The organism is Sphingomonas sp., from assembly GCF_035910975.1.
Classification (GTDB): Bacteria; Pseudomonadota; Alphaproteobacteria; order Sphingomonadales; family Sphingomonadaceae; genus Sphingomonas.
Window position 1 is genome coordinate 335695 of the sequence record NZ_JAMHWM010000039.1, and the last position, 56798, is coordinate 392492.

A 56798-nucleotide genomic window follows, 5' to 3' on the forward strand; every position below is an offset into this window, starting at 1 on the left:
GCGCGCCGTCGCCGCGTCGTCGAGGTGCGGTCCGAAGCCGGGCAGGCCGTCGAGGACCGGGAGGTCGGCGAAGATGTCGAAGCGCACGGTCACGCCCATCTTCGACAGCGCCAGCCGGACGTTGTGCTGGTTGGCGTAGGGCCTGCCGTCCTTGTCGGTCTGGAAGGCCCCGCCCTCCGCCTCCACCATCTCAATCGCGCGCTCGACCTGCCGCCAAGCGTAGCCGATGGTGTCGCGTCCGCCCTTGTCGATGACGTGCTCGGATATGGTCCAAGTGTCGTCGCTGATGATGCCGACGATCAGCCCGGCGGGCACGCCGCGCCGGTGCAGGTTGCAGCAAAGATCGCAGACGACCTTCGAGCGGTCGCCGTCGAACTTGTCCGGGTCGCACCCCTGCACGATGAGCATACGCAGGCGGTCCGCATCGTCGATGCCCCACTCGTCGAGCTCGGCGATGTCAGTCAGGCGGCAAACCTCACCGCGCTCGGCGGCTCGCTTCTCGACGCGACCCGCCGTCGCGGGAGCGTCGGCGTCGACCGCGCCGAACTCGGCGAGTGAGTAGGCTAGGTCGGTCATATCTATTACGCGGGTGTCGCGATCGACGCGCCCCGCCTCGCGCTTCTTGTTGTCCGGCAGGTTGATCGTTCCGTAGACGCGGAGCAGTCTGTCGGCATTCCAAGTTCCGGGGTCCGCGCCTAATTCGCGCATGATCCACCGGTTGTGCGCCTCGATGTCCGCGGCCCGGTTTTCGTCGCCGCCGAGGAAGAACGCCGCATCCAGCTTCCAGAGGAGATGCAGCCCGTTACCGGAGCGAGCAATCAAGCTTGGCGGCGGCACGGTCGATTGCGACCGGACCCGGGCGAGCGCCGTCTCTATCCAACCGTCAATCTCGACCGGCGCCAGCGTCTTCGGAGGGTCGAGGTCCGCGTGGAGGTGGACGGTCTCCGTGAGCTGCTTCTTGCTGGGCTTCTTTGCGACGCCGTCTTCGACCTCGCCCACGGTGTAGAACAGATTGACCCGACCCGACCTCCCGCGAATGAAATCGCGAACCTCGTCCGCGCTCCGCAGCCAAGTTGTCGGCGTCCCGTTTCCGTCCGGCGCGATGGCAGTTATCGGCCAAGGGCCGCCCGGGCGCTTCCATTCGAGGAAGCTGACCGCGTCCTCCGCATTCGTCCTCGGCTCTTCGGCCATCATCTCGCACTCGCTCTTCGGCCGGGGCCGGAGCGGGTCGGTTCACGGTAGCGTCCAAGCGTTCAATGGAGAGGCCTCCGCCCCGCCGTCCGGGGGCGCTATACCCGTCCCCGGTGCATTGGTCTGCGCCAACTCGTGAACTCGGTCCCGCCCCGCTCTAAGGCATGGTGGGGTGGGACCTTCTTCAGGCGGCCTCGGCCATCTTCTGTTCGAGCCACGCGACGACCTCGGCCCGGCGCCACACGACGCGGTTCGGCCCAATCCTTACCTGCTTGGGAAACTCGCCGCGCTTCGCCAGCGCGTAGATCGTCGACTGCGAAAGCGTCGTCATCTGGACCACGCCGCCGATGTCGAGCACGACCTTGTCCTCGGTACTCATCTTCCGTCCTCCTCGCTTCGCTTCCGAGCGAAACCGAGGGACCTAATAGGTACACGGACAGGCGAGCTCATAGCGGTATTCGTGGAACTATCCCCGCTCCGGGCGCTGCGTAGGCTGTGCACGCGGCCTACTCCCCCGCTCTACTTGCGGGCGGCCCAAGAGCGGCCCCACAGCTCAAGCGCGGCCCGCTTCTCGTCGAGGTAGCTGTAGCGGTTGTACGTCCCCGCGACGCCCTGCACGACGTGGCCGAGGACGCGCTCGATGTGCTCCTGCGGGATGCCGAGGCGCGCCATGTGCGTCGCGACGGAGCGCCGGACGTCGTGGACGGTCCAAGCGGGGAGCCGTCCCAGCCCGGCCTTCGCCCCGCGCTTAGTGACGAGCTCGTCCAGGCGGACCTTCGCCTTCGAGAAGCCGCTGACCGGGCGGGCACCGCTGGTCGTCGTGAAGACGCAGTCGCCGCCGTTCCATTTGGGCAGGGCCTGCACCATCGCCCACGCGGGCGCCGACAGCGGGAAGACGTGCGGCCGCTTCGTCTTGTACCGCGACGCCGGTATCTCGACCGCGCGGTGCTCGTCGTCGACCCAGCCCCGCTCAAGCTCCGCCACCTCCGAGCGGCGCTGACCGGTCAGGATGAGCAATCGGACCATGTCGCCGAACGGGTACGCCGCCTCGCCCGCGGCGTCCCAGACGCGCCCCAGCTCCTCCATCGAGAGCACGCGCTCGCGGGCGACGTAGCCGAGCTCCGGTCGCCGCATCCCGGCGAGCGGGCTGGCGGCGATGTGGCCGCGGTCCGCCGCCCAGTTGAACATCTTCGTGAGGTGCTTGCGGAGCTCACGAGCGCGCGCCTCCCCCTTCGCTGAGACAATGTCGTCGAGCAGGTCGTGGACCTCGGCGCGGGTGATCGTCTCGATCAGCCGCTCACGCCAGACGGGCAGGGCGCTGTCGGCAATGATGCGCTCGGCGGCGACGCGCCCGAGTTTGCTCGTCGGCCCCTTGGGCTTGGCGGCGGCCCCGCCGACGGCGACAGCCTCAATCGCCGCCGCGCGGTCCTTCGCGAAGCGGCCCTCCTTGGTGTTCTGTTTGACGTGGAGGTCGACGAACCGCTCGAACACCGCGGCGAAGGTGCGGACCTTCCGCTGGGCGAGCTCCTCGCCCCGCTGCGCGGCGGGGTCGATGCCCCGGTCCGCGGCGTCGAGTGCCTCCCGGGCCTTGTCCCGCGCTCGCTCAAGGCTGACCAGCGGGTAGGCGCCGAGGGTCATCCGCTTCATCGTCCCGCGCGTCTCGCCGTCCCCGGCCCCGGCGACGCGATAGAGCAGCGACCAGCTCTTCGCGCCCTTGTCGCTGACGCGCATGCGGAGCTCGCGGACGATGGTGTCGGCTATCTCGACCCGCCGCCCGGCTGGGGCGGCGAGCTTCTCGACGCGCTTGTCCGTGAGCCGCTCCCGGGCGGACTGGTGCCCCACCTTGACCATCTCTGCCGACGTCACCATTCCGCGTCTCCTCGCTCCCGGGGTAGCTCCGGGGTAGCGGAGCGGGCCGGTTTGGGTGAGAACAAATCGTGCTCTCTCGGAACCGGATTTAGCTGGAGCCCGCGGAAAAGCTAGGGTTTTCGGGAGCGCTCGGATTGTATGGAAGAGGTTCGCTGGTTCTTGGTAAGGCTGAGGTCGTGAGTTCAATCCTCACCGGCAGCACCATTTTCTCCGAGCAGAACCAGAGTACCTACCCCATTTGGGGATCACCCTTCGCAGATGTTTTAGGTCTAAGAGGATACTAGGCGTCGACGCCCAAGTCCGCTCGCATCGCCGATTTCATGTCGCGGTCAGCTTTCTCTCGGCCCGCTCGATCATCGTTCGTTTCAACGATCCGCCGCACTGCGTCACGCACGACGGCCGAGCCGACCAACTCGCACCGCATCTGCCAATATGCGAAAAGCTTCGACGCTTCGTCAGTCCCTTCTACGGCGGCTCGATGATATGCTTCCAGCAACCCAACGAAGGCTGCCTGCTTTTCCCGGAAGCTACGCTCGTCTTTCATGGCCCTTCGGGCTAACCACGATTGGACAAGTGTTGTGACTATCGATCCGAGACCGAACGCTGTCAGTAGCGAGATGATCTGCGTCATGGCGTAGAATGCCTCGTCGTGGTTCTGCCGAGCGTACCGCCGAAAATCGTTGGCAAAGCAGCGATCATTCCTCCCACGGGTGAAATGATCCGCCCTTCAGGTACATGACCGTGACCGGCACCGTGGTGACGCCCTGGCCGACCCACACCCGCACCTTTTCCGCCGCCGGCTTGTTGCCCAGCATGACGTTGAGCAGCGAGATCTTCGGGTTGCCCGATGCGCCGCCGCCGTCGGCCCGGTCGGTCTTGCCGTTGCCGTTGGTGTCGTGCCGCACGTCGATGGCATACCATCCCGACGCGGTCACCGGCATGCACACGCGTACCGTGCCGCCCTGCGGCGTCGGGATCTCGGTGCGGCGCAGGTAGCGTTTCTTGTCGAAATAGGTCGACGGGCTGCCGCCGAAGCTGCGCACGCGGATCGTTCCGCTGCGGTCCTTCAGTCCGGTGATCGTCACCAGCATCGCGGGGCCGCTGCAGGCGTCGGCAGCCTGGGCGGGGGCGGCGGCGAGCAAAAGGGCGGGCAGTGCGGCAATCATCGATTCGGCAACTCCTCTGGCCGCATTTTCATAGCGGTTCGCCATGAATTGCAGCTGACGGATGCCGTCATGGCCGGGGTTTGTGCCGATGATGTGGCGCCAATCGGGCGTCGCCCACTCGAGTCGTTCCCTAAAGGCGGCGCGCCTCGCTTACAGCTTCGGCGGCGTTGAGCGCGGCGAGCAGCCGCGTCAGGTGCGCGGCATTGCGCACTTCCAGATCGATCGTGTTGGTGTGGAAAGTGGTGTCGCGGTTGTCGAGGCGCAGGCCCAGGATGTTCGCCTTCTGCGCGCCGATCAGCGTCGCCACCGCGCCCAGCGCGCCGGGCTCGTTCTTCAGCGTCACCGCGATCCGCGCGATGCCGCCTTCGGCTCGCTCGCCCCAAGACAGATCGACCCAGTCCCCCTCATCGCCGATCTGGGGGCAGGCGATGTCGTGGACGGCGATGCCCTCGCCCTCGCGGCGGATGCCGACGATGCGGTCACCGGGCACCGGCCGGCAGCATTCGGCGAGATCGAAGGCGACGCCGGGGGTCAGGCCGGTGATGGTGATCGCGTGGCGTTGCGGCGGGGCATGATGCGCGTCGTCGCCGCCACCCGATCCCGGCATCAGCGCCTCCAGCACCTGCGCGTCTGACAGTTTGCGCAGCGCGATCGCTTCGAGCAGTGCGTCGAGATCGGCAAGGTTGAGCCGCTTGAGCGCTTCCGCCACGCCTTCCGCGCCGACCGGCACCGGCAGGCGTGCGACGATGTCGTCGTACAGCTTGCGGCCGAGTTCCAGCCGCTCGTCGCGCGCCTTCAGCCGCTGGTGCCGGCGGATCGCGGCGCGCGCCTTGCCGGTGATCGCGAAGTTGAGCCAGTTGGGCTGCGGAATCTGCCCTTTGGACCGCAGGATCTGGACGCTGTCGCCGTTCTGGATCGCGGTGCGCAGCGGCACGACGCGCCCGTTGATCTTGGCACCGACCGCCTGGTCGCCCAGATCGGTGTGAACGGCGTAGGCGAAGTCGATCGGCGTCGCGCCCTTGGGCAACTGGATCAACTCGCCCTTGGGGCTGAAGGCGAAGATGCGATCGGCATACATCGCCATCCGCGTGTGTTCGAGCAGTTCCTCCGGGCTTTCCGCCGCTTCGAGGATTTCGACCAGATCGCTGATCCACGGCACCTGCGTGTCGGGGCGCACCGCCCCCTGCTTGTACGCCCAGTGCGCCGCGATGCCGAATTCGGCCTGGGCGTGCATGTCGCGGGTGCGAATCTGAACCTCGACCCGCGTATCCTCGCCAAAGAACACCGAGGTGTGCAGCGAGCGATAGCCGTTGCGCTTGGGCGTCGAGATATAGTCCTTGAACCGTCCCGGCACCATCGGCCATTTGCGGTGGATGAGGCCCAGCGCCCGGTAGCACTCCTCCTCGGTATCGACGATCGCGCGAAACGCCATGATGTCGCTGAGCTGTTCGAGGCTGACGTGGCGCTCGGACATCTTCTTCCAGATCGAATAGGGGTGCTTCTGGCGCCCGCTCACATCGGAGTGGATGCCGCCGCGATCGAGCAGCGCGCCCAGGCCCTTGGCGATCTTCTCGATCCGGTGGCCGTCGCTCTCCAGCGCCTCGAGCCGGCGGGTGATCGATTCATAGGCCTCCGGCTCGAGTTCGCGGAAGGCGAGCGTCTGCATCTCCTTCATGAACTCGTACATGCCGATCCGCTCCGCGAGCGGGGCGTAGATGTCCATCGTCTCGCGCGCGATGCGACGGCGCTTGTCCTCCGACTTGATGAAGTGGAGCGTGCGCATGTTGTGCAGACGGTCGGCCAGCTTGACCAGCAGCACGCGGATGTCGTCGGACATCGCCAGCAGGAACTTGCGCAGGTTTTCCGCGGCGCGTTCACTCTCGGTCTGCGCCTCGATGCGCGACAGCTTGGTGACGCCGTCGACCAGCCGCGCGACGTTGCCGCCGAACAGGCGCTCGATCTCCTGCGGCGTCGCGACGGTGTCCTCGACGGTATCGTGCAGGATCGCGGTCGCGATCGTCTCGTCGTCGAGCCGAAGCTCGGTCAGGATGCCGGCTACCTCGATCGGGTGGCTGAAATAGGGATCGCCGCTCGCGCGCTTCTGCGTGCCATGCGCGTTGACCGAGAACACATAGGCACGGTTGAGCATGGCCTCGTCGGCCTCCGGATCGTAGCTCAGGACCCGATCGACGAGTTCATATTGGCGCAGCACGGCACCCTCTAGATGGAGTGCCGTGCTGCTGCATTGCAACGCTTTTGTTGTTTACTTGACCCGCGCGTTGCACTTTGCGAGCGCGTCGTCGCCATAGGCCGTGCCGCCGACGGTGAAGGCCGACAGGCCGCCGACGCGCTGGGCGACCAGTTCGCACAGCACCGCATCGCGCTCCGAAACCTTCGGGGCGGTGCACAGGCCGTCGGCACATTTCCACAGCGCGGTCCGGGTGACGACGCTCGACTTGGTCACCGCGCTCTTGGGCGTCGCAGTGTAATAGGCGCCACCCTGCGCCAGGGCCGGAGCCGCGCCGAGCAGCGCGAGCGACGCGGCCGCGATCGAAGCCAGAACCTTCATCTTGTCCTCCTGGGGTTGCAATCAAGTTGCAATCCGCTACCTATGCCGGTGCGTAGCAAGTTGCAACTAGAAACTAGTGCTGCGCTGCAACGGGATAAAGCGCTTCGCGGCCAAGGCGTTTTGCGATAGGTTTGTGGGATGGGCGAGAAGCTGCGCGAACAATTGCGGGATATGGCGACCACGTGCAGCCTGCCCGCCGCGCTGGAGGCGATGGGTGAGCGCTGGGCGTTCCTGATCCTGCGCGCTGCCTTCAACGGCCTGTATCACTTCGAGGAGTTTCAGTCGGAACTCGGCATCGCGCGCAATATCCTGGCGAACCGCCTGGCCCGCTTCGTCGAACACGGCATCCTCGAGCGGACCACCTGTGCCGACGATCGCCGGAAGGTCGAATATCGCCTGACCGAGAAGGGTTATGCGCTGCTGCCGACGATGGTGGCGCTGCGCCAGTGGGGCGAACGCTGGGAAACCGGCGTTCCGGCGAGTCCGGTGCTGGTCGATGCTCGCGACGGCCGGGCGATCCGCGCGGTCAAGGTGACCAGCCACGACGGCCGCGTCCTGGAAAAGGGCGACCTGAAATGGGTGTTGGCCGAGGATGTCTTCGATGAGGTGGCGGCCGAGTAGCGGACCCGCCGCATCAGGCCTGCTGCTGCTCCACCAGCGTGGCAAGGAAAGCCCGTACTGCGTCGGCCAGCGGCATCGGCCGACCCGTCGGCAGGTGGACGTTGACCACCACCATGTCGATCGTCGCGCACAGATCGCCCGCGCCGTTGGCGAGCTCGAACCGCTGGATCAGACTCGAATTGCCGATCCGGTCGATCCGCACCGACACATCGACGGTGTCGCCCCAGACGAACGGTTTCAGATAGTCGATCTCGCTGCGGCGGACGTGGAACTCGGTTTCGGTCCACGCCGTGCCGAGCGTCGCCTCCGCCCCGGTCCACTCCCAATAATCCGTCGCCGCGACATCGGCATATTCGAGGTAGCGGGAGTTGAAGACGACCTTCTGGCCGTCGATCTCGGCGTAACGCACGCGAAATGCCGTCGAGAAGGCGAAACCGGGGCGGGGCATGGATTTCAGCCCGCCGCCTTGGTGCCGGTATTGACCCCCATCGATTGCAGATACTTCTTCACGTTGCGGGCGGCCTGGCGCAGGCGCTGTTCATTCTCGACCATCGCGATGCGGACATAGCCTTCGCCATCCTCGCCGTAACCGACGCCGGGCGCCACCGCGACCTTGGCATGGGTCAGCAACTGTTTGGAAAATTCCAGGCTGCCCATCTCGCGCAGCGCCGGCGGCAGCGGCGCCCAGGCGAACATCGACGCCTTGGGGCTCGGGATGTCCCACCCGGCGCGGCCGAAGCTCTCCACCAGAACGTCGCGGCGCTTGTGATAAAGCTCGCGGTTGCGCTCGACGATATCCTGCGGGCCGTTGAGCGCCGCGCACGCCGCCGCCTGGATCGGGGTGAAGGCGCCGTAATCGAGGTATGACTTCACCCGCGTCATCGCAGCGATCAGCTTGCGGTTGCCCACCGCGAAGCCCATCCGCCAGCCGGCCATCGAATAGGTCTTGGACAGCGAGGTGAATTCGATCGCGACGTCCATGGCGCCGGGCACCTGGAGGATCGACGGCGTCGGATTGCCGTCGAAATAGAGTTCGGAATAGGCCAGGTCGGACAGCACCCAGACCTTGTTCTCCTTCGCCCAGGCGACGAGCCGTTCGTAGAAGGCGAGATCGACCGTCTCGGCGGTGGGATTCGACGGATAGTTGACCACCAGGATCGACGGGCGCGGCACGGTGAAGGCCATCGCCCGGTCGAGGGCGCGGAAATAGCCCTCGTCCGGCGTCGTCGGAACGCTGCGGATCGTGGCCCCGGCGATGATGAAGCCGAAGGTGTGGATCGGATAGCTGGGATTCGGCGCCAGCACGACGTCGCCCGGCTCGGTGATCGCGGTCGCCAGGCTGGCAAGCCCTTCCTTAGACCCCATCGTCACGACGACTTCGGTCTCGGGATCGACATCGACGTTGAAGCGGCGGCCGTAGTAATTGGCCTGGGCACGCCTGAGCCCCGGAATGCCGCGCGACTGCGAGTAGCCGTGGGCGCCCGGCTTCTGCACCACTTCGACCAGCTTCTCGATCACGTGCGGCGGCGGCGGCAGATCGGGATTGCCCATGCCCAGGTCGATGATGTCCTCGCCCGCCGCACGCGCCGCTGCCCGCATCGCGTTCACTTCGGCGATGACATAGGGGGGCAGGCGCTTCATGCGGTAGAATTCTTCGGACATCACACTCCCTTTCGGTTGCGGGGGCACCCTTACGCCATAAGCGCGGTCGCGGGAATGACGTGCGCGCACGACTGCGCTAGAAAGTGTGGGCCCCAAGAGAGGAAGGTCATGACCGACACGCCGAAGACCCCCAGCCTGGAGGACATGCAGCACTGGACCTGGGTCCTGGGGCGCGCGCAGCAGATGATGCTTGAGGCCGGGCTCGACGCCGCGCAAGCGATGCCGAAGGTGCAGACCCCCGCCATCCCCGCGATGACGCTCGACCCCGCGCAGGTGATGCAGGCATCGGCCGATTTCTGGTCCGACACGATGAAGCTGTGGCAGCGGTTCCTGGACCCCGCCCATGCGGAGCCGTTCGCCGAGACGGCCGAGCAGGCGCGCGACCGCCGCTTCAAGGCGCCCGAATGGCGCGAGCAGCCGGTTTTCGATTTCCTGCGCCAGAGCTATCTGACAATTGCGGACCATCTGCTGAAGGGCGTGGATCAGGTCGACGGGCTTGAGCCGAAGCAGAAGGAGCAGATGCGCTTCGCCACGCGAGGCTTCGTCGATGCGATGAGCCCGTCCAACTTCGCCGCGACCAACCCGGAGGTTATCAGCAAGGCGATCGAGACGGGCGGCGAAAGCCTGCTCAAGGGCCTGCAGAACATGCTCGCCGACCTGCAGCGCGGGCAGCTGACGCACACCGATCGCGAGGCGTTCGAGGTCGGGCGCAACATCGCGACGACGCCCGGCAAGGTCGTCCATCGCACGCGCCTGTACGAACTGATCCATTACGCGCCGACGACCGAACGGGTACTGGAGACGCCGCTCGTCATCTTCCCCCCGTGGATCAACCGTTTCTACATCCTGGATCTGACGCCGGAGAAGAGCTTTATCGGCTGGGCGGTGGCACAGGGCCTGAGCGTGTTCGTCGTGTCGTGGAAATCGGCCGACGCATCCCTCGCCGACGTACTGTGGGACGATTATGTCGCGGCTCAGATCGACGCGATCGACACGATCCGCGATCTGCTCGATGTGCCGGCCGTGCACACGATCGGCTATTGCGTCGCGGGCACCACGCTCGCCGCGACGCTGGCGGTGCTTACCGCGCGTGAACAGGCGGACAAGGTCGCCAGCGCGACCTTCTTCACCGCGCAGGTCGATTTCTCGGGCGCGGGCGAACTCCAGCATTTCGTCGACGACGATCAACTCACGGCGATCATGAGCCTGGCGACCGACGGCTTTCTCGACGGGCGCTACATGGCGGCGACGTTCAACCTGTTGCGCGGGCGCGACCTGATCTGGAACTATGTCAGCAACAATTACCTGATGGGGGCCGATTACACGCCGTTCGACCTGCTGCATTGGAACGGCGACGTCACCAACCTGCCGGCCGCATGGCACCAGAGCTATCTGGCCGATCTCTATCGCGACAACCGGCTGGTGGTGCCGGGATCATTGAGCGTGCTGGGCGTGCCGCTCGACCTGACGACCGTGAACACCCCGGCCTATATCCAGGCGGGCCGCGAGGATCATATCGCCCCGGCCGAAAGCGTGTGGAAGGTGACGCATCATTTCGCCGGGCCCCTGAAATTCGTCCTGGCGGGATCGGGTCATATCGCCGGCGTCGTCAACCCGCCGGCAGCGGGCAAATACCAATATTGGACCAATGACGCCGCGGCCGAAACTCTGGCGGATTTCGTGGCGGGGGCGACCGAAACCAGGGGTAGCTGGTGGCCCGACTGGATCGGCTGGCTGCGTGATCGGGGAGCCGATACGGTCAAGGCGAAGGGCGCGCGCGTACCCGGCAGCGGCAAGCTGGCAGCGATCGCCGACGCGCCAGGTGAGTATGTGAAGACGCGCTGACGACGCCTTCCATTACGGTTATGTTGCATCGCACAAAATTCCGCTTGCAATCCGCAAGCGGGGCCATTAATTGTGCACTGCAACAAAAACCGATGGTGCAGCAATGGCGAGCAAGACCCCGAACGAAACGACCGTCATCGATGCGGTGAAGCCGATCGTCGAAGCGCAGGCCGAGGCGGTCCAGAAGACCGTTCAGGCCGTGGCCGAGAAGGTCGTGCCTGCGGCCAAGGCCAGTGTCGCCGAAGCAGTCGAGGCACCGGCGAAGGTCGTGCGCAATGTCGGCCGTCCGGCGAAGGCCAAGATCGCCACCGTCGGCAAGACCGTCTCCAAGGCGGTGAAGGCCGCGGCGCCGGTCCCGAGGATCAAGAAGGCGGCGAAGTCCGTCGTTACCGCGGCCCGCAAGGTCGCCACCCCCGTAAAGAAGGAAGTGACTTTCATGGCTACCAATTTTGAGACCCCGAAGTTCCTCACCGACATGAACGACCGCGCCAAGGCGTCGTTCGAGAAGTCGCAGAAGTTCGCCGCGGAATTCGGCGACTTCAACAAGGGCAACGTCGAGGCGATGGTCGAATCGGGCAAGATCGCGGCCAAGGGCTTCGAGACGCTCGGCCAGGACAATGCCGACTACACCCGCAAGTCGTTCGAGGGCCTGACCGCCACCGTGAAGAGCCTGGGTTCGGTGAAGTCGCCGACCGACTTCTTCAAGCTGCAGGGCGATTACATGCGCTCGGCGTTCGACGCCGCGGTCGCCCAGACCTCGAAGAACACCGAAGCCTTCATCAAGCTGGCGAGCGATGCGGCCCAGCCGATCTCGAACCGCTTTGCGGTCGCCGTCGAGAAGGTGAAGACCGCCGCGTAATGCGCGGGCGCCCTGCGATTGCGCGAGCAATCGCAGGAGACGCCACGGCGGGCGGCGGTGCGAGCGACGCTCGCTCCGTCCGACGGCGTGGCGCAAGAGTCCAGTACAAGCGTACCAGGGCGGTCACCGGAAACGGTGGCCGCCCTTTTTGCTTGCAGCCGTTCGCCCTGAGCTTGCCGAAGGGCCGTTCTCCGATACCCGCGCGATCATTCGGGGCACGAAGGTCGGTGCTTCGACAAGCTCGGCACGAACGGAGGCGGAGTGAAAGGCACCCATCTTCCCTTGCCCCCCACCGCCCGCCGACATATTTTGCTCCGCGTGACATACCCGCTTCCCCCATTCGCTACCGACAACGACCGGCCTGGCGACACCGATGACGACGCCCGCATCGGCGTCGCGACCAAGACCCGCGCCAGGACGAAACAACCGACGCCGTACCGCGTGCTGATGCTCAACGACGATTACACGCCGATGGAATTCGTCGTGCTGGTGCTCCAGCGCTTCTTCCGCATGGACATGGACCAGGCGACGCAGGTGATGCTTCACGTCCACCAGAAGGGCGTCGGCGTGTGCGGCACCTTCAGCTATGAAGTGGCGGAGACGAAGGTTGGCCAGGTGATGGACTTCGCCCGCCAGAACCAGCACCCGCTGCAATGCACGCTGGAGAAGGCGTGACGCGGGCGGCGAGCGATTTGCGCAAGCAAATCGCCGACTCGCCACGTCGGGCAGCGGTGCGGCGCAGACGCTCCGTCTGACGGCGTGGCGTTGATCAGCGATTAGCTACCTTTGCCAATGATCTCCGGCGCCCTACACGTCGGCTATGCTTTGGAACATCATAGACAACCGCACGCGACCGTATCGATGGCGCGAGGTGAACGCTATCGTCGAGGCGGTCGAATATGACAACAGTTGTGCGGATGCCGACCAAGCTCCTGCAAGTGACCCAGCGATTACCGTAGATTACGATGCTCTGGAGGCTGTCTCGGTTCAAAAGGCTATAGCATGGGCAAACGGGCAGCTATGTCCCGTCACGTTGTATCTATATGATCTTGGCGGCGGTTTCGCTAGCGAAGAGCACTTCAACGAGATGGGAAAGCGCTTTACCGAAGACGGCGACAATAGCGGAAGGAAGTAACCGCACCGGGTCGAAGCCCCCTCGCATCCGCCTCACGCTTCCCCACTTGCCGCCATCCCTCCACCCGCTAAACCTTCCTCCGACAACCGGGGGGATGTGCATGGCGAGCGTAGGGGAAACCGACACCACAGACGCGCCTGAGCCTGCGCCCAAGGACGTCAAACTCGTCATCTCCGCCTCGTCGCTGGGCACGGTGTTCGAGTGGTATGATTTCTTCATCTACGGAACCCTCGCAGCATCCGGCATCATCGGGCGGACCTTCTTTCCGGCCGGGTCCGAACTCATGCAGACCCTGCTCGCGTGGGCGGGGTTCGCGGTCGGCTTCGGCTTCCGGCCGCTGGGCGCGGTGCTGTTCGGCTATCTCGGCGACAGGCTGGGGCGGAAATACACCTTCCTCGTCACGATCACGCTGATGGGCATCGCGACGGCCGGCGTCGGCCTGGTGCCCAGCTATGCCGCGATCGGCATGGCGGCGCCGGCGCTCATCATATTCCTGCGCATCCTCCAGGGACTGGCGTTAGGCGGCGAATATGGCGGGGCTGCGATCTATGTCGCGGAGCATGCGACCGCCGGCAAGCGCGGCTTCTACACCAGCTTCATCCAGGCGAGCGTCGCGGGCGGCTTCATCCTCAGCCTCGTCGTCGTCCTCGTCGCCAAACTGTCGATGCCCGACGCGGTGTGGAACGACTGGGGATGGCGCCTGCCGTTCCTGTTCTCGATCCTGCTGCTCGCGATCTCGCTATGGATGCGCTTCAAGCTCAACGAAAGCCCGGTGTTCCAGGCGATGAAGGCGTCGGGCAAGATGGCGAAGAACCCCTTCGTCGAAAGCTTCACCTATCCCGGCAACGGCAAGCGGCTGACGCTGGCGCTGTTCGGCATCGCCGCGGGCCTGACCGTCATCTGGTACACCGCGATGTTCAGCGTGCTGTCGTTCCTGCAGGGGCCGATGCGCGTCGCGGAGACGCCGGCCCAGATCATCGTCGGCGCGGGCGCGGCGATGGGCATGGGCTTCTTCATCCTGTTCGGCTGGCTGTCCGACAAGGTCGGTCGCAAGGCGCCGATCGTGATCGGCTATGGCGTCACGCTGATCCTGCTGTTCCCGTTGTTCTGGCTGATCGGCCATGCCGCCAACCCCGATCTTGCCCGCGCCGCCCAGCGCGCACCGGTGATCGTCGCCGGCCCGACCTGCGCCTATGATCCGTTCGCGGTGAAACAGGCCGATCAGTGCGGGCAGTTGCTCGACTATCTGTCGAAGAAGGGCGTGCAATATACCAAGGCGCATGCGCCCGCCGTCGCGGTGACGATCGGCGGCGTGCCGCAGGCCGATACCGCGCCCGCGGCGCTCGACGCGGCGCTGGCGGAAGCCGGCTATTCGCTCGACAAGGTGACGCCCAAGGGAGCGGACATCGCCTTGATCCTGATCGGCATCCTGGGCCTGTCGCTGTTGTCGGGCATGACCTATGGCCCCGTCGCGGCGGTGCTTTCCGAGATGTTCCCGCCGCAGATCCGCTACAGTTCGATGTCGATCCCCTATCATGTCGGGACGGGGTATTTCGGCGGATTCCTGCCGTTCATCAGCCAGTATATCGTCGCGCGCACCGGCGACCCCTATGCCGGGCTGTGGTACACCTGGGGCGTCGTGCTGCTGGCGCTGGTGGTGACGATGCTGCTGCTGCGTGAGCGCGACCTCATCAAGGATTGACGACGGCGTGCGGGGCGGTAGCGCGGGTCCGATGGACTGGACCGCGCCTGCCCGCCTGATCCTCGACGGTGCCGCGCTCGTCGCCAACTGGCGCGCGCTCGCCGGGATGAGCGGGCCTGCGGCGTGCGGCGCGGCGGTAAAGGCCGACGGCTATGGCCTTGGCGCGGTCGAAGTGGTGCGGCGGCTGGCGGCGGCGGGATGCCGCGACCTGTTCGTATCGAACTGGGGCGAGGCGCGGGCGCTATCCGGTTGCGGGCTCCCGGTCGCGGTGCTGCACGGGGTGCGGGGCGAGGACATGGCGCTGGCGGCCAGCCTGCCGCTGGCTCGGCCTGTCCTGAGCACCGCCGATCAGGTGCGGTGCTGGAGCGAGGCCGGCGGGGGCGTGTGCGACGTGATGGTCGATACCGGCATGAACCGGCTGGGCATCGCGCCGGCGGAGGTGGCGGCCGGGCTGCTCGACGGGCTGGCGATCGACACGCTGATGAGCCATCTCGCCTGCGCCGACGAGGATCATCCGTTCAACGACCGCCAGCGGGACGTGTTCGCCGCGTTGGCGGGGCGGACGGCCGCGCGCAGGATGAGCCTGGCCAATTCGGCGGGCATCGCGCTGGGCAGCGATTACGCCTTCGATCTCACCCGGCCGGGCCTCGCGCTCTACGGTGGCGTGCCGCGTGGTGAACTGGGCGGAGTGATCCGGCCGGTCGCGCGGATCGAGGCACAGGTGATCCAGCGGCGGGTGGTGCCTGCCGGGGATAGCGTCGGCTACAACGCGACGTGGACCGCCGCCCGCGACAGCGACGTCGCGCTGGTCAATCTGGGCTATGCCGATGGCTATTGGCGCGGCTTTTCGGATCGCGGCCGGGCGTTCGCTGGCGATGCCGCGGTGCCGGTGATCGGCCGCGTATCGATGGATCTGACCGCGCTCGACATCACCGGCGTGGCGGTGGGGCAGGGCGACTGGATCGCGTTCGACGCGGATCTGCCCGCCGCCGCCGCCGCCAGCGGGATGTCGCAGTACGAACTTCTGACGGGGCTCGGTCACCGTTTTGATCGTATCTGGCAGGACTGAACTTCACGTCGGCCCGCTGCCGGCCCGCCGAACCGCCGCATAAAAAAAGGGCCACCCGAAGGTGGCCCTTTCGAAGGTCTTTGGTGTTGCCGAACCTCTAGAAGTTCAGGTTCACGCCCGCGTAGAAGTAGCGGCCCACCACGTTCCAGATACCGCCACCGGCGCCGGTGCCGTTCTGGCCGTTCGGCGGCTGGGTATCCATCAGGTTGTCGACGCCGAAGTAGGCGCGATAATTCTTGTTCACACGATAGCCGATCTGGACATCGTGATAGTCGGTCGCCGGGTGCGCACGGTCCTTGTAGACGTCGAGATTGGTCGGACCGCGACCCTGGTGGGTGTACTGCGTTTCCCAGCCGAAGATCGCCTGCTTGCCGAGATAGGTCATGTCGTAGCCGACATCGAAGCCCTTGTACGCCAGGTTGACCTGCATCGTGCCGCGCCAGATCGGATCGCCCAGAGTGCCGAACTGGCGAGTGGACTGTTCCGGAGCGGTGATGAAGGTGAAGGTCTCGCGATTTTCGAGCCAGCTGATGACCGCGCGATAGCTGTACTTCAATCCGTTGCCGAACGTGTGGTTGTACCGGATGTCGGCATCGATGCCCGAGGTCTTGTACTTGGCGTAGTTGAAGCCCTGCGAAATCACCGACGGGCCAAGCAGCGGCAGGATCACCGGCGCGCCGATGCCGGCGAGGTTACGACCCGTCTGGCCGGCAAAGGTTGCGTTGGCTACCTGATCGGCCGACGTGCGACGGAATACGACCGCGCAGAATGGATTGTTGATGCTGACCGGATCGTCATAGCACTGGTTGATGACCGTCTGCGCCGCCAGGCTGGCGATCACGTTCGACACCTTGATCCGGTAGTAATCCAGCGTGACCGAGAAGCCCGGCAGGAAGCGCGGCTGGAACACCGCGCCGACCGTGAGGCTCTTGCTGGTTTCTGGCTGCAGCAGCGGGTTGCCCTGCGTGGTGAACTGCGGCGTCGTCGACGCCGTGTTGGTCCACGGCACGGTGCGAACGATGCCCTGATCGTCGGTGTAGGTCAGGGTCGTCGGCACGCCCGCCGCGGCGCAGTTGCGGACGCGGTTGGGGTTGGACGTAATGGCCGCGCCCTGGTTGCAGGGGTCGGCCAGGGTGAAGAACGACTGCGCCGGCGCGCCGTACAGGTCGCTCAGGTTCGGTGCGCGGACCGCCTTGGCCAAGCCCACGCGAACGCGGAAATCATCGACCGGGGCAACGACCAGGCCGGCGTTCCACGCGAACACCGCCTTGTCGATGTTGCTGTACTTAGAATAGCGCGCGGCGCCCGTCAGCGTAACTTCCTTCAGGAAGCTGTCACGCAGCAGCGGGACCTTGATTTCGCCGAAGCCTTCCTTGACGGTCACGGCCGCCGGATCGAACGGCGCGAACGCGTTGAGGAAGGTGTTGCGGCCCGAGCTGTTGAGCGCGGTCGCCGCCACAGGCTGCTGCGCGGTGAACGCGTCATAGGCCTGATAGGCGTCCTCGCGGCGATATTCGCCGCCGACGGCGAACGAGACCGGCCCGCCGGGCAGTTCGAACAGGCTCGAGGTGTCGCCGGCCAGCGAGGCGACGACGTTGATCTGTTCGGCCCATTCCCGACGCGAGGAGGTGTAGAGGACATAATCCTTCGCCGCCTGCGACGCCTGGTTGATGCCGAACGGATTGTACGCGACGCAGCCCGGCATGTCGTTGGTGGTGATCGCGTCTGCGTTCACCGCGCACACGATCTGGCCCGACGCATTGGTCGTAGCGTTCAGCGCGGCGTTGAACTTCGCGATATCGACGTTGCCACCGGTCTCGTAAAAGGTCTTGGTGCGACCGTAGTTGAACGCGATGTCATACGACAAATTGCCCGTCTCGCTCAGCTGGCCATCGAAGCCGGCGACGATGCGATAGGTCTGGCGCTTGTGGTCTTCCGCGCGCGTGCCGAGGTCGTTGTTGAACTTCAGCATCGAGAAGGCGGTGGCACCCGGTGCCAGAATCGTCGCGAGGGTGGCGCGGTTGGCCGCCGACAGGAACGGGTTGTTGACGCTGAACGTCGCGGTGAGCGGCGATCCGCTGAGGAACGTCGGCTGGGTCGACGTCTGGTTGTTGGTGATGTGCGCGTACTTGCCCTCGAGGTAGAAGCGCGCGGCCGGCGAGAATTCATAGTTGAACAGCAGGTTGGTCGCGTACCGCTCCAGACCCGGCAGCAGCATCGCGCCTTCCTGGCCGGTCGCGCTGCGACCGCCGAACAGGCCGCCGCCAAGGTAGCGCAGATCCCGCTCGGGATTGTCGCGGCGCAGGACGCCGTCATCGCCGAACGCATAGCCGTTCGAGAATTCGAGGTTCGGCGTCGACTGCGAGAAGGCGCCGGTGCAGACTGCGGCGCGGCGGGCGAGCAGGGCCGCGTTCGGGATGCCGACCAGGTTCGGACATGCCGTCCCGATCCAGCCGCCGAGCGAGATGTTGCCGAACGTGCTGCCCGGATAGGCGTTGAACAGGCTCTGGTCGGGGATGCCGTCGCCTTCGGGCGGTTCGTTGACCAGTACGCCGTTGACGAGCTGCGACGTCGGGTCAGTGGCGTAGAGGCCCGGAATGCCGGTGAGCGCGCCGGTCAGGTCGTTGCGCGCGCTCTGCAGCACGGTGTTCGAACGCGCGAACTCGGCCGAGATCGCGATGTTGCCGCGGCCTTCGGCGAAGTTGCGGCCGGCGACGACCGAGCCGAGATAGGCGCCGCGATCGCCACGCGACGAGACGCCGCCCTGGAAGCGGGCTTCGAGGCCCTCGAAATCACGCTTCAGCTTGAAGTTGACCACGCCCGCGATCGCGTCCGAACCATAGACGGCCGAGGTGCCGCCGGTGATGATGTCGATGCTTTCGAGCAGGGCATTCGGGATCGTGTTGACATCGACGACATACTGGCCGGGAACCGACGAGACGTGGCGGCGGCCGTTGACCAGCACCAGCGTGCGATCGATGCCGATGCCGCGCAGGTCGAGCAGGTTCAGACCGGCGGTGCCGATCGAGCGCGACGAGTTCTGCTGGCCCCAGGTGGCGCGCAGCGACGGGAGGCGGTTCAGCGCGTCGCCGAGCGACAGGTTGCCGTCATCGACCAGTTCGGCCGCGGTCAGCTGGGTGATCGGCACCGGCGAATCGAGCGCGGTCGCGCCCGCGATGCGCGAACCGGTGACGAGGATGGTGTCGCTGGAGTCGCTGGTATCCTGACCGGTCTGCGAGCCCTGATTCTGCGGGGCCGACACGGTCGTCGAACCCTGACCTGCGCCCTGCGCGAGAGCGCCAGAACCGACAAATAGGGAACCGGCGAGCGCGGTCGCGCCCAGCAAGCGAGAAATCTTCATGGTGCAATGCCCCTTAACGACGGAAAACCCGTTCATCCCACAGAAAGGGAAGGGAACTGCTATCGCAACCTGATTCTTACGAATGGTAAGCGCGGCGGACGGTTTTCGCCATCGCTGTTGCAACAAAGTGACATTGCCCACCGCGCGAGGCTAAATAGCTTAACATTTTGTGACGCAATAACGCCTGGACAGGTCAAAAGATTGCGTGAGCATTACTGTTCTAGAACGGTATATCGCGCACGGATTGTCGTGCTCCAGGGGCCGTTCGACCGATCGCCAGGTTCGACGTGCCGGGCGACAAAATCCCAAGGCTGGTGCGGGCGATCAGTCCCGCTCGACGCACATCGCGATGCCCATGCCCCCGCCGATGCACAGCGTCGCCAGGCCCTTCTTCGCGTCGCGGCGCTGCATTTCATAGATCAGCGTGGTCAGTACCCGAGCGCCGCTCGCGCCGATCGGATGGCCGATCGCGATCGCGCCGCCGTTGACGTTGACGCGGTCCGCCGCCCAGCCCATTTCGCGGCCGACCGCCAGCGCCTGCGCGGCGAAAGCCTCGTTCGCCTCGATCAGGTCGAGGTCGCCGACCGACCAGCCGGCCTTGTCCAGCGCCTTCTTCGATGCGGGCACCGGGCCGATGCCCATGATCGACGGATCGACGCCCGCCGATGCCCAGCTCCTGATCCGCGCGAGCGGGGTGATGCCGCGCGCCTTCGCCTCGTCGGCCGACATCACCACCAGCGCGGCGGCGCCGTCGTTCAGACCGCTGGCGTTGGCGGCGGTGACGCTGCCGTCCTTCTTGAACGCGGGGCGCAGGCCCGACACGCCGTCGATCGTCGCGCCGGCGCGGATATATTCATCGGCGTCGACGACGGTATCGCCCTTGCGGCCCTTGATCGTCACAGCGGCGATCTCGCCCTTGAAGCGCCCGTCCTCGCGCGCCTTTTCGGCCAGGTTCTGCGAGCGGACGGCGAACTCGTCCTGCTCGCCGCGCGCGATCTGGTATTGTTCGGCCAGGTTTTCGGCGGTGATGCCCATGTGGTAACCGTTGAAGACGTCGGTCAGCCCGTCCTTCACCATCGTATCGACCAGGCTGACGTCACCCATCTTGGCGCCCGCGCGCAGCGCCTGGGCGTGGTTCGACAGCGACATCGATTCCTGCCCGCCGGCCACCACGATCTTCGCGTCGCCGTTGGCCACCGCCTGAAACGCGAGTGCGACCGCGCGCAGGCCCGATCCGCACACCTGGTTGACGCCCCAGGCCGGCACTTCCTTGGGCACGCCCGCCGCCATCGACGCCTGGCGCGCCGGGTTCTGGCCCTGGCCGGCGGTCAGCACCTGGCCCAGGATCACCTCGTCCACCTCCTCGCCCTTCACGCCGGCCTGCGCCAGTGCTGCCTCGATCGCGACGCGGCCAAGCTCATGCGCGGGGGTGGTGGCGAACGCGCCGAGGAAGCTGCCGACGGGGGTGCGCTTGGCGGCGGCGATGACGATGTCGGTCATGGGACTCGGGCTCCTCGAAGGTGTTCGGCGGCTATCTAGGCCGGGCTACCGCTGTAATCCAGTCCGTGAGGGGCTCCCACAACACCGCCCGCGCCCTGCCGCCGACGACCATGCCGACATGGCCTGCGCCGACCTCGCGCCGGTCGCCCAGCGCGACGCTGGTCGCGGCCGGCACGATACGATCGGTCAGCGACACGAAATCGACGATCGGGCAGGTCAGTGCGGACGGATCGACGCGCTCGCCCGCCACCCGCCACTCACCCGTCCCCGGCGTATCGGCGGCGATGAAATCCTCGAACATCTGGCGCCCCGCGGCCAGCGTCAGCGGTGCGCCGGCGTTGGCCCAGTCCTCCAGCCGGACGAAGGCCGCGAGCGTGCGTTCGTCGGCATCGGCCAGTGCCGCGAACTTTCCGATCGTTCGTGCCGGATCGAGCCGCCAGAAGCCCGATTGCAGCACCTCCATCGGCACCATGCCCAGCGCCTCGCACGCGGGCTCCGCCGCGGCCCACAGCGCAGCGATCTCCGCCCGTGCCTTCGGGCCGAAGCCCGTGAAGCGCCACGGCGCCGCGATCAGGCCCAGCGCGCGCGCGCCCGCCGGCCGCGCGGCCGCCAGCGCGATCGTGCCGCCCAGGCAATAGCCGATCAGGATTGCCGGCTCACCCAGCGCGTCGAGCAGCGGCAGCAGGCGGCGTTCGACATGGCCGGTCACATCCTCGTCGCGGTCGCCGGCGTCGGGCATGCCCCAATCGACCAGCAGGGTGCGGAAACCCGCCGCCGCGACATGGCGCAGCAGCGAGGCTTGGGGATCGAGATCGAGCACGAACGGCGGGTTGATGAGCGAGGGCACGAACACCACCGGCGGCCCCGCTCCGCCGTGATCGCGCAACACAGTGCGACCCGCGCGTGCCGCTTCGGGACGGTCGAGGTCGCGCGGCGGGCGGTGCGCCGACTGATATCTTGCCAGGCCCGCCAGTGCGGCGCGGCGGCGTTCCGGGGATTGTGCGGTTTCGCTGCGCAGCATGTCGAGGAACAGCGGCAGCGGGCGCGGGCCGTGTTGCGGTGCAATAGGGTTCGGTGGTACGCCCTGCGGCATCACAATCCTTCGTTCGCGTTCGGGGGCGCGTCAGCCATGAAGAAGACCGCCACGGGCACCGGCCCGGTCATCATCAAGAAATACGCCAACCGGCGGCTCTACAATACCGAATCCTCGTCCTACATCACACTCGAGCATCTCGCCGCGATGACGCGCGAGGGCCGCGATTTCAAGGTGGTCGACGCGAAGAGCGAGGAGGACATCACCCACACCGTGCTGACCCAAATCATCATGGAGGAGGAAGCGCGGGGCAGTTCGATGCTGCCGGTCAATTTCCTGCGCCAGCTGATCGCGCTGTACGGCGATTCGATGCAGGCGATGGTGCCGGGCTATCTGGAAGCGTCGATGGAAAGCTTCCGCCGCAACCAGGAACAGTTCAAGTCGGCGGTCGAGGGCGCCTTCGCCAACTCGCCCTTCGCGGAGATCGCCAAGCGCAACATGGCGATGTTCGAGGCCGCGGCCCAAGCGTTCAAGCCCGGCGCCAAGGGCGTGCCCGACGCGGCGGCGGCGCCGGCGACGAGCAAGGACGACGAGATCGCCGCGCTGAAGGCCGAACTCGCGCGGCTGCAGGACAAGGTCGCGAAACTCTAGGTTCAATTCCTCCCCGAGCCTGTCTCGGGGAGGGGGACCATCGCGCAGCGATGGTGGAGGGCCTGGGGTGTCCGGCACTTGCCGCGCCGCCCCTCCACCGCCTTCGGCGGTCCCCCTCCCCCAGCAAGCTGGGGGAGGATCGCCTTTACCGCTTCGGCTTGACGAACTTCAGCGTCATCCGGTCGCTCTCGCCGATCGCCGCGTATTTGGCGCGATCGACGTCCTTCAGGCGATAGCTGGGCGGTAGTGTCCAGACGCCGTCGGGCCAGTCGGCGGTATCCTTCGGATTGGCGTTGACCTCGCTTGCTCCGGCAAACCTGAACCCGGCGGCTTCCGCCAGCTTCCGGACGGTCGAGGTCTTGATATAGCCGCTCTTCTGCTCGCGCGCGGCGTCGGCGCCCTCGGGCAAGCGGTGATCGACGATGCCCAGCGTGCCGCCGGGCTTGAGCATCGCGAATATCTGCCTGAAGGCCTCCGCCGAATAATCCTGGCCCTGGCGCTGGTACCCCATCTTCCAGTTGTGGACGTTGCGGAACGTCAGCACGACGTCGGCCGACCCGTCGGGAACGCGCGGCGCGCCCGCGTCGAAAGCGGGGAAAGCTCCGTTCTTTACCTTTGCATAGGTGGTCGCATCCTTCGCCTGCATGCGGCCCAGCCAGCCTTCCTGCGCCGGCCACAGTCCGACCGCCCAATAGGTGCCGCGCGCGGCCAGATAGGGGGCCAGGATCTCGCTGTACCAGCCGCCGCCGGGCCAGATCTCGACGACCGTATCGGTCGGCTTCACGCCGAAGAAGGTCAGCGTCTCGGTCGGGTGGCGATATCGGTCGCGCGCGACATTCGCGGCCGTGCGGGTGGAGGCGGCGACGGCTTTGGCGATCTCGCTGCGGGGGTTGGAGGCCTGCCCGGTCGCGACGGTGGTCACCGCGGCGGCGACGGACAGGACGGCAAGGGTTGCGAACGCGGGGCGCAAGGCACATCTCCCGGATTGAGGATCGGACTGCGGACGATAGTGAAAGGCGAGGGCGAAGGATGCAAGCCTATTGGAGCGGTGCGGCGGCCTGTGCGGCGGTCGCGGTGGCCGGCATGATCGCCGATCGCAGGCGCGTGCGGCGTGACGATCCCGACCGGGTCGGCGTGGTCAACTGGACGACGGTCCAACTGGCGGCGATGTTCGGGGCGGTGCTGCTGGGCGCGCTGGCCGTCACGGCGCGATGAAAGTCAGGTCGCGTCGCAGGAATACCACCGTGCGATACCCGGCGCGCGGAACTGCGTAGACCGGCCGATATCCCTGCGCGAGCGCCGGTTTCAGCACGGCCAGCGTCTGCGGGTTCCAGATCGCCATTTTCCGAGTGGAGGCGACGATCACCGGCGGTCGCCCGGCCAGAATGCGCGCGATCTCGGTCGCGGGATCGACCCCCGTCGCGCCGGCTTCTGTCGTATAGGCGAGAAAATTGGGGAAGGCCTGCGCGCTGGGCAGGCAGGTGCGCGACAGGCTGTAGGTCGCGGTGTCGCCGATGAACACATAGGGGCATTCGTCGCGGGAATTGATCCGCACCACCTCCGCCACCCGCCGCGCGCCGGCGGCGTCGTGCGGGATGAACGCGCGCTCCACCACCATCAGCAGCAGGCCCAGCACCAGCGTGCCGACCAGGATGCGCGGGATGCGGCCGAGCGCGATGCCCGAGATCATCGCCAGCGGCGGCAGCAGCGGCAGGGCATAGTGATCGAAGAAGGTGCCGATCGCCGCGAAGCCGACCAGCGCCGCGACCAGCCAGCCGAACGCCAGCCCGCGCTCACCGACCAGCCGCACCCGCCGCCGTCGCCAGCCGATCGCGGCGCACAGGACCAGCGGGGAAAGCTGCGCGGCGATGCCCAGCAGGCGCATCGCGACCTGGCCGACCGGATAGGCGGGCCGCAGGAAGATCGACGTCACGTTGGCGAACCACCAGGCGTCGAACGCCGCCGGCCCGATCGCGCGATAGGCCAGCATCGCCGCCAGCGTCGGTCCCGCGCCGATCGCGATCCACAGCAGCGCCGCCGGCGCCGCTGCCGGCCAGCCGCGCGCGCGGACCAGCCAGCCGACATGGGCCAGGCCGATGAACGCCGCCTCGAACCCCGCGGTCGGCTTGATCTGGATCGCGATGCCGGCGAGCAGGCAGGCGAGCGCGCCATTGGCGATGATCGACAGGCCCCCGCGCGTCTGGGCGAGCGACGGCAGCCGCAGCGTCAGCCGTGCCGCGCAGGCGATGAACAGGTTGTAGAATACCGGCGCCTGCCCGCCGCGCCCGCCGAGCAAGGGCAGCCAGATCAGATAGGCGATGCCCGCCGCCAGCGCCCCCGCGCGGCTGGCGCCCAGCGCCCGCGCGCCGCTCGCCACGACGATCGCGGTCAGCCCGGCGAAGATCGTCGCGACGATCTGGTATCCCAATATGTCGTCGCCCGGCAGCGCCGCCGCGCCGGCATAGAGCAGGAACAGCCCGATCGGCTTCCTGTCCCAGATATCGACATAGGGCAGCGCGCCGTCGAGCATGCGCTGCCCGACCAGCAGATAATATTGCTCATCTACATGGATGATCGGGCTGCCGAAATCGGCGATCCGCAGCAGCAGTGCCGCGACCAGCAGGATCAGCGCGGTCCGCGCCGTGTCGGGCCGCCGGATGCCCGGCATCAGTAGAAGCGGGCGAGGGTCAGCGCGCGTTCGGTCCCGCGGTCGCACAGCCCCAGCCGCATCACCCGTCCGGGTACGCCGGCCGGCCACATAGCGATCGGGTTGCTGCGATAATCATCGGGCAGCTTCGCGCCGTCGATCGCGCAGATTCGCTCGCCGACCGCCCAGCCTTCTGCGGCTGCGGGCGAGTTCTTCATGACATGGATGACGCGCAGCGCCTTGCCTTCATAGGACAGGATCAGCCCGCTGGTCGATTTGAGCGGCATCGCGTCGACCTGTTTGCCAGGTGCAAGGATCATCCGCTTCGCCGCCGGATCGAGCAAGGCGCGGTAGCGCTGGAGCAGCCCCGATCCGATCCGCCCCGCCGTACCGGTCAGCGTCGAATAGCCGCGCGGATTCTCGATCCTGACTTCCACGTTGCGGGCGGTCATCGGCCCCAGCCGCATCGTCGGGAGCACCACCAGATCGGTCTCGATCGGGCCGGCAAGGCCCACCGCGAAGCCCGATGTCATGCCAGTGTCGGGCAGCCTGGTCGTCACCCACGCCTCTCGCGAGACGGTGGCGTAGGACCCGTCGCCGGTATCGAGCAGCACGGGGCGCATCCGGGCGGTCCCCAGCGTCATCTCGGTCATGAACACGCCCGATTGCGGGGCGATCGACAGCGGCACGGACGTGCCGCGAAACGGCATCCGGCCGCTCGGCAGCATGCGAAAGCGGCGCCTGTCGAAATCGATATCGAGCGCGTGCCTCGCGAGCAGGTCCGCCCCCACCACGACATCGACCGGCTTGGCGGTGCCGGTCGCCAGCGCGGTCAGGTCGGCGATACCCAGCCGCCCGCCGTGGCGTGAAAGGCCGCCGAAGCCGAGCGTCTCGACGCTCGCCCAGCTGATCGCCAGCGAACCGCCGATCGCAGTCGCCTGTCCCGAGGCGACGGGCTTGAGGCCGAGCGCCTGCGCGAAGCCGGTGGAGGCGAGGGTGAAGTTGACGCCGGTATCGAGGATCGCGGTCGCCGGACGCCCGTTGACCATCATGGCGAAGACCATCTGGTTGCCCGGCGTCATGTCGAAGCCGACCCACAAGGCCTCGCTTTCCGGGCTGAGTGTCGGCGCGGGCGACAGCGTGGCGGGCGAGATCACGCGTGGTTTGCTCGCGGCCGGGCGCTGCTGCGCCGCGGCGGGCAGGGCGACGATCAGGGCAAGGGCGGCAAGCCGGAGGACGCGCATCTCCCCCCTGCTGTTAGCGGGTTTGGAGGGCGGCGCAATCGCGAAAGCCCACTCTCGAAAGAGGGGGCGTCAGTCGCCTACAGACACGCCTCCAGATACGCCTGGTCGAAGCCGTACTGGCGCGCCTTGTCGAGAGTGTAGGGGCGCAGGCCCATCGAGCGGTATTCGCCGACGATCTTGCCGTCCGCCGTCTCGTCCAGATACTCGAACTTGAACAGTTCCTGCGTGACGATCACCGGGCCTTCCATGCCGATCACCTCGGTGATGTTGGTCACGCGGCGGCTGCCGTCGCGCAGGCGCTTTACCTGGACGATCATGTCGACCGAATCGGCGATCTGGCGGCTGATCGCCTCCTTCGGAATCTTGATGTCGCCCATCATCACCATGTTCTCCATACGCCCCAGGCATTCGCGCGGGGAGTTGGAGTGGAGCGTGCACATCGATCCGTCGTGGCCTGTGTTCATCGCGGCGAGCAGATCGAAACATTCCGATCCACGAATTTCGCCCAGGATGATGCGGTCGGGGCGCATACGCAGCGCGTTCTTGACGAGATCGCGGATGGTGATCTCGCCCTGACCCTCCAGGTTCGGCGGGCGCGTTTCGAGCGGCAGCCAGTGCGGCTGCTGGAGCCGAAGCTCGGCCGCGTCCTCGATCGTCAGCACGCGCTCGCCAGGATCGATCATCTTGGACAGCGCGTTGAGCATCGTCGTCTTGCCCGAGCCGGTGCCGCCCGAAATGACGATGTTGAACCGGCACGCGCCCGCGATCTTCAGGCACGTCGCCATCTTCTGGGACATGCTGCCGAAGCCCGCCATCATGTCGAGCGTGATCGGCTTATCGGAGAATTTACGGATCGAGATCGCCGTGCCCTTGAGCGACAGCGGCGGCACGATCACGTTGACGCGGCTGCCGTCCTTCAGGCGGGCGTCGGCCAGAGGCGTCGTCTGGTCGACGCGGCGGCCGACCGAATTGCAGATGCGCTGCGCGATCTGGAACAGATGCTCCTCGTCGCGGAACTGGATGCTGGCGAGCTCCAGCTTGCCCTTGCGTTCGATGAAGGTCTGCAGCGGGCCGTTGACCATGATGTCGCTGATCGCCGGATCGGACAGCAGTTCTTCCAGCGGGCCCAGGCCAAGCAGTTCATCGACCAGCACCTTTTCCAGCGCGAACTGTTCGCGCCGGTTGAGCGTCAGTTTCAGTTCGGCGAGCACCTCGCCGATGATGGGCCTGAATTCCTCGGCCAGCTCATCCTTGCTGAGCGTGGCTGCGGCTTCGGGATCGACGCGTTCGAGCAGGCGCGGCAGCACCTGTTCCTTGATGCGGTGGATCGACGATTCGAACCCTTCGCCGCCACGGTCACTGGCGGGCGAGGACGATGCCGCCTGACGTTCGGCGAGGCGCGCCATCGAATCGCCTATCGCCGCCTGCTGTCCGGTGAGCGGTGCGGCGTCGGGCGTCGCGGGCTCGGGAACCGGGCTGGGCAGCGGCACGCTGGAGATCGGCGGGAACTGCTCGCCGCCCTCGGGCTCGGCGGGCCGCGCGGAGCCGCCCTGCATCGGGCGCGCCACGCCGAACGCCGGGCGTACGCCCGGTCCTCCCGTCAGTCCGTTGCGTCGGCCGAATGCGCTCATCTGGTCCCTCGGATACGGATCGCCCGCATGGTCTTGGGCAGGAGGGTTACCGTCCAAGGCTTTACAATTGTCTAACCAAGTTCGCCGATCACAGGAATGGCCCGGTCGCCCGGCGCTTCGCCGACGCCGGCGTGATGCCCGACAGGCTGCGGAAATCGCGAGTCATGTGCGGCTGGTCGGCATAGCCTGCATCAGCGGCTGTCCCAGCCAACGGCTCTGATTGCGGCAGCGCCCGCATCGCGGCGCGGAACCGCAGCAAGCGAAGGTAGCGGCGCGGAGATATCCCGACCGTGGCGGCGAACCAGCGCTGGACCTGCCGGTGCGACAGCCCGGTTTCCGCGACGATGTCGCCGACACTTACCGCGTTCTGCACCGTTCGGGCGATCGCTGGCGGTGGGTCCGGCAGGGCTGCGGCGAGCGCGGTAGCCGAATCGCCATCGAGGAGCGCCCCGATCCGCGAGCAGGGCTCCAGCGCGATCCAGCGACCAGCCAACTCCCGGCAGGGTCTGTCGCTCAGTGCATGCCACGCCCATGGCCACAGGCGGATTCCGGAGAACCGGGTCCCAGGCGAGAAGCTGAATGCGACGCTCCGCTCCGTGAGCCCGGTCGCGAAGCGCGGGGGCTGTTCGGTTCCCCATATCGAACGGCCGGAATGCCGCCGGATGACCTCGATGCATCCGTCGGGCGTCGCCTCATGCTCGATCCATTCATCTCCGGTCGCCTGCAGGGTCCACAATCCCGCGACCCATCCGGTCAGGCGGGTCGGAACCGTGTGTTCGCGATACTTCATCGTCACAGCGTGGCATGTCGTGTCGGTTCAAGCCAGCGGTCCCGCCGCACGCTATCGAAACGGTGCAATTGACGGGAGGGAACGAGGATGCGGGTGATCGCGATAATATTGGGAGCCGGGATAGTGATCGGGGCAGCGCCGGACCCGGGCGCCCCCCTGCCGTCGTGGATGGCCGGCTGCTGGATCGAGGACAGGGCGCCGCGCTGGACCGAGGAATGCTGGACGATTCCGCGGGCCGGATCGATGCTGGGCAGCAACCGCGCGGGCAACGGTGACCGGCTGACGATGTGGGAAGCGATGCAGATCTTGCCCGATCCGGATGGTCGGCCGGTGTTCTGGGCCTCGCCCCGCGGCGCCCCGCGCTCGGCCTTTCCGATGGCGTCGGCAAAGGAGGGCGAGATCGCCTTCGCCAACCCCGCGCACGACTATCCGCAGCGTATCCGGTACTGGCGGGAGGGGGAACTGCTGAAGGCCGAGGTGTCGCTTGCCGACGGCAGCAAGCCGATGCGGTGGAGCTTTCGGCGGATGAAATGACCTATCCATGCTCCCGCTTGCGCGGGGAGCAAGACGGAAAAGGGTCAGGCCGCCACCGTCTCCGCCAGCACGACCAGGCCGGTGCCGTTGACCTCGGCGAAACCGCCCTCGATGCGGATCGTCTCGGGCGCGCCGTTCTGCGTCTTGTAGATCGCCAGTTCGCCATCGCGGATCGTCGACATCAGGGGGGCATGACCTTCCAGCACGCCGAAATCGCCCTCGGTGCCGGGGACGACGACCATGTACACGTCCTCGGACCGGACGAGCTTTTCAGGCGTGACGAGTTCGAAGTGCAGCATGTCTCGATCCTAAACCCCTCTCCCATCGGGAGAGGGAGGGGCCCGCCGCCGACAGGCGGTGGGAGGGTGAGGGTCGGGCGCTTTGCCCAAAGCCGCCCTCATCCAACTCCGGCCAGGCGGCACGCCGCCAAGCCTTCGTATCCTTCTCCCACCGGGAGAAGGATTTACGCGTCCTCGGCCAGCTTCTTGCCCTTGGCGATCGCTTCCTCGATGCCGCCGACCATGTAGAAGGCGGCCTCGGGCAGGTGATCATACTCACCCTCGACCACCGCCTTGAACGACTTCACCGTATCCTCGATCGACACGAACTTGCCGGCGATGCCGGTGAAGACTTCGGCGACGTGGAACGGCTGCGACAGGAAGCGCTGGATCTTGCGCGCACGCTGGACGGTCAGCTTGTCCTCCTCGGACAGCTCGTCCATGCCCAGGATGGCGATGATGTCCTGCAGCGCCTTGTACTTCTGCAGCGTTTCCTGGACCGCACGCGCGGTGTCGTAATGCTCCTGGCCGACGACCGCGGGGCTCAGCACGCGGCTGGTCGAATCGAGCGGATCGACCGCCGGATAGATGCCCAGTTCCGAAATCGCGCGGTTCAGCACGGTCGTTGCGTCCAGGTGGGCGAACGAGGTTGCCGGCGCCGGATCGGTAAGATCGTCGGCGGGCACGTAGATCGCCTGCACCGACGTGATCGAACCCTTGTTGGTCGAGGTGATGCGTTCCTGCAGCGCGCCCATGTCGGTCGACAGGGTGGGCTGATAGCCCACGGCCGACGGGATGCGGCCGAGCAGCGCCGACACTTCCGAACCCGCCTGGGTGAAGCGGAAGATGTTGTCGACGAAGAACAGCACGTCCTGCCCCTCCACGTCGCGGAAATATTCGGCGATCGTCAGGCCCGACAGCGCGACGCGCGCGCGGGCGCCCGGCGGCTCGTTCATCTGGCCGAACACCAGCGCCACCTTCGACCCCTCGGGCGTCGGGTTGCCGTCGGCGTCCTTGGCGATGACGCCCGCGTCGAGGAACTCGTGGTACAGGTCGTTGCCCTCGCGGGTGCGCTCACCCACGCCCGCGAACACCGACGTGCCGCCATGGCCCTTGGCGATGTTGTTGATCAGTTCCTGGATCAGCACGGTCTTGCCCACGCCGGCTCCGCCGAACAGGCCGATCTTGCCGCCCTTGGAATAGGGTGCGAGCAGATCGATCACCTTGATGCCGGTGACGAGGATGCTCGTTTCGGTCGACTGGTCGACGAAGGCGGGCGCCTGCGCGTGGATCGGGGCGGTGGTTTCCGCGCCGACCGGGCCGCGCTCGTCGATCGGCTCGCCGACGACGTTCAGGATGCGGCCCAGCGTCTTCGGGCCGACCGGCACGCGGATCTGCGAGCCGGTGTCGGTCACGGTCTGGCCGCGGGTCAGGCCTTCCGTCGCGTCCATCGCGATCGTGCGGACGGTATTCTCGCCCAGATGCTGCGCGACTTCGAGCACCAGCTTGTTGCCGTTGTTGTCGGTTTCCAGCGCGGAGAGGATCGACGGCAGCGAACCGTCGAACGTCACGTCGACGACGGCGCCGATCACCTGGCTGATGCGGCCGACATTGGTGGTGGTCGCGCTCGCGGCGCTCTTGGTCTTAGCGGCGGTGGCCATGTCTTTGTCCTTGCCTCGTAACTCTTAGAGCGCTTCCGCGCCCGAGATGATTTCCACCAGCTCGGTCGTGATCGCGGCCTGGCGGGTGCGGTTATATTCGGTGGTGAGCTTCTTGATCATGTCGCCCGCGTTGCGGGTGGCATTGTCCATCGCGGTCATCTTGCTGCCCTGTTCCGACGCGGCGTTCTCGCGCATCGCGCGGAACAGCTGGATCGCGACGTTGCGCGGCAGCAGGTCGGCGAGGATCGACTCCTCGTCGGGTTCGTAGGTGACGGCGGCCATGCCGGTGTCGGCGGATGCGGCGACGCGGCCCTCCGGCACCTTCACGGGGATGATCTGCTGCTCGGTCGGCTCCTGCGTCATCACCGACCGGAAGGTCGAGAAGAACAGGTGGGCGACGTCGAATTCGCCCTTCTCGAACCGCGCGATCAGGTCGTCGGCGTAGCCGCGCGCGTCGGCGAAGGCGAGCTTGCCGAGATCGCCCGGCTCGATCCCGTGCGCCATCGCGTCGCGATACTGGCGCTGCAGCACCGCGCGGCCCTTGCGGCCGATGGTGTAGAATTTCACCGTCTTGCCCTGGGCCACCAGTTCGTCGGCGCGCTTCTTCGCAAGGCGGGCGATGTTGGTGTTGAACGCGCCGGCCAGGCCACGGTCGCTGGTCGCGACGACGAACAGGTGGACCTGGTCCTTGCCCGTGCCGGCCAGCAGCTTCGGCGACGATTCACTGACCGTCACCTTGCTCGCGAGGCTGGCGACCACGCGTTCGAGGGTCGCGGCATAGGGACGACCGGCCTCCGCCGCCTCCTGCGCGCGGCGCAGCTTGGCGGCGGCGACCATCTTCATCGCCTTGGTGATCTTCTGCGTCGACTTCACCGAGCCGATGCGGATCTTGAGGGCCTTCAGTGACGCCATCTCATTCCCAATTCGTCATCCCGGCGAACGCCGGGATCTCGTGACACAGACCGCGCGGTTGGCGGCCTGAGACCCCAGCTTTCGCTGGGGTGACGGCTCATTACGCGAACGTCTTGCCGAACTGCGCCAGCGCGGCCTTCAGCTTGTCGCGCACGTCGTCCTTCAGATCCTTCGCATCGCGGATCGCGGTCAGGATATCGGCGTGGTTGGCGCGCATGTCGGCGAGCATCGCGGCTTCGTAGCGGGTCACCGCGGCGACCGGGATCGCGTCGATATAGCCCTGGGTGCCGGCGAAGATCGACACCGTCTGCTCCTCGAACGGCAACGGCGAGAACTGGGGCTGCTTGAGCAGCTCCGTCAGGCGCGCGCCGCGGTTGAGCAGCTTCTGGGTCGAGGCGTCGAGGTCCGAGCCGAACTGCGCGAACGCCGCCATTTCGCGATACTGCGCCAGCTCCAGCTTGATCGAGCCCGACACCTTCTTCATCGCCTTGGTCTGCGCGGCCGAGCCGACGCGGCTGACCGACAGGCCGACGTTGATCGCCGGACGGATGCCGGCGTTGAACAGGTCGGTTTCCAGGAAGATCTGGCCATCAGTGATCGAGATCACGTTGGTCGGGATGTACGCCGACACGTCGCCCGCCTGCGTCTCGATGATCGGCAGCGCGGTCAGCGAACCGCCGCCCTGCGCGTCCGACATCTTTGCGGCGCGCTCCAGCAGGCGGCTGTGCAGGTAGAACACGTCGCCCGGATAGGCTTCGCGGCCCGGCGGGCGGCGAAGCAGCAACGACATCTGGCGATAGGCGACCGCCTGCTTCGACAGATCGTCGAACACGATCAGCGCGTGCATGCCGTTATCACGGAAATACTCGCCCATCGCAGCACCCGTGTAGGGCGCGAGGAACTGCATCGGCGCGGGTTCCGACGCGGTCGCGGCGACCACGATCGAATATTCCATCGCGCCGTTTTCTTCGAGCGTGCGGACGAGCTGCGCGACGGTCGAGCGCTTCTGGCCGACCGCGACATAGACGCAGTAGAGCTTCTTCGACTCGTCGCTGCCCGAATTGACGCCCTTCTGGTTGATGAAGGTGTCGATCGCGACGGCCGACTTGCCGGTCTGGCGGTCGCCGATGATGAGCTCGCGCTGGCCACGGCCGACGGGCACGAGAGCGTCGATCGCCTTCAGGCCCGACTGCATCGGCTCCGACACCGACTGGCGCGGAATGATGCCCGGCGCCTTCACCTCGACGCGGCTGCGCTGGTCGCCGGCGATCGGGCCCTTGCCGTCGATCGGGTTGCCCAGGCCGTCCACGACGCGGCCCAGCAGGCCCTTGCCGACCGGAACATCGACGATGGTGCCGGTGCGCTTGACGGTGTCGCCTTCGCGGATTTCCGAGTCCGAACCGAAGATCACGACGCCGACGTTGTCGGCCTCCAGGTTCAGCGCCATGCCCTGCACGCCGTTGGCGAATTCGACCATCTCGCCCGCCTGGACGTTGTCGAGGCCGTGGATACGGGCGATGCCGTCACCGACCGACAGCACCTGGCCGGTCTCGCTGACCGTCGCTTCGGTGCCGAAATTGGCGATCTGGTCCTTGATGACCTTGGAGATTTCTGCGGCGCGGATATCCATCGTCTTTGCCTTAGCCTTTCATCGCGTGCGCGAGGGAATTCAAACGGGTCTTGATCGACGAATCGATCATCTGGCTGCCGATCTTCACGACCAGCCCGCCGAGGAGCGAGGGATCGACCGAGAGGTCGACCGAAACGTCGCGGCCGACGCGGTTGCGCAGCGCCTGCCTCAGCTCGACCACCTGCGCTTCGCTGAGCGGATGGGCGGAGGTGACCTCGGCCGTCGTCTCGCCGCGATGCTGGGCGGCAAGGCTGCGGAAGGCGCGGACGATCGCCGGCAGATCGCGCAGGCGACGGTTCTCGGCGAGCACGCCCAGGAACTTCGTCGTCGTCGCGTCGAGCTTGAGCGATTTGGCGACCGCGGCCACCGCCCTGCCGGCCGCGACCCGGCCGATCACCGGGCTGGTGGTCAGCGCCGCGAAATCCGCCGATTCGGCCAGTGCCTGCTTGACGGTAGCGAGGCTCGCCTCGACCGCGTCGATCGTCTTGGCATCGCGGGCCAGCTGGAACAGCGCGGTCGCGTAGCGCCCGCTGAGGCTTGCCTGAATACCGCCGGTGCTTTCCACGAGCGCGTCGTTCCTCTTGGGATAAACTGGGTGCGACCCTTGGAAGAAAAGGGGCCGACTCTGCGTGCGGCCCCCGTTCGGGTCGCGGCGCGCCTAGCATCGGGTCGCCCCCCGCGCAACCGGGCAAAGCGTGTTGGTTGACACATCAACCGCTTTGCGTGTTGGGCCTGTCCATGGTTTTGTCGTTCATCGATCGCCTCGACGCCCTGCGGGAAGGGATCGATCACCGCCTCGCGCCCGCGCTTGCCGCACAGGGGCTGGCGACGGGCGAGTGGCGGCTGCTGCGCGCGCTCCACCGGCTGGGGGCCGTGGCGCCGAGCGCGCTGGCCGAGGCGTGCGGGTTGACGCGCGGCGGGGTGACGCGACTGGTCGACCGGCTGCGTGCCCGGCGGTTGGTGGTGCGCGCGGCTGCGGGGCGGGAGGATCGCCGATACCAGACAATCGCGCTGACCGGCGCCGGCGCGTCGCTGGCGGCATCGCTGCTGGCGACCGAGGCGGCGGCGGAAGCGGCGGTGCTCGATCCGCTCGGCGCGCGTCGGCGCGGGCAGTTGATCGACATTCTCGACGCGCTGCGCTGATCGAGCCTAGGGTGGCCACTATAAGGGGGACGATCATGAAGCGCATATCCGCCGTGGTGCTGGCCTGTGCGGCCGCCACCACCGCCCACGCCGAAGATGTCGATCTGACCGGCAAGTTTCCGGCGGGCAGCCGACAGGTCGCGATGCTCGATTCGCTGGCGGTCGAACGCTTCACCGGCCGCGATGGCCCGCAACTGTCGCTCGCGCTCGAACGCGCGCTGCTGGCGGCGGAGGACGATGGTCGTCCGCATTTCGCGATCCGCCCCGACCGGCGCGATGCCGAAGGGGCGGTCACCGGCGCGGTCTCCACCGGCGTGCGCGAGGAGAATTACCGGAAGAAGGAAAAGCGCTGTGTCGAGCGCGGCGACAGGAACAAGTGCGTGCGCGAGGAGGAGCAGGACATCCCGTGCAAGCGCCGCATCGTGGAGCTGACCGCCAGCGTCCGCGTGGCGAGCCGCGAGGCGATCGCCTGGTCGGGCGAGCCGAAGCGCCGCAAGGAGATCAGCTGGTGCGGCGACCAGAAGCCATCCGAAACGGCCGAGACCAGCGTCCAGCGCATGATCGGCGAGATCGCCGGTGAACTGCGCGGCGTCTTCGCACCGACCGTGCGCGGCTACAGCGTGCGCTTTCGCGAGAATACCAAGGGGTTGCCCAAGGGTGCCGCGACCCGCTTCAAGGCGGTGGTCAAACAGTCGCAGCGCGACCTGCCCGGCGCGTGCGCGGGCTGGGAAGCGATCGATCGCGAGGTGGCGGACCATGTCGCCACGGTGTTCGATCTGGGTGTGTGCGCGGAGGCGCGGGGCGACCTGCGCGATGCGCTGACCCGCTACGAACGGGCGTCGGCGCTGCTGGGGCGGGGGAATGAGGCCGAGGCCGATGTCGATCGGGTGCGCCAGCTGATGGCGGCGCGGGAGGATGATGTGGCGCGCGGGCGGTAAAAAGGGCTGGCTGGCGCCACGTCGTCAGGCGGAGCGAGCGTTGCTCGCACCGCTGCCCGACGTGGCATCTCCTCGGCTTGCTGTCGCAAGCCGAGGGTGCCCGCTACACGTCCAGATTCGCCACCGTCAGCGCGTTTTCCTGGATGAACTCGCGTCGCGGCTCGACAACGTCGCCCATCAGGCGGGTGAAGATCTCGTCCGCCACATCGGCCTGGTCGATCTGCACGACCAGCATCGACCGGTTGGCCGGATCGAGCGTGGTTTCCCACAACTGGTCGGCGTTCATTTCGCCAAGGCCCTTATAGCGCTGGATGCTCAGGCCCTTGCGGCCCGTCGCCAGCACCGCGTCGAGCAGCTGCGAGGGGCGCGCGACCAGCGTCTCGCCCTTGCCGACGACGGGGGCATCCTCATCGTCCGCCGCCGCGTCCTCGGCCTGCGCTGCGCCCTTCAATGGCACCAGCTTGGCGAGCGTCGCATAGCTTTCGGACATTTCGGCGGCCAGCGCGTGGAGCTTGCGCCCCTCCGCCGAGCCGAGGAACGCCGCCTCGACGATGTGATGATCGGTCACGCCGCGCCACAGCCGCTCGAAATGGAAGCCGCCATCCTCCGACACGCGCGCCGACCAGCGGGCGTCCTCGTCGGTCTGGTCGAGCCGCGCGGTGACCGCCGCCAGCCGACCCGCGCGCCGGTCGCGCGTCGCCTCGGGATCGAGCGCGCCCGCCAGCGCCAGCGCCTCGACGATCTCGGACGGATAGCGACGGGGGACGAAGCGCATCAGCGTGCGCATCCGCCGCGCGTGATCGACCAGCTCGCGCAGGTCGTCGCCCGACCGCGCGCCGCCCTGCGTTTCCAGCACGGTCAGGGCGACGCCGGCATCGACCAGATACTGGTCGAGCGCCTGATCGTCCTTCAGATACACTTCCGACCGGCCCTTCGACGCCTTGTACAGCGGCGGCTGCGCGATGAAGAGGTGCCCGGCCTGGATGATCTCGGGCATCTGGCGGTAGAAGAAGGTCAGCAGCAGGGTGCGGATGTGCGCGCCGTCGACGTCGGCGTCGGTCATGATGACGATCTTGTGATAGCGCAGCTTCTCGAGGTTGAAGTCGTCCCGGCCGATGCCGGTGCCCATCGCCTGGATCAGCGTGCCGATTTCGCGACTGGAAAGCATCCGATCGAACCGCGCGCGCTCGACGTTCAGGATCTTGCCGCGCAGGGGCAGGATCGCCTGGTAATGCCGGTCGCGGCCCTGTTTCGCGGAGCCACCGGCGGAGTCGCCCTCGACCAGGAACAACTCGGATTTGGCCGGATCGCGTTCCTGACAGTCGGCGAGCTTGCCGGGCAGGCTGGCGATGTCCATCGCGCCCTTGCGCCGGGTCAGCTCGCGCGCCTTCTTCGCCGCCTCGCGCGCGGCGGCAGCGTCGATCACCTTCTGGACGATCGCCTTTGCGGTGGCCGGATTCTCCTCCAGCCATTCGGCCAGCTTGTCGGCCATCAGTGCCTCGAGCGGCTGGCGGACTTCGGAAGAGACCAGCTTGTCCTTGGTCTGCGACGAGAATTTGGGATCGGGCAGCTTGACGGAGACGATCGCGGTCAGCCCTTCACGCATGTCGTCGCCGGTGAGGGAGACTTTCTCCTTCTTCAGCAGCCCGGACTTGTCGGCGTAATTGTTGATCGTGCGGGTCAGCGCCGCGCGGAACGCGGCGATGTGCGTGCCACCGTCGCGCTGGGGGATGTTGTTGGTGAAGGCCAGGACGTTCTCATAATATGAGTCGTTCCATTCCAGCGCGACGTCGATCGTCACGTCGTCGCGCGTACCGGTGATGGCGACGGGATCGGGCATCAGCGGTGTCTTGTTGCGATCCAGCCACTTCACGAATGCGGCAATCCCGCCTTCGTAATAGAGCTCGATCTCCTTCGCCTCCTCGTGCCGCGCGTCGCGCAGGAACAGGCGCACGCCCGAATTGAGGAACGCGAGTTCGCGGTAGCGGTGTTCGAGCTTTTCGAAGTCGAATTCGGTGATCTTGAAGGTCGCGGGGGAGGGGAGGAAGGTGACCTTCGTTCCCTTCTTGCCCTCCGGCGCGGGGCCGACGACCTTGAGCGGGGCCACGGCGTCGCCGTGGGCGAAGCGCATGTAATGTTCCTGCCCGTCGCGCCAGATCGTCAGATCCAGATATTCGCTCAGCGCGTTGACCACGCTGACGCCCACGCCGTGCAGGCCGCCCGACACCTTGTAGGCGTTGTCGTCGGACGTGTTCTCGAACTTTCCGCCGGCGTGAAGCTGGGTCATGATGACCTCGGCCGCCGACACGCCCTCTTCCGGGTGGATGCCGGTCGGGATGCCGCGGCCGTTGTCCTCGACGCTCACCGATCCTTCGGCGTTGAGCTGGATGACGATGCGGTCGCAATGCCCGGCCAGCGCCTCGTCGATCGCATTGTCGCTGACCTCGAACACCATATGGTGCAGGCCCGATCCGTCGTCGGTGTCCCCGATGTACATGCCGGGCCGCTTGCGCACCGCGTCGAGGCCCTTGAGGACCTTGATCGAGGAGGCGCCGTACTCGTTGCTGTTGGGGGTGGTGTCGGGGGTATCGTCCATGCCCAGCATATAGGCAGCGGCCCGACGAAACGGAAGCGAAATGGGCGCGCCGGGCGTCAGCGTCGAAACGCCCCGGGGGGCGGTCGAGCTGTGCCGTGGCGGGGACGATATTTACCTTTCGTTAACCATTTCCGGCGACCTTTTGGTAAGGTTTTCTCAATCAATCGGATATTCCCATGCGACGCGCGTTTCTCGCTGCCTTTCTGCTCGCCCCGATGATGGCGGGATGCGCCGCGCAGACCGGGCGGGGCGGCGGCGCGAGCGTGACGGTCGAGCCGGTGGAGGCGTGGCGCGAGGCGGCGGACGCCGGCGACGCCGAGCGTATCGACGAACTGCCCGCCGCCTGGGCGCGTGCCATACAGCGGATCCCTGTGCGCAGCCGCTCCGCGGTGACGGCGGAAGGCGCGCTGCTGACGCCCGACGCCGCGCTCGATCACCCGGAATTGTCGCCCGGTTCCTATTCGTGCCGCGTGCTGCGGCTGGAGGCCAACCGGCTGCGCAGCTTTCCGGCCAATTTCTGCTACGTCCAGAGCGGCGAGGGCAATGTGCTGACGCTCGCCAAGCAGACCGGCAGCGAGTTGCCCGCGGGACTGCTCTATCCCAGCGCCGATCGCCGTTACGTGTTCCTCGGCGCCCGGCAGCAGAAGCCCGGCGAGACGGCGCTGACCTATGGCGCCGATCGCGAACGCGATGTCGCCGGCGTTGTCGAGCGGGTCGGTTCGTTCCGCTGGCGGTTGGTGCTTCCCGAGCGCGACGGCCGCAGGCTCGATGTGCTGGAACTCACCCCGGTCCCGGTCGAGCGCCAGCCCGGTTAGCTGATCCCGCTGCCCTGCAAGTGATTCGCAACAACCGCGCGGCGCTTGCATCGACGGGGCGTGCTTGCCAAGGGACCCCGCGACATTTCTTCGCGACGTAAAGGACACCTGCCCTTGGCCACCGCGCACCGACCCGCCCGCCCGCGCGCCCCGCACCTCCAGGTGTACCGGTGGAGCCCGGCGATGCTCGTCTCAATCCTGCACCGCGCGACCGGATCGGGGCTGGCGACGGTCGGCACGATCCTGTTCGTCTGGTGGCTGGCGGCTGCCGCTGCGGGCGAGGCGTCCTACGCGCAGTTCCTGTCCTGGTTCACCGGGCCGCTGGCGCCGCTCGGCTATGTGCTCGGCGTCGGGCTGACCTGGGCGTTCTTCCAGCATCTGGCCAACGGCGTCCGCCATCTGTTCATGGATTTGGGCGCCAATTTCGAGCTGAAGGCGAACCGCGTGTCGGCGATCGCTACGCTGGTCTTCTCGGTGCTCGGCACCGCGGCCTTCTGGGCCTATATCGTGATGGGGCGCTGACGATGGGACAGGGAACCGCGATCGGCCGCGTGCGCGGTCTGGGCAGCGCCAAGGAGGGCGCGCACCACTGGTGGCTGCAGCGGGTGACCGCGGGCAGCAACATCCTGTTGATGCTGTGGTTCTTCATCAGCATCGCCCGCCTGCCCGGATACGGCCATGCCGACGTGCTGCAGTGGCTGGCGACGCCGTGGACGGCGGTGCCACTGATCCTGCTGGTCGTCTCGGTCTTCTGGCATTTCCGCCTCGGGCTGCAGGTGGTGATCGAGGATTACCAGCATGACGCCAGCCGCGTCGCCGCGCTGCTGCTGCTCAACATCTTCACGATCGGGATGGGCGCGACCGCCGTCTTCGCCATCCTCAAGATCGCCTTCACGGGAAGCCTGAAATAATGTCCGCCCCAGTATCAAACGGCGCCTACAAGATCATCGACCATAGCTATGACGCGGTGGTGGTCGGCGCCGGCGGTTCGGGCCTGCGCGCGACGATGGGCGCGGCCGAGGCGGGCCTGAAGACGGCGTGCATCACCAAGGTGTTCCCGACGCGCAGCCACACCGTCGCCGCGCAGGGCGGGATCGCGGCGTCGCTCGGCAACAATTCGCCCGATCACTGGTCGTGGCACATGTATGACACCGTCAAGGGCTCCGACTGGCTCGGCGACCAGGACGCGATCGAATATATGGTGCGCAACGCGCCGCAGGCGGTGTACGAGCTGGAGCACGCCGGTGTGCCGTTCAGCCGCAACGACAACGGCACCATCTACCAGCGCCCGTTTGGCGGGCACATGCAGAACATGGGCGCCGGGCCGCCCGTGCAGCGCACCTGCGCCGCCGCCGACCGCACCGGCCACGCGATGCTCCACGCGCTGTACCAGCAGAGCCTGAAGTACGACGCCGATTTCTACATCGAATATTTCGCGCTCGACCTCATCATGGAAGACGGCAAATGCCGCGGCGTGATCGCGCTGTGCATGGAGGACGGCAGCATCCACCGCTTCCGCAGCCATGCCGTGGTGCTGGCGACCGGCGGTGGCGGGCGCGTGTACCAGTCGGCGACCAGCGCGCACACCTGCACCGGCGACGGCAACGCGATGGTGCTGCGCGCCGGGCTTCCGTTGCAGGACATGGAATTCGTCCAGTTCCACCCGACCGGCATCTACGGCGCCGGTGTCCTCATCACCGAGGGCGCGCGCGGCGAGGGCGGATACCTGACCAATTCCGAGGGCGAGCGGTTCATGGAACGCTATGCCCCGTCGGCCAAGGACCTCGCGTCCCGCGACGTCGTCTCGCGCTCGATGGCGATGGAAATCCGCGAAGGGCGCGGCGTTGGCAAGGAGAAGGACCATATCTTCCTTCACCTCGACCACATCGATCCCAAGGTGCTGGCCGAGCGGCTGCCGGGCATCACCGAGACCGGCAAGGTCTTCGCCAACGTCGATCTGACGCGCCAGCCGCTGCCGGTGGTGCCGACCGTCCACTACAACATGGGCGGCATTCCCTGTAACTATCATGGCGAGGTCGTGACGCTGAAGGACGGCGATCCGGACAGCGTCGTGCCCGGCCTGTTCGCGGTGGGCGAAGCGGCGTGCGTTTCGGTGCACGGCGCCAACCGGCTGGGTTCCAATTCGCTGATCGATCTGGTCGTGTTCGGTCGCGCGACCGGGCTGCGTCTGAAGGAACTGGTCAGGCCCAATTCGCCGCACGTGGACCTGCCCAAGGGTTCGGAAGATATGTCGCTCGCGCGGCTAGATCACTTCCGCAACGCCAAGGGCGGATCGCCGACCGCCGCGATCCGCGCCGACATGCAGAAGACGATGCAGCGCCACGCCGCAGTGTTCCGCGATTCGAAGCTGCTCGCCGAGGGTGTCGAGCACATGGACATGGTGTACCGGTCGATGAACGACATCGGCATCACCGATCGCTCGCTGATCTGGAACACCGATCTGGTCGAGACGCTCGAGCTCGACAACCTCGTCAGCCAGGCCGTGGTGACGATGCGCTGCGCGGAAAACCGCAAGGAAAGCCGCGGCGCCCATATGCACGAGGATTTCCCCGATCGCGATGACGCCAACTGGATGAAGCATACCATCGCGACGTTCGACGGCTGGGGCGGCAAGGGCGGCGCGGTGAAGATCGATTACCGCCCGGTGCACGACTACACGCTGAGCGACGACATTGACTATATCGAGCCGAAGAAGCGGGTGTATTGATGGCTGGGCGAGGGCGCTGACGGTAGGGCGCGAATGCTGAAAAGGGTGGTCGCCGTCTTTCAGGGATAGCGGCGGCGCTGGTGAATAACCGTCAGAATGTCGATCTCGCTTTCCGAGGCGATGCGGTACACGATCGTATAGGGCAGGCCGGTCACCGCGAATTCGCGGGTGTCGCGACGTGTCCGTGTCGACCCAGCAGCGGAAACTGGCCGAACATCATCGCCGTCTGGCGAATGCGCGAAAGCACGTCGTCGGCGGCGCGTGGATTGTCTTCGGCGATCCAGCCCCTAATGGCGTGAAGGTCGGCGAGTGCCTGTGGCGTGAAGCTAACGTTCAAAGCCCAGCCGGCGCCAGACTTCTTCGGCCGGAATCATCGCGTCGCGATCCCGCGCCTGGGCGAGAGCGGCTTCGATCTTTGCTCGCTTCCAGCTTTCATAGCCGCGCTCGACGGCGATATCGCCGCCGTCGAGCTTTTCAGCGATCGGGACGGGCGCGGGCTTCATGCCCGGAATATAGCAACGGCTCGTTGATTATGCCAAGAGTCGAGCGATGCTGAGGACGGCATTCGGTCTTGTTCTGTCGCTGGCCCTCACCGGCGCGGCATCGCCCACGATCACCGCGCCGCCGCCCGCGCTCAACGCCGATCCCTTCTACGCCAGGCACATCGACGCCGCCGGCATCCCGATCCTGTCGTCGGCGAACGTGCCCGACGCGGCCCTGCTCGCCGCGCGCTCGATCGTGGTCGAGATGCTCGCCCACCGGCCCGACCTCGCCCGCGATATCGCCCGTGTGGGCACGCGGATCGCGATCATGGCGGAGGACGAGTATACCACCGATCTGCCCGAACAGCGTCACTGGACGCGGCCCGCGCGCGACGACCCGCGCCTGACGCGGTGCGAGCGCATCCACTATGATACGCGGATCGGCGCGATGACCGATCGCGCCTATTGGAACGCCCGCGCACGAGGGATGGGCGGGGTGTTCACCAGCGGCGCGGCGGAGGACCTGCTGGGGCTCCGCTCCTCGCGCTATTATGGCGAGACGATCTTCGTCCATGAATTCGCGCACAATGTGCTGATGGCGGCGGAGCGGACCGATCGCGCCCTGTATGCCGCGGTCGAGCGGGCGTATGGCGACGCGCTGGCGGCGGGGCGGTGGAAGGACGAATATGCCGCCACCACGATCGGCGAATATTGGGCGGAGGGGACGCAATTCTGGTTCAATTCGAACAGGCTGGCGGCGTTCGACGGGCGGCGCATCCTGTCGCACCGCGACCTGAAGGCCTATGATCCGGCGCTCCACGCCGCGCTGGGCCGCGCCTATGGCAAGCGTCACCGGCTAAGCGCCGATCCCTTCTTCGGGCATCCCGCGCGGGTTCCGCTGGGGCCGATCCCGCGCAATACCGCAGAGGTGTGCTGAACGCTTGACGGCGAGGCGCGGCCCCGCGACCCTGCGCGCTTCGGACAAGCGGGGGCGCGGGTGCGGTACTGGGGGCTTTCGATCCTGATGATGGCGGGTGCGGCGGGGGGGCAAGCCTATCAGCCGCCCGCCCATACCGTGGCGCCGCCGCCGATCTTCGCGCGCGCGTCTCCACAGGAAATCCAGGCGGCGGCGGATGGTGGCGCACAGTTCGAGCAGGGGCGCCCGGCGCGCTGGACGCTGGCCGAGCACCGCCGGCTCGCCACCGCGCTCGCCGCCGTCCAGCCGCAGAGGAGGGGCGTGGTCGACGCTTATGTGCTGTCGGTCGCGCTCGACAGCGATCCCGTCTTCGGGCGTGAGGCGCGCGAGGCGGCGAAGGTGCTGTCGCGCCGGTATGACGCCGCCGGCCGCACGATCGTGCTGGCGGGATCGGACGGATCGAAGGACAGCGACCTGCCGCGCGGATCGCCCGACAACATCGCCGCGGCGCTCGCCCGCGTGGCCGAGGCGATGGACGTGCGCGAGGATGTGCTGGTGCTCTACACCACCAGCCACGGCGCGCCGCTGGGGATCGTCTACAATGATGCCGATCAGGGCTATGGCGCGGTCAGCCCGACGCGGCTGTGGCAGATGTTGAGCGACCTGGGGATCGCCAACCGGCTGGTGTTCGTCAGCGCCTGCTATTCGGGGGTGTTCGTGCCGATGCTGTCGTCGCACGGATCGGTGGTCGTGACGGCGGCGTCGGCGGAGCGATCGTCGTTCGGCTGCGTCAGCGACAATGACTGGACCTTCTTCGGCGACGCGCTGGTCAACCATGCGCTGCGCAGGCCCCAGCCGCTGGCGGCGGCAGTGGGGGAGGCGACCGCGACGATCGCGAAATGGGAGGGCGACCACCAGTTGCTGCCGTCCGAGCCGCAGGCGAGCTTCGGCGCCGGCGCGGCGGGCTGGCTGGCGGCGCTGGAGGCGCGCAGCCCCAAGGCTGCCACGGCGCCGGTCGGCAAGCCCGCGATCGCATCGATGAAGGACGTGCCGAAAGGGCGGTGAGCCTTATCCTGTGCCCGTTTGGAAGATGCGGAACCTCCCGCCACCTCGCCGGTGGCGCGGCCCATGTCCGAGAAATCCGGCAACGCCATCCATTCTGGGTTGCTGGCCCGACCGCACGTCCAGCTCCAGGGGCCGATCGACGACGCGCTCTGTTCGGAGTTCAGGTGCCGGCTTGCCGACGCCCCGGCCGAGGGTTGCGCGCTCAAGATGGAGGTCGCCAGCCTGAAGGCCAGGCTGTACGAGATCGAAGATTCGGTGGCGTGCGAGCCGGGGCTGGTGCTCGACGTGATCTGGGGTGATTTCAGCGATCGCTCATTTTTCGCTCATGGCGCGCATCGCGCGATGGCATAGACCGGCGGCGGATTTTCAGGGAGCGGATCATGGCCTTTACCGACCGAGTCGAGCGCACGCCGGCCATCAAGTTCGCCTTCGCGATCTTCATCGCGGCATTGCTCGCGATCCCCCTGCTTACCGTCTACGCGCTCAACTACGACCGCCAGAGCCAGTCGGAAACCGCGCGCAATTCGATCGCCGAAGGATGGGGCGGTCCCCAGGTGATCGCCGGCCCGCTGCTCGTCATTCCCTATCAGGCCGATGCCACCGAAACGGTGACCGAGGGCGGCCGGCAGGTGACCCGCGTCAACCGGGTGTGGCGCGAACTGCGCATCGCGCCCGACATCGCCGACATCCGTTCCACCCTGTCGCCCGAGCGCCGCCAGCGTTCGATATACGAAGCGGTGGTCTATGCCGCGAAGACGAGCGGACGGGCGCGGTTCGCGCTGCCGGCCGATCTGGCGCGCTACGGCGTGACGGCGGATGCGCTGTCCTACGACCGCGCCGAGCTTCGCTTCGGCCTCAGCGACGCGCGCGGTCTGTACGGCCCGCCGCCCAGCGTTTCGGTGGACGGGGCGCGCCGCCTGCTGCAGCCGGGCAAGGGGCCGGAGGCGACCGGTGGTTCGGGGTTTTTCGCCGCACTCGATGCGACGCCCTTGCGCGAGCGCGCGGTCACGGTCGATTTCACCTATGATTTCCGCGGCAACGCCAGCCTGACGCTGGCGCCGCTCGCCGGTGATACCCGCTGGACGGTGACGTCGCCGTGGCGCCACCCGAGCTTTCAGGGCGGCTTCCTGCCGACCGAGCGGCGGATCGGCGACGACGGATTCTCGGCCAGCTGGCGGGTCGGCAACCTCGCGCTTGGCCGCTCGCTTGTCGACAGCGATGCGCCCGCCGCGGTGAGCGCGGACCGGTCGGGTTATGTGGCTGGCGGCGCGGTCGGGGATCACCAGGCCGGCGTCACGCTGGTCTCTCCGGTCGATCTCTACAGCCAGGTCAACCGCAGCGTGAAATACGGGTTCCTGTTCATCGGCTTCACCTTCATGGCGTTCCTGATGTTCGATATCGTCGGCGGCGTGCGCGTGTCCGCTATCGAGTATCTGCTGGTCGGCACCGGGCTGGTGCTGTTCTTCGTCATGCTGCTCGCCTTCGCGGAAGTGATCGGCTTCACCGCCGCCTATCTCGTCGCGGGTGGCGCGATCGTCGCGCTGCTGACCGCCTATTCGGCCGCGGTGCTCAAGAGCCGGCGGCGCGCGGGCTTCATCGCCGGACTGCTGATCGCGCTCTACGCGGTGCTCTACGTTCTGCTCAGCCTCGAGGCCTATTCGCTTCTCATCGGCTCGCTCTTGCTGTTTGCGGCCTTGGCATCGGTCATGTATCTGACCCGCGATCTCGAATGGGGCGGCCGTCCGGCCGCGCCGCCAACCGACGCCTAGGACGGATTTTCATGGCCGAATTCACCCTGCCGAAGAACAGCAAGATCACGGGCAAGGGCCGCACCCACGCGGCCCCGGCAGGCGCCACGCGAGTCCGCAATTTCAAGGTGTACCGCTACGATCCGGACAGCGGCGAGAACCCGCGCTACGACAGTTTCCAGATCGACCTGGACGATTGCGGCCCGATGGTCCTCGACGCGCTCATCAAGATCAAGTCGGAACAGGATCCGTCGCTCACCTTCCGCCGCTCGTGCCGCGAGGGGATCTGCGGATCGTGCTCGATGAACATCGACGGCAAGAACGGCCTCGCCTGCACGACGGCGATCGAGGATATCCGGGGCGAGGTGAAGATCACGCCGCTGCCGGCGATGGACGTCATCAAGGATCTGGTGCCGGACTTCACGCATTTCTACGCGCAATATGCCTCGATCAAGCCGTGGCTGCAGACGGTCACCCCGGCACCGGCGGGCAAGGAGCGGCTGCAGTCACCCGAACAGCGCGAGAAGCTCGACGGCCTGTACGAATGCATCCTGTGCGCCTGCTGTTCGACATCGTGCCCCAGCTACTGGTGGAACAGCGACAAGTTCCTCGGCCCGGCGATCCTGCTCCAGGCCTATCGCTGGCTGGCCGACAGCCGCGACGAGATGACGGGCGAGCGGCTCGACGACCTTGAGGATCCGTTCCGCCTGTATCGCTGCCACACGATCATGAACTGCGCCAACGCCTGCCCCAAGGGTCTCTCGCCCGCCAAGGCGATCGCCGAGATCAAGAAGATGGAGGTCGAGCGGATCGTCTGAGGGTCGCGTCCGTGGCCGCCGACGTCTCGCGGTTCTTCGCCTGGGAGGACGACCCCGATCATCCGGGGTGGCAACGCTGGCGGGCGACCGATCCTACGCGCTTTCCCTCGCTGCTCGGGCCGCTGTCGGTGCGGGTCGATGACGGCGTCGCGCGCGTGCGGATGACGCCCGAGCGGCGGCATTCGAACCTGCGCGATCACCTGCATGGCGGCGCGCTGCTCGGCTTTATCGACATGGCGATGTTCGCCGCCTGCCGGGGACTGGGCGTGCTGGACGCGGGTACGGCGGTGACGCTCGACCTGTCCACCCAGTTCATCGGTGGCGGCGCGATCGGCGTGGCGGTGGAGGCGCGGGTCGAACTGCTGCGCGAAACCGGACGGATGCTCTTCGTGCGCGGTCTGGTGGTCCAGGGCGACGCAACGATCGCGGCGTTTTCGGGAACGCTGCGGAAATCGACGCCACCGAAGGGCGTGGCGTGAATGCCCGCGTCCGTTCGTGCTGAGCTTGTCGAAGCACTGTACTTTCTTCCTGACCGCGCAGCCTGCGGCGCGAAGAAAAGGGCAGCCCTTCGACAAGCTCAGGGCGAACGGTAGGAGGGGGACGAGATGAGCAAACTCCTCGCCCGCTACGACGCGCTGGTCGCCTCGGACGAACTCCGCCCCGATCCCGCGCAGGCCGACGCCGCCCGGCGGCTCGCCGATCTCGCCGACCGCCTCGAAGCCAGCCCGAAGCGCGGCAGCATATTGTGGCGCGCGCTGGGCCGCGCGCCGGAGACGCCGCGCGGGCTCTACCTGTGGGGCGGGGTCGGGCGCGGCAAGTCGATGCTGATGGACCTGTTCTTCGCCTGCCTGGATATCCGGCGGAAGCGGCGTGTCCATTTCCACGCCTTCATGGCCGAGGTCCATGACCGGCTGCGCGCCGAGCGCGAGAAGGAGAAGGGCGATCCCATCCCCCCGGTCGCCGCGGCGATCGCCGGTGACGTCCGGCTGCTGGCGTTCGACGAACTCGTCGTCAACAACATGGCCGATGCGGCGATCCTGTCGCGGCTGTTTACCGAGCTGTTCGCGCGCGGCGTGACGGTGGTCGCGACGTCGAACCGCCCGCCGGCCGATCTCTACAAGGACGGGCTCAATCGCCACCTGTTCCTGCCGTTCATCGACCTGATCGGCGCGCAGATGGATGTGATCGCGCTCAACGGCCCGACCGACTATCGGCTCGACCGGCTGGGCGACGGCGAAACCTGGCACGTGCCCAACGGGCCGACGGCGACCGCGGCGGTGAGCGCCGCTTTCTTCCGCCTGACCGATTTCGACCCGGCCGACCGCGCGCACGTGCCGTCGGAGGAACTGGCGATCCCCGGCGGCCGCACGCTGCATGTGCCCAAGAGCCTGAAGGGCGTCGGCGTGTTCAGCTTCAAGCGGCTGTGCGGCGAGCCGCGCGGCGTGCCCGACTATCTGGCGATCGCGCGGCATTTCCACACCGTCATCATCGTCGGTATTCCGCGCATGGGGCCGGACAACCGCAACGAGGCCGCGCGCTTCGTGACGCTGATCGACGCGCTGTACGAACACAAGGTCAAGCTGATCGCGACCGCCGACGCCGAGCCCGACGACCTCTATGTCGCGGGTGACGGCGCGTTCGAGTTCGAGCGCACCGCCAGCCGGCTGATGGAGATGCGTTCGGCCGACTATCTGGCGCTGGGGCATGGGCCTGGCTGACTTCTATTGATATTGCGAGCGATTATCAGTAAAAGTCGTTAACGTCTCCGCTTTACGCCTTGCCGGGCGCGTGCGATCGGCCTATGGGCCGGCGCGACTTCGCGCGTCTGCTGGTGGTTTTCGGGCGCGCCCGATCCTTCAACGCACGGGAGAGACGTAACGTGGCTCGCAAGAAGATCGCGCTGATCGGCGCCGGAAACATCGGCGGCACGCTCGCGCATTTGGCCGCCCTGAAGGGGCTGGGCGACATCGTGCTGTTCGACGTCGTCGAGGGCGTGCCGCAGGGCAAGGCGCTGGACCTGTCGCAGTGCGGACCGGTCGAAGGCTTCGACGCGACGATCACCGGCACCAATGATTACAACGACATCGCCGGCGCCGACGTCATCATCGTCACCGCCGGCGTCGCGCGCAAGCCGGGCATGAGCCGCGACGACCTGCTGGGCATCAACCTGAAGGTGATGAAGGCGGTGGGTGAGGGGATCGCCGAACATGCCCCCGACGCCTTCGTCATCTGCATCACCAACCCGCTCGACGCGATGGTGTGGGCGCTGCGTGAATTCTCCGGCCTGCCGCACCAGAAGGTCGTCGGCATGGCCGGCGTGCTCGATTCGGCGCGCTTCAGCCACTTCCTCGCCGAGGAGTTCAAGGTCTCGGTGAAGGACATCAACAGCTTCGTGCTCGGCGGCCACGGCGACACGATGGTGCCGGTGCTCGAATATTCGACCGTCAGCGGCATCCCCGTCACCGACCTGATCGCGATGGGCATGTCGACGAAGGAGCGCGTGGACGAGATCGTCCAGCGCACCCGCGGCGGCGGCGGCGAGATCGTCGCGCTGCTGAAGACCGGCAGTGCCTATTACGCGCCTGCGACCAGCGGCATCGCGATGGCCGAGGCCTATCTCTACGACCAGAAGCGCGTCCTGCCGGCGGCGGCGCACCTGACCGGTCAATATGGTATCGACAACCTCTACGTCGGCGTGCCGGTGGTGATCGGCGCGGGCGGCGTCGAGAAGGTGGTCGAAGTCAAGCTGGGCGATGAGGCGAAGGCGAACCTTCAGGTCTCGGTCGATGCGGTCAAGGAGCTGCTGGTGGCGTGCAAGGGGATCGACGGGTCGCTGAACTGACCGGCTTGCCGTGCACCCGCGCAGGCGGGTGCCCAGGGTTATTGAGCGACGACCCCTGCGGCCCTAGGCTCCCGCCTGCGCGGGAGCACGGGAAGGCAGGATGAAAGCCGGCTACGTCTATATGATGGCAAGCCGGCGGAACGGGACGATCTACACCGGTTCGACCAGCGGCCTGATGCAGCGGGTCTGGCAGCATCGAAACCGGGTAGCGGATAGTTTTACGGACGCGCACGAATGCACGCTGCTCGTCTGGTACGAAGTGCATGACGATCTGCAGGAAGCGCGGTTGCGCGAACGGCGGATCAAGAAGTGGAACAGGCCGTGGAAGCTGCGGCTGATCGAAGAGATGAACCCGCGTTGGGATGACCTTTACGATCGGATCGCAGCACCATGATGGTCATGGCAACTGGATCCCGGCCTTCGTCGGGGTGGTAGGAATCGGAGAAGCGAGTGAGCATCCTCGTCAACAAGAATACCAAGGTCATCACCCAGGGCATGACCGGGGAGACCGGTAGTTTCCACACCCAGGCGGCGCTGGATTACGGCACGCAGATGGTGGGCGGCGTCACGCCGGGTAAGGGTGGGACCGAGCATCTCGGCCTGCCCGTCTTCAACACCGTCGCCGAGGCGGTCACCAAGACCGGTGCGGATGCGAGCGTTATCTACGTGCCGCCGCCCTTCGCCGCGGACTCGATCCTGGAGGCGATCGACGCCCAGGTGCCGCTGATCGTGTGCATCACCGAAGGCATCCCGGTGCTCGACATGGTGAAGGTGAAGCGCGCGCTGAGCGGCTCAAAATCGCGGCTGATCGGCCCGAACTGTCCCGGTGTGCTGACGCCGGGCGAGTGCAAGATCGGCATCATGCCGGGTTCGATCTTCTCCAAGGGTAGCGTCGGCGTCGTCTCACGCTCGGGCACGCTGACCTATGAGGCGGTGTTCCAGACGACCAATGCGGGTCTGGGCCAGACCACCGCGGTCGGCATCGGCGGCGATCCCGTCAACGGCACCAACTTCATCGACGTGCTGGAACTGTTCCTGGCCGATGACGCGACCGAGAGCATCATCATGATCGGCGAGATCGGCGGATCGGCGGAAGAAGAAGCCGCGCAGTTCCTGCGCGACGAGGCCAAGCGCGGGCGCAAGAAGCCGATGGCGGGCTTCATCGCGGGCCGTACGGCGCCTCCGGGCCGCCGCATGGGCCATGCCGGCGCGATCGTCTCGGGCGGCCAGGGCGGCGCGGAGGACAAGATCGCGGCGATGGAAGCCGCCGGGATCAAGGTGTCGGCATCGCCGAGTTTGCTGGGCGAAACGCTGGTGAGTGTGTTGAAGGGTTGAATCCAAACCTTCTCCAGAGGGAGAAGGATACGAAGGCTTGGCAGCTTGCTGCCTAGCCGTAGTTGGATGAGGGGATTGGCGCTCTCGACAGCGTGATCCCCTCACCCAGCTTCGACTAAGGCCTTTCAGGCCTAAGTCTGCGCAACCCTCTCCCGACGGGAGAGGGAAGAGAGGTACAGATGGGCTACGAAGGCCAGGATTTCTCGGACATCGCCGGCGGCGTCTCGTCGGCGTTCGTCGACACGCTCTACGCCAAGTTCAGGGCCGATCCGTCGGGCGTCGAACCCGGCTGGCGCGCCTTTTTCGAAGGGCTTGAAGGCGCCGCAACGGGGCCGTCCTGGGCGAAGAAGAACTGGCCGCTGACCGATACGGACGCGCTGACGGCGGGGCTGGACCCCACGCAGATGGAAGTGCCGCCGGCGCCCGCGAAGGGCGGCAAGCCGGCCACGGCCGCCGCGCCGGCCCCTTCGGCCGATGCGATCCGCGCGGCCGCCGATGCCTCGATCCGTGCGATGACGCTGATCCGCACCTATCGTGTGCGCGGGCATCTGGCCGCCAATCTCGATCCGCTGGGCCTGTCGACGCGCGAACTGCCCGAGGATCTGAAGACCGAGTATCACGGCTTTGCCGACGACCAGCTCGACGTGCCGGTCTACCTCGGGGGCGTGCTGGGGCTCCAGACCGCGACGATCCGCGAGCTGGTCGATATCCTGCGCGCCAACTACTGCGGCAACGTCGGCCTCGAATATATGCACATCGCCGATGTCGAGGAGCGCAAGTTCCTGCAGGACCGGATGGAGGGCCGCGACAAGGCGATCCAGTTCACGCCCGACGGAAAGAAGGCGATCCTCAGCAAGGTGATCGCCGCCGAGGGGTATGAGAAGTTCCTCGGCAAGAAATACGTCGGCACCAAGCGCTTCGGGCTCGATGGCGGCGAGAGCATGATCCCCGCGCTCGAAAGCGTCATCAAATACGGCGGCCAGATGGGCGTGCGCGAGATCGTGTACGGCATGGCACACCGCGGCCGGCTCAACACGCTCGCCAACGTGATGGGCAAGCCGTACCGCGCGATCTTCCACGAATTCTCCGGCGGGTCGTCGAACCCGGAGGACGTCGGCGGTTCGGGCGACGTGAAATACCACCTCGGCACCTCCACCGATCGCGAGTTCGACGGGACCAGCGTCCATATGTCGCTGGTCGCCAATCCGTCGCACCTCGAGGCGGCCGATCCGGTCGTGCTGGGCAAGATCCGCGCGATCCAGACGGTCGCCGGCGACCTCGCCGAGCACAAGGCATCGCTGCCGGTCCTGATCCACGGCGATGCCGCGTTCGCCGGCCAGGGCATCGTGTGGGAATGCTTCGGCTTTTCCGGCATCCGCGGCTACAACACCGGCGGCTGCCTGCATTTCGTCATCAACAACCAGATCGGCTTCACCACCTCGCCGCAGTTCGCGCGCTCGTCGCCCTACCCGAGCGACGTGGCGAAGGGCGTGCAGGCGCCGGTGTTCCATGTGAACGGCGACGATCCCGAGGCCGTCACCTTCGCCTGCAAGATGGCGATCGAGTTCCGCCAGACCTTCCACCGCGACGTCGTGATCGACATGTGGTGCTATCGCCGCTTCGGCCACAACGAAGGCGACGAGCCGTCGTTCACCCAGCCGCTGATGTACGCGAAGATCCGTCAGCACCCCGGCGTAAGCAGGATCTACGGCGACCGGCTGATCGCCGAGGGCGTCGTCGACCAGGCGTGGATCGACGAGCAGTGGAAGGAATTCGACCTGCTGATGGAGGGCGAGTTCGAGGCGGGCGCTTCGTACAAGCCCAACAAGGCGGACTGGTTCGCCGGCCGCTGGTCGGGCCTGCACGCGCCGGCCGATGCCGAGAGCAGCCGCCGCAACGTCGAAACGGGCATCGACCGCAAGCTGTTCGACAGCCTGGGCCGCACGCTGACGACGGTTCCTGACAGCGTCCAGATCCACAAGACGCTGGGCCGCGTGCTCGATGCGAAGCGAGAGATGTTCAAGTCCGGCACCGGCTTCGACTGGGCTACGGGCGAGGCGCTGGCGTTCGGGGCGCTGATGTCCGAGGGTTATGGCGTGCGCCTGTCGGGCCAGGACTCCGGTCGCGGCACGTTCAGCCAGCGCCATGCGGTATGGGTCGATCAGACCGACGAGCATAAATACGTGCCCCTTTCGACCGTCGAGCACGGCCGGTTCGAAGTGCTCGATTCGACGCTGAGCGAATATGGCGTGCTGGGGTTCGAATACGGCTATGCGCTGGCCGATCCCAAGACTTTGGTCCTGTGGGAAGCGCAGTTCGGCGATTTCGCCAACGGCGCGCAGATCATGATCGACCAGTTCATCGCCGCGGGCGAGGCCAAGTGGCTGCGGGCCAACGGCTTGGTTATGCTGCTGCCCCACGGCTACGAAGGGCAGGGGCCGGAACATTCGTCGGCGCGGCCGGAGCGGTTCCTGCAACTGTGCGCGCAGGACAATATGCAGGTCGCCAACGTGACCACGCCGGCCAATTACTTCCATCTGCTGCGCCGGCAGATGCATCGCAGCTTCCGCAAGCCGCTGGTCATCATGACGCCCAAGTCGCTGCTGCGGCACAAGATGGCGGTGTCCAGCGCGGCCGATTTCCAGGGCGAGAGCCACTTCCGGCGTATCCTGTCCGATCCGAAAGCCCCGGCCGACAAGGACACGACGCGGCTGGTGCTGTGCTCCGGCAAGGTCGCCTATGACCTGATGGAGGCGCGCGACGCCGCGGGCGATGCGAAGACGCAGATCGTCCGCGTCGAGCAGCTCTATCCCTTCCCCGGCGAACCGCTGGCGGAGCGTGTGCGCCGCATGCCGAACCTGGAAGAGATCGTGTGGGCGCAGGAAGAGCCGAAGAACAACGGCTACTGGTTCTTCGTCGAGCCGCTGATCGAGGAGGCGCTGGCCGCCGCGAAGTGCAAGGTCGCGCGCGCCCGTTACGCCGGCCGTGCCGCCGCGGCATCGCCCGCCACCGGCCTGATGAAGCGCCACCAGCTCGAACAGGGCGCGCTGATCGCCGACGCGCTTGGCCACAATGTCCGCGAAGAAATTCGCCGCACGCAGAAGTCGTGAGGAACTGACCATGTCGACTGAAATCAAGGTGCCCGTACTGGGCGAATCGATCACCGAAGCGACGCTGGGCGAATGGCTCAAGCAGCCGGGCGATCCCGTCGCCGCCGACGAACCCGTCGCGAGCCTGGAGACGGACAAGGTGTCCATCGAGGTGCCGTCGCCGGTGGCCGGCGTGATGGGCGCGCATGCCGTGGGCGTGGGAGACACCGTGTCGGTCGGCGCGACGATCGGCGCGATCGAGGCGGGTGATGGTACGGCCGCCAAGCCGGCTCCGGCCGCAACTTCCGCGCCCGCCCCGAGCGAGGCGGCGAGCGGCGACACGCCGGCCGCGCTCAGCCCGTCGGTGCGCCGCGCGGTGCTGGAAACCGGGGTCGATCCGGCGACGGTCAAGGGCACCGGCAAGGACGGTCGCCTGACCAAGGAGGACGTGCTCGCGGCGAAGACGGCTCCGCAAGCCGCCGTGTCCGCCGTCGCGAACGCATCGGACGGTGGCGATGCCATCGCCGGCCGCACGGCGCGTAAGGAAGAGCGGGTCAAGATGACCCGTCTTCGCCAGACGATCGCCAAGCGCCTGAAGGAAGCGCAGGACACCGCTGCGATGCTCACGACGTTCAACGACGTCGACATGACCGCGGTGATCGAGGCGCGCGCGAAGTACAAGGACCTGTTCGAGAAGAAGCACGGCGTGCGGCTGGGCTTCATGGGCTTCTTCGTGAAGGCCGCGACGATGGCGCTGAAGGACATTCCGTCCGTCAACGCCAGCATCGACGGCGACGAGATCGTCTATCACGACTATGCCGACATCTCGGTCGCGGTGTCGTCGCCGGGCGGGCTGGTGGTGCCGGTGATCCGCGACGCACAGGACCTGTCGGTCGCCGGCATCGAGAAGACGATCGGCGATTTCGGCAAGCGCGCCAAGGACGGCACGCTCAAGATGGACGAGATGAAGGGCGGCACCTTCACCATCTCCAATGGCGGCGTCTTCGGATCGCTGATGTCCACCCCGATCATCAACCCGCCGCAGTCGGCGGTGCTGGGCCTCCACCGCATCGAGGACCGCCCCGTGGTGCGCGACGGACAGGTCGTGATACGGCCGATGATGTATCTTGCGCTCAGCTATGACCACCGGCTGATCGATGGCCGCGAGGCGGTGACGTTCCTCGTCGCGCTGAAGAATGCTATCGAGGATCCGACGCGGATATTGATCGATCTGTGAGGTGGACATGAATTGGCGCGACCATATCCATTCCAATCCCGAAATCCTCGGCGGCAAGCCGGTGGTCAAGGGTACGCGGATATCGGTCGAGCTGATTCTGGAATATCTGGCGGAGGGTGCATCGACGGCGGAAATCCTCGAAGCCCATGACCATCTGACCGAAACGGATGTTCGCGCGGCGGTGGCCTTCACGCATGACCTGCTCGTGAAGGAGGCGTCCGCCGCACGACGCGAAGCCGCCTGACGATGCGGCTGCTTGCCGATGAAAACGTGCACGGCAACGTCGTCATCGCGCTGCGGCAAGCCGGTCATGCGGTCGAATGGGTTCGAGAGACGGCGCCTGGCGCGACGGACACCAATATCCTCGACCGGGCGGATATCGCCGAATTGATCCTCATCACCAACGACAGAGATTTTGGCGACCTGATTTTCAACAAGCGAATGCCGGCGCCCTTTGCGATCCTGTATACCCGGACACCGCATCGCGACTGGGAAGTTACCGCCGGCCTTCTCGCTGCCGAGCTTGAGCGCGGCGTCGCCGCCGGTCACATGACCATCGTTACCAAGGACGGCACGCGCCGCACGCCGTTTCCGATCGGAGAAGATAATGGCTGAATATGACTATGACGTCCTGGTGATCGGTGCCGGTCCCGGCGGCTATGTGGCGGCGATCCGCGCGGCGCATCTTGGGCTGAAGACCGCATGTGCCGAAGGGCGCGAGACGCTGGGTGGGACGTGCCTGAACGTCGGCTGCATTCCGTCGAAGGCGATGCTGCATGCGTCCGAACTGTTCGATCATGCCGCCAACGGCACGATGGCGAAGCTGGGCATCAAGGTGACGCCCGAGCTCGATCTCGACACGATGCACGGGCAGCGCCGCGACGCGGTGAAGCAGTTGACCGGCGGCATCGAGTTCCTGTTCAAGAAGAACAAGGTCGACTGGCTGAAGGGCTATGCCGCGTTCAGGGACGCGCACAGCGTCGAGGTGGGCGGCAAGACCGTCACCGCCAAGAACATCGTCATCGCGACGGGATCGTCGGTCACCCCGCTGCCGGGCGTCGAGATCGACCAGAAGGTGGTTGTCGATTCGACCGGCGCGCTGGAACTGGCCAGGGTGCCCGACCATCTGGTGGTGATCGGCGGCGGCGTGATCGGGCTGGAACTGGGTTCGGTGTGGCGGCGGCTGGGCGCCAAGGTGACCTGCGTCGAGTTCCTCGACCAGATCCTGCCAGGCTTTGACGGCGATATCCGCAAGGAAGCCGCCAAGATCTTCAAGAAGCAGGGGATCGAATTCAAGCTGTCGACCAAGGTGACCGGCGTGACGGTCAAGGGCGGCAAGGCGACGCTGACGCTGGAGCCGGCCAAGGGCGGCGATGCCGAGACGATCGAGGCGGATGCCGTGCTGGTGTCGATCGGCCGCAAGCCCAATACCGACGGGCTGAACCTGGAGGCGATCGGCCTGGCGACCAACCAGCGCGGGCAGATC

At 66.8% G+C, this 56798-nt stretch carries 55 protein-coding genes and 1 pseudogene (2 of these 56 only partly in view); 31 read left to right on the forward strand and 25 right to left on the reverse strand.

All coding sequences use genetic code 11. The annotated features are described in order from the left end of the window. From VYI76_RS14970 to VYI76_RS15000, 7 genes are all read right to left on the reverse strand, one after another. On the reverse strand, nucleotides 1-1194 hold the 5' portion of the coding sequence (locus VYI76_RS14970; protein WP_326525581.1) for a virulence-associated E family protein. 1119 nt of this gene lie to the left of the window's left edge; 1194 of the gene's 2313 nt are visible here — the first part of the coding sequence; it begins with the start codon at nucleotides 1192-1194; its stop codon lies off the left edge, out of view. Nucleotides 1195-1375: 181 nt separating this feature from the next. Further along, nucleotides 1376-1570 (reverse strand): helix-turn-helix transcriptional regulator, encoded by a 195-nt coding sequence (locus VYI76_RS14975; RefSeq protein ID WP_326525582.1) that lies wholly within the window; start codon nucleotides 1568-1570, stop codon nucleotides 1376-1378. A gap of 140 nt (nucleotides 1571-1710) precedes the next feature. Next, complete coding sequence (locus tag VYI76_RS14980; protein WP_326525583.1) at nucleotides 1711-3060, reverse strand: tyrosine-type recombinase/integrase; 1350 nt, start codon at nucleotides 3058-3060, stop codon at nucleotides 1711-1713. Between the two features lie 280 nt (nucleotides 3061-3340). Continuing rightward, nucleotides 3341-3691: a hypothetical protein gene (locus tag VYI76_RS14985; protein WP_326525584.1), complete on the reverse strand. Its 351-nt coding sequence runs from the start codon at nucleotides 3689-3691 to the stop codon at nucleotides 3341-3343. 64 nt (nucleotides 3692-3755) lie between these two features. After that, a complete protein-coding gene (locus VYI76_RS14990) occupies nucleotides 3756-4271 on the reverse strand; it encodes a DUF2141 domain-containing protein (protein ID WP_326525585.1) in 516 nt (171 codons plus the stop codon). An 85-nt stretch (nucleotides 4272-4356) separates the two neighbouring features. Then, nucleotides 4357-6438, reverse strand: a complete 2082-nt coding sequence (locus VYI76_RS14995; RefSeq protein WP_326525586.1) for a RelA/SpoT family protein — start codon at nucleotides 6436-6438, stop codon at nucleotides 4357-4359. A gap of 51 nt (nucleotides 6439-6489) precedes the next feature. Further along, on the reverse strand, nucleotides 6490-6795 hold the full coding sequence (locus VYI76_RS15000) for a CC_3452 family protein (protein ID WP_326525587.1): 306 nt from the start codon (nucleotides 6793-6795) through the stop codon (nucleotides 6490-6492). Nucleotides 6796-6933: 138 nt separating this feature from the next. Here VYI76_RS15000 and VYI76_RS15005 point away from each other — a divergent pair, with 138 nt between their 5' ends. Continuing rightward, nucleotides 6934-7416 (forward strand): winged helix-turn-helix transcriptional regulator, encoded by a 483-nt coding sequence (locus VYI76_RS15005; RefSeq protein WP_326525588.1) that lies wholly within the window; start codon nucleotides 6934-6936, stop codon nucleotides 7414-7416. Nucleotides 7417-7429: 13 nt separating this feature from the next. Here VYI76_RS15005 and VYI76_RS15010 read toward each other — a convergent pair whose 3' ends face one another. Together VYI76_RS15010 and VYI76_RS15015 are read right to left on the reverse strand one after the other, a co-directional pair. After that, on the reverse strand, nucleotides 7430-7864 hold the full coding sequence (locus VYI76_RS15010; protein ID WP_326525589.1) for an acyl-CoA thioesterase: 435 nt from the start codon (nucleotides 7862-7864) through the stop codon (nucleotides 7430-7432). A gap of 5 nt (nucleotides 7865-7869) precedes the next feature. Next, the gene (locus VYI76_RS15015; protein WP_326525590.1) at nucleotides 7870-9078 is read right to left on the reverse strand and encodes an LL-diaminopimelate aminotransferase; all 1209 of its coding nucleotides are present in this window, start codon (nucleotides 9076-9078) and stop codon (nucleotides 7870-7872) included. Nucleotides 9079-9186: 108 nt separating this feature from the next. Here VYI76_RS15015 and VYI76_RS15020 point away from each other — a divergent pair, with 108 nt between their 5' ends. From VYI76_RS15020 to alr, 6 genes are all read left to right on the forward strand, one after another. Then, on the forward strand, nucleotides 9187-10923 hold the full coding sequence (locus VYI76_RS15020) for a PHA/PHB synthase family protein (protein ID WP_326525591.1): 1737 nt from the start codon (nucleotides 9187-9189) through the stop codon (nucleotides 10921-10923). A gap of 103 nt (nucleotides 10924-11026) precedes the next feature. Further along, nucleotides 11027-11782, forward strand: coding sequence for a phasin family protein (phaP, locus tag VYI76_RS15025; protein ID WP_326525592.1), 756 nt, complete (start codon nucleotides 11027-11029; stop codon nucleotides 11780-11782). A 318-nt stretch (nucleotides 11783-12100) separates the two neighbouring features. Continuing rightward, nucleotides 12101-12457, forward strand: a complete 357-nt coding sequence (gene clpS / locus VYI76_RS15030; RefSeq protein WP_443018974.1) for an ATP-dependent Clp protease adapter ClpS — start codon at nucleotides 12101-12103, stop codon at nucleotides 12455-12457. A 196-nt stretch (nucleotides 12458-12653) separates the two neighbouring features. Then, complete coding sequence (locus tag VYI76_RS15035; protein WP_326525593.1) at nucleotides 12654-12917, forward strand: hypothetical protein; 264 nt, start codon at nucleotides 12654-12656, stop codon at nucleotides 12915-12917. A 100-nt stretch (nucleotides 12918-13017) separates the two neighbouring features. Next, a complete protein-coding gene (locus tag VYI76_RS15040; RefSeq protein WP_326525594.1) occupies nucleotides 13018-14619 on the forward strand; it encodes an MFS transporter in 1602 nt (533 codons plus the stop codon). A gap of 31 nt (nucleotides 14620-14650) precedes the next feature. Beyond that, nucleotides 14651-15688 carry an alanine racemase gene (gene alr / locus VYI76_RS15045; RefSeq protein ID WP_326525595.1) on the forward strand — a complete coding sequence of 346 codons (1038 nt, stop codon included), beginning with the start codon at nucleotides 14651-14653 and terminating at the stop codon, nucleotides 15686-15688. A gap of 97 nt (nucleotides 15689-15785) precedes the next feature. Here the strand turns inward: alr and VYI76_RS15050 are convergent, their stop codons facing one another. From VYI76_RS15050 to VYI76_RS15060, 3 genes are all read right to left on the reverse strand, one after another. Further along, a complete protein-coding gene (locus VYI76_RS15050) occupies nucleotides 15786-19049 on the reverse strand; it encodes a TonB-dependent receptor domain-containing protein (protein WP_326525596.1) in 3264 nt (1087 codons plus the stop codon). A gap of 324 nt (nucleotides 19050-19373) precedes the next feature. Continuing rightward, nucleotides 19374-20549 (reverse strand): acetyl-CoA C-acetyltransferase, encoded by a 1176-nt coding sequence (locus VYI76_RS15055; RefSeq protein ID WP_326525597.1) that lies wholly within the window; start codon nucleotides 20547-20549, stop codon nucleotides 19374-19376. 31 nt (nucleotides 20550-20580) lie between these two features. After that, on the reverse strand, nucleotides 20581-21642 hold the full coding sequence (locus VYI76_RS15060) for an alpha/beta fold hydrolase (RefSeq protein ID WP_326525598.1): 1062 nt from the start codon (nucleotides 21640-21642) through the stop codon (nucleotides 20581-20583). A 36-nt stretch (nucleotides 21643-21678) separates the two neighbouring features. On the opposite strand from VYI76_RS15060, the gene phaR reads away from it, so the two are divergent. Next, nucleotides 21679-22233: a polyhydroxyalkanoate synthesis repressor PhaR gene (gene phaR, locus VYI76_RS15065; RefSeq protein ID WP_326525599.1), complete on the forward strand. Its 555-nt coding sequence runs from the start codon at nucleotides 21679-21681 to the stop codon at nucleotides 22231-22233. A 145-nt stretch (nucleotides 22234-22378) separates the two neighbouring features. On the opposite strand, the gene VYI76_RS15070 is transcribed toward phaR, so the two are convergent. Next, nucleotides 22379-23203, reverse strand: a complete 825-nt coding sequence (locus VYI76_RS15070) for a class I SAM-dependent methyltransferase (RefSeq protein WP_326525600.1) — start codon at nucleotides 23201-23203, stop codon at nucleotides 22379-22381. Nucleotides 23204-23262: 59 nt separating this feature from the next. Here VYI76_RS15070 and VYI76_RS15075 point away from each other — a divergent pair, with 59 nt between their 5' ends. Further along, entirely contained in the window at nucleotides 23263-23448 is a 186-nt protein-coding gene (locus tag VYI76_RS15075; protein WP_326525601.1) for a hypothetical protein, read from the forward strand. Here the strand turns inward: VYI76_RS15075 and VYI76_RS15080 are convergent. The 4 genes from VYI76_RS15080 to VYI76_RS15095 form a co-directional block, all read right to left on the reverse strand. Further along, nucleotides 23435-24901: an ArnT family glycosyltransferase gene (locus VYI76_RS15080; RefSeq protein WP_326525602.1), complete on the reverse strand. Its 1467-nt coding sequence runs from the start codon at nucleotides 24899-24901 to the stop codon at nucleotides 23435-23437. The two genes, VYI76_RS15075 and VYI76_RS15080, sit on opposite strands and share 14 nt — an antisense overlap. Then, complete coding sequence (locus VYI76_RS15085) at nucleotides 24901-26124, reverse strand: aspartyl protease family protein (RefSeq protein WP_326525603.1); 1224 nt, start codon at nucleotides 26122-26124, stop codon at nucleotides 24901-24903. The genes VYI76_RS15080 and VYI76_RS15085 overlap by 1 nt, the downstream gene beginning before the upstream one ends. Before the next feature lie 77 nt (nucleotides 26125-26201). Beyond that, nucleotides 26202-27755, reverse strand: coding sequence for an ATPase, T2SS/T4P/T4SS family (locus VYI76_RS15090; RefSeq protein WP_326525604.1), 1554 nt, complete (start codon nucleotides 27753-27755; stop codon nucleotides 26202-26204). Between the two features lie 88 nt (nucleotides 27756-27843). After that, nucleotides 27844-28545, reverse strand: a complete 702-nt coding sequence (locus VYI76_RS15095) for an AraC family transcriptional regulator (RefSeq protein ID WP_326525748.1) — start codon at nucleotides 28543-28545, stop codon at nucleotides 27844-27846. 123 nt (nucleotides 28546-28668) lie between these two features. Here VYI76_RS15095 and VYI76_RS15100 point away from each other — a divergent pair, with 123 nt between their 5' ends. After that, on the forward strand, nucleotides 28669-29079 hold the full coding sequence (locus VYI76_RS15100; RefSeq protein WP_326525605.1) for a DUF6265 family protein: 411 nt from the start codon (nucleotides 28669-28671) through the stop codon (nucleotides 29077-29079). A gap of 44 nt (nucleotides 29080-29123) precedes the next feature. On the opposite strand, the gene VYI76_RS15105 is transcribed toward VYI76_RS15100, so the two are convergent. The 5 genes from VYI76_RS15105 to VYI76_RS15125 all read right to left on the reverse strand — a co-directional run bounded on the left by VYI76_RS15105 (nucleotide 29124) and on the right by VYI76_RS15125 (nucleotide 34125). After that, nucleotides 29124-29378: an ATP synthase F1 subunit epsilon gene (locus tag VYI76_RS15105; protein ID WP_326525606.1), complete on the reverse strand. Its 255-nt coding sequence runs from the start codon at nucleotides 29376-29378 to the stop codon at nucleotides 29124-29126. 164 nt (nucleotides 29379-29542) lie between these two features. Next, nucleotides 29543-31018: a F0F1 ATP synthase subunit beta gene (atpD, locus tag VYI76_RS15110; protein WP_326525607.1), complete on the reverse strand. Its 1476-nt coding sequence runs from the start codon at nucleotides 31016-31018 to the stop codon at nucleotides 29543-29545. 24 nt (nucleotides 31019-31042) lie between these two features. After that, nucleotides 31043-31930: a F0F1 ATP synthase subunit gamma gene (locus VYI76_RS15115; protein ID WP_326525608.1), complete on the reverse strand. Its 888-nt coding sequence runs from the start codon at nucleotides 31928-31930 to the stop codon at nucleotides 31043-31045. Nucleotides 31931-32030: 100 nt separating this feature from the next. Continuing rightward, nucleotides 32031-33560, reverse strand: coding sequence for a F0F1 ATP synthase subunit alpha (gene atpA / locus VYI76_RS15120; RefSeq protein WP_326525609.1), 1530 nt, complete (start codon nucleotides 33558-33560; stop codon nucleotides 32031-32033). 10 nt (nucleotides 33561-33570) lie between these two features. Further along, on the reverse strand, nucleotides 33571-34125 hold the full coding sequence (locus tag VYI76_RS15125; RefSeq protein WP_326525610.1) for a F0F1 ATP synthase subunit delta: 555 nt from the start codon (nucleotides 34123-34125) through the stop codon (nucleotides 33571-33573). A 173-nt stretch (nucleotides 34126-34298) separates the two neighbouring features. Here VYI76_RS15125 and VYI76_RS15130 point away from each other — a divergent pair, with 173 nt between their 5' ends. Beyond that, nucleotides 34299-34703: a MarR family winged helix-turn-helix transcriptional regulator gene (locus tag VYI76_RS15130; RefSeq protein WP_326525611.1), complete on the forward strand. Its 405-nt coding sequence runs from the start codon at nucleotides 34299-34301 to the stop codon at nucleotides 34701-34703. A 35-nt stretch (nucleotides 34704-34738) separates the two neighbouring features. Continuing rightward, nucleotides 34739-35641, forward strand: coding sequence for a hypothetical protein (locus VYI76_RS15135; protein WP_326525612.1), 903 nt, complete (start codon nucleotides 34739-34741; stop codon nucleotides 35639-35641). A 103-nt stretch (nucleotides 35642-35744) separates the two neighbouring features. Here the strand turns inward: VYI76_RS15135 and gyrB are convergent, their stop codons facing one another. Further along, a complete protein-coding gene (gene gyrB, locus VYI76_RS15140; protein ID WP_326525613.1) occupies nucleotides 35745-38246 on the reverse strand; it encodes a DNA topoisomerase (ATP-hydrolyzing) subunit B in 2502 nt (833 codons plus the stop codon). Nucleotides 38247-38413: 167 nt separating this feature from the next. Between gyrB and VYI76_RS15145 the strand changes: the two genes are divergently transcribed. From VYI76_RS15145 to sdhA, 4 genes are all read left to right on the forward strand, one after another. Then, entirely contained in the window at nucleotides 38414-39052 is a 639-nt protein-coding gene (locus tag VYI76_RS15145) for a DUF4893 domain-containing protein (protein WP_326525614.1), read from the forward strand. 114 nt (nucleotides 39053-39166) lie between these two features. Continuing rightward, complete coding sequence (gene sdhC / locus VYI76_RS15150) at nucleotides 39167-39574, forward strand: succinate dehydrogenase, cytochrome b556 subunit (protein ID WP_326525615.1); 408 nt, start codon at nucleotides 39167-39169, stop codon at nucleotides 39572-39574. 2 nt (nucleotides 39575-39576) lie between these two features. Further along, a complete protein-coding gene (sdhD, locus tag VYI76_RS15155) occupies nucleotides 39577-39963 on the forward strand; it encodes a succinate dehydrogenase, hydrophobic membrane anchor protein (protein ID WP_326525616.1) in 387 nt (128 codons plus the stop codon). Next, the gene (sdhA, locus tag VYI76_RS15160) at nucleotides 39963-41780 is read left to right on the forward strand and encodes a succinate dehydrogenase flavoprotein subunit (protein WP_326525617.1); all 1818 of its coding nucleotides are present in this window, start codon (nucleotides 39963-39965) and stop codon (nucleotides 41778-41780) included. Before sdhD ends, sdhA begins: the two co-directional genes overlap by 1 nt. Nucleotides 41781-41839: 59 nt before the next feature. Here sdhA and VYI76_RS15165 read toward each other — a convergent pair. Further along, nucleotides 41840-42117: pseudogene (locus VYI76_RS15165) on the reverse strand (type II toxin-antitoxin system RelE/ParE family toxin). Continuing rightward, complete coding sequence (locus tag VYI76_RS15170; protein WP_326525618.1) at nucleotides 42107-42283, reverse strand: hypothetical protein; 177 nt, start codon at nucleotides 42281-42283, stop codon at nucleotides 42107-42109. The pseudogene VYI76_RS15165 and the gene VYI76_RS15170 overlap by 11 nt, the downstream one beginning before the upstream one ends. A gap of 46 nt (nucleotides 42284-42329) precedes the next feature. Between VYI76_RS15170 and VYI76_RS15175 the strand changes: the two genes are divergently transcribed. The 15 genes from VYI76_RS15175 to lpdA form a co-directional block, all read left to right on the forward strand. Beyond that, nucleotides 42330-43199 (forward strand): glycoside hydrolase, encoded by an 870-nt coding sequence (locus VYI76_RS15175; RefSeq protein ID WP_326525619.1) that lies wholly within the window; start codon nucleotides 42330-42332, stop codon nucleotides 43197-43199. 60 nt (nucleotides 43200-43259) lie between these two features. Next, nucleotides 43260-44243 (forward strand): C13 family peptidase, encoded by a 984-nt coding sequence (locus tag VYI76_RS15180; RefSeq protein ID WP_326525620.1) that lies wholly within the window; start codon nucleotides 43260-43262, stop codon nucleotides 44241-44243. A gap of 63 nt (nucleotides 44244-44306) precedes the next feature. Next, entirely contained in the window at nucleotides 44307-44594 is a 288-nt protein-coding gene (locus VYI76_RS15185) for a hypothetical protein (RefSeq protein ID WP_326525621.1), read from the forward strand. Between the two features lie 29 nt (nucleotides 44595-44623). After that, nucleotides 44624-46012, forward strand: coding sequence for a cell envelope integrity protein CreD (gene creD / locus VYI76_RS15190; protein WP_326525622.1), 1389 nt, complete (start codon nucleotides 44624-44626; stop codon nucleotides 46010-46012). An 11-nt stretch (nucleotides 46013-46023) separates the two neighbouring features. Next, nucleotides 46024-46809 (forward strand): succinate dehydrogenase iron-sulfur subunit, encoded by a 786-nt coding sequence (locus VYI76_RS15195; protein WP_326525623.1) that lies wholly within the window; start codon nucleotides 46024-46026, stop codon nucleotides 46807-46809. An 11-nt stretch (nucleotides 46810-46820) separates the two neighbouring features. Next, nucleotides 46821-47288 carry a PaaI family thioesterase gene (locus VYI76_RS15200; protein WP_326525624.1) on the forward strand — a complete coding sequence of 156 codons (468 nt, stop codon included), beginning with the start codon at nucleotides 46821-46823 and terminating at the stop codon, nucleotides 47286-47288. Between the two features lie 126 nt (nucleotides 47289-47414). Continuing rightward, nucleotides 47415-48527, forward strand: a complete 1113-nt coding sequence (zapE, locus tag VYI76_RS15205; protein ID WP_326525625.1) for a cell division protein ZapE — start codon at nucleotides 47415-47417, stop codon at nucleotides 48525-48527. A 161-nt stretch (nucleotides 48528-48688) separates the two neighbouring features. Further along, on the forward strand, nucleotides 48689-49651 hold the full coding sequence (gene mdh / locus VYI76_RS15210) for a malate dehydrogenase (protein ID WP_326525626.1): 963 nt from the start codon (nucleotides 48689-48691) through the stop codon (nucleotides 49649-49651). Nucleotides 49652-49751: 100 nt separating this feature from the next. Beyond that, on the forward strand, nucleotides 49752-50045 hold the full coding sequence (locus VYI76_RS15215) for a GIY-YIG nuclease family protein (protein ID WP_326525627.1): 294 nt from the start codon (nucleotides 49752-49754) through the stop codon (nucleotides 50043-50045). 56 nt (nucleotides 50046-50101) lie between these two features. Continuing rightward, complete coding sequence (gene sucD / locus VYI76_RS15220; protein ID WP_326525628.1) at nucleotides 50102-50986, forward strand: succinate--CoA ligase subunit alpha; 885 nt, start codon at nucleotides 50102-50104, stop codon at nucleotides 50984-50986. A gap of 179 nt (nucleotides 50987-51165) precedes the next feature. After that, nucleotides 51166-54096: a 2-oxoglutarate dehydrogenase E1 component gene (locus VYI76_RS15225; protein ID WP_326525629.1), complete on the forward strand. Its 2931-nt coding sequence runs from the start codon at nucleotides 51166-51168 to the stop codon at nucleotides 54094-54096. Nucleotides 54097-54106: 10 nt separating this feature from the next. After that, complete coding sequence (odhB, locus tag VYI76_RS15230; protein WP_326525630.1) at nucleotides 54107-55312, forward strand: 2-oxoglutarate dehydrogenase complex dihydrolipoyllysine-residue succinyltransferase; 1206 nt, start codon at nucleotides 54107-54109, stop codon at nucleotides 55310-55312. A gap of 7 nt (nucleotides 55313-55319) precedes the next feature. After that, nucleotides 55320-55556, forward strand: coding sequence for a DUF433 domain-containing protein (locus VYI76_RS15235; protein WP_326525631.1), 237 nt, complete (start codon nucleotides 55320-55322; stop codon nucleotides 55554-55556). A 2-nt stretch (nucleotides 55557-55558) separates the two neighbouring features. After that, the gene (locus tag VYI76_RS15240) at nucleotides 55559-55927 is read left to right on the forward strand and encodes a DUF5615 family PIN-like protein (protein WP_326525632.1); all 369 of its coding nucleotides are present in this window, start codon (nucleotides 55559-55561) and stop codon (nucleotides 55925-55927) included. After that, on the forward strand, nucleotides 55920-56798 hold the 5' portion of the coding sequence (gene lpdA / locus VYI76_RS15245; RefSeq protein WP_326525633.1) for a dihydrolipoyl dehydrogenase. The gene runs 513 nt beyond the window's last position; only the first 879 of its 1392 coding nucleotides appear in the window; it begins with the start codon at nucleotides 55920-55922; its stop codon lies off the right edge, out of view. The genes VYI76_RS15240 and lpdA overlap by 8 nt, the downstream gene beginning before the upstream one ends.

Coding starts and splice junctions, on each gene's coding strand:
- VYI76_RS14975 (WP_326525582.1), bottom strand. CDS start 1,570: ATGAGTACCGAGGACAAGGTCGTGCTCGACATCGGCGGCGTGGTCCAG.
- VYI76_RS14980 (WP_326525583.1), bottom strand. CDS start 3,060: ATGGTGACGTCGGCAGAGATGGTCAAGGTGGGGCACCAGTCCGCCCGG.
- VYI76_RS14985 (WP_326525584.1), bottom strand. CDS start 3,691: ATGACGCAGATCATCTCGCTACTGACAGCGTTCGGTCTCGGATCGATA.
- VYI76_RS14990 (WP_326525585.1), bottom strand. CDS start 4,271: ATGGCGAACCGCTATGAAAATGCGGCCAGAGGAGTTGCCGAATCGATG.
- VYI76_RS15000 (WP_326525587.1), bottom strand. CDS start 6,795: ATGAAGGTTCTGGCTTCGATCGCGGCCGCGTCGCTCGCGCTGCTCGGC.
- VYI76_RS15005 (WP_326525588.1), top strand. CDS start 6,934: ATGGGCGAGAAGCTGCGCGAACAATTGCGGGATATGGCGACCACGTGC.
- VYI76_RS15010 (WP_326525589.1), bottom strand. CDS start 7,864: ATGCCCCGCCCCGGTTTCGCCTTCTCGACGGCATTTCGCGTGCGTTAC.
- VYI76_RS15015 (WP_326525590.1), bottom strand. CDS start 9,078: ATGTCCGAAGAATTCTACCGCATGAAGCGCCTGCCCCCCTATGTCATC.
- VYI76_RS15020 (WP_326525591.1), top strand. CDS start 9,187: ATGACCGACACGCCGAAGACCCCCAGCCTGGAGGACATGCAGCACTGG.
- phaP (WP_326525592.1), top strand. CDS start 11,027: ATGGCGAGCAAGACCCCGAACGAAACGACCGTCATCGATGCGGTGAAG.
- VYI76_RS15040 (WP_326525594.1), top strand. CDS start 13,018: ATGGCGAGCGTAGGGGAAACCGACACCACAGACGCGCCTGAGCCTGCG.
- alr (WP_326525595.1), top strand. CDS start 14,651: ATGGACTGGACCGCGCCTGCCCGCCTGATCCTCGACGGTGCCGCGCTC.
- VYI76_RS15050 (WP_326525596.1), bottom strand. CDS start 19,049: ATGAAGATTTCTCGCTTGCTGGGCGCGACCGCGCTCGCCGGTTCCCTA.
- VYI76_RS15055 (WP_326525597.1), bottom strand. CDS start 20,549: ATGACCGACATCGTCATCGCCGCCGCCAAGCGCACCCCCGTCGGCAGC.
- VYI76_RS15060 (WP_326525598.1), bottom strand. CDS start 21,642: ATGCCGCAGGGCGTACCACCGAACCCTATTGCACCGCAACACGGCCCG.
- phaR (WP_326525599.1), top strand. CDS start 21,679: ATGAAGAAGACCGCCACGGGCACCGGCCCGGTCATCATCAAGAAATAC.
- VYI76_RS15075 (WP_326525601.1), top strand. CDS start 23,263: ATGCAAGCCTATTGGAGCGGTGCGGCGGCCTGTGCGGCGGTCGCGGTG.
- VYI76_RS15080 (WP_326525602.1), bottom strand. CDS start 24,901: ATGCCGGGCATCCGGCGGCCCGACACGGCGCGGACCGCGCTGATCCTG.
- VYI76_RS15085 (WP_326525603.1), bottom strand. CDS start 26,124: ATGCGCGTCCTCCGGCTTGCCGCCCTTGCCCTGATCGTCGCCCTGCCC.
- VYI76_RS15090 (WP_326525604.1), bottom strand. CDS start 27,755: ATGAGCGCATTCGGCCGACGCAACGGACTGACGGGAGGACCGGGCGTA.
- VYI76_RS15095 (WP_326525748.1), bottom strand. CDS start 28,545: ATGAAGTATCGCGAACACACGGTTCCGACCCGCCTGACCGGATGGGTC.
- VYI76_RS15105 (WP_326525606.1), bottom strand. CDS start 29,378: ATGCTGCACTTCGAACTCGTCACGCCTGAAAAGCTCGTCCGGTCCGAG.
- atpD (WP_326525607.1), bottom strand. CDS start 31,018: ATGGCCACCGCCGCTAAGACCAAGAGCGCCGCGAGCGCGACCACCACC.
- VYI76_RS15115 (WP_326525608.1), bottom strand. CDS start 31,930: ATGGCGTCACTGAAGGCCCTCAAGATCCGCATCGGCTCGGTGAAGTCG.
- atpA (WP_326525609.1), bottom strand. CDS start 33,560: ATGGATATCCGCGCCGCAGAAATCTCCAAGGTCATCAAGGACCAGATC.
- VYI76_RS15130 (WP_326525611.1), top strand. CDS start 34,299: ATGGTTTTGTCGTTCATCGATCGCCTCGACGCCCTGCGGGAAGGGATC.
- VYI76_RS15135 (WP_326525612.1), top strand. CDS start 34,739: ATGAAGCGCATATCCGCCGTGGTGCTGGCCTGTGCGGCCGCCACCACC.
- gyrB (WP_326525613.1), bottom strand. CDS start 38,246: ATGCTGGGCATGGACGATACCCCCGACACCACCCCCAACAGCAACGAG.
- VYI76_RS15145 (WP_326525614.1), top strand. CDS start 38,414: ATGCGACGCGCGTTTCTCGCTGCCTTTCTGCTCGCCCCGATGATGGCG.
- sdhD (WP_326525616.1), top strand. CDS start 39,577: ATGGGACAGGGAACCGCGATCGGCCGCGTGCGCGGTCTGGGCAGCGCC.
- sdhA (WP_326525617.1), top strand. CDS start 39,963: ATGTCCGCCCCAGTATCAAACGGCGCCTACAAGATCATCGACCATAGC.
- VYI76_RS15170 (WP_326525618.1), bottom strand. CDS start 42,283: ATGAAGCCCGCGCCCGTCCCGATCGCTGAAAAGCTCGACGGCGGCGAT.
- VYI76_RS15175 (WP_326525619.1), top strand. CDS start 42,330: ATGCTGAGGACGGCATTCGGTCTTGTTCTGTCGCTGGCCCTCACCGGC.
- VYI76_RS15185 (WP_326525621.1), top strand. CDS start 44,307: ATGTCCGAGAAATCCGGCAACGCCATCCATTCTGGGTTGCTGGCCCGA.
- creD (WP_326525622.1), top strand. CDS start 44,624: ATGGCCTTTACCGACCGAGTCGAGCGCACGCCGGCCATCAAGTTCGCC.
- VYI76_RS15195 (WP_326525623.1), top strand. CDS start 46,024: ATGGCCGAATTCACCCTGCCGAAGAACAGCAAGATCACGGGCAAGGGC.
- zapE (WP_326525625.1), top strand. CDS start 47,415: ATGAGCAAACTCCTCGCCCGCTACGACGCGCTGGTCGCCTCGGACGAA.
- VYI76_RS15215 (WP_326525627.1), top strand. CDS start 49,752: ATGAAAGCCGGCTACGTCTATATGATGGCAAGCCGGCGGAACGGGACG.
- VYI76_RS15225 (WP_326525629.1), top strand. CDS start 51,166: ATGGGCTACGAAGGCCAGGATTTCTCGGACATCGCCGGCGGCGTCTCG.
- odhB (WP_326525630.1), top strand. CDS start 54,107: ATGTCGACTGAAATCAAGGTGCCCGTACTGGGCGAATCGATCACCGAA.
- VYI76_RS15235 (WP_326525631.1), top strand. CDS start 55,320: ATGAATTGGCGCGACCATATCCATTCCAATCCCGAAATCCTCGGCGGC.
- VYI76_RS15240 (WP_326525632.1), top strand. CDS start 55,559: ATGCGGCTGCTTGCCGATGAAAACGTGCACGGCAACGTCGTCATCGCG.